The following is a 57,395-nucleotide window of genomic DNA, read 5'->3' as shown; positions in this document are numbered from 1 at the left end:
TGGTGAACCTCAGATCGGGGCCCTGGGAGCCGCGCCCGGCACTCACGTCGACCGTGGTCGTGCTGTTCGCGGCGGCCTGGTTGTGGCTGCCCAGCCCGGTCGGCAGAAAACGGGTCATGAAGACGGGCGCGACCATCGGCCTGGCCGGGTCGGCCTTGAAGTGCCAGTCGAGGGTGACGCGCGACGACAGCATGCCGGCGGGGAAGGTGATGCCCGGGCGGTAGCGGTGGGCGTCGACGGTCAGGTCGTACCAGCCGGCCGAGCGGATGCCGGCGGAGAACTCGGCGTCACTGGTACCCCAGTTGGTCAGGGTCTGCTTCTTCACCGTCGTGCCGCCCTTGGCGAGGGCCACCGTCTCCTTCGTCACGTCGGCGTTGTTCACGCCGACGTCGGGATCGCCGATCAGGGCGTACGGGACGAAGGCGACGGACTTGTCCCCGACCATCGGCAGATAGTGCATCGGACTCCACACGGCCCGGCCGAAGAACTGCGTGAAGCTCTGCCCCGCCTTGAGGGTCCTGACCTTCGGGAAACCTCCGGAGACGCCCTCGCCGTCACTCCCGCTGATGTCGTCGCGCGGCTGCCAGGTCCCGGGAGTCATGTGAACGGTGTCGCTGTAGGGGGCGTTGTCGTCGCGCACATCGGCCATCAGGTCGCTCGTGCAGTCGTCGGTCTTCGGCTCCGCCTGGAGCGCGGTGTGGACCTGAGCGCCCATCTCCGTGCCACTGCGCACCGAGAAGTGGGCCGTCGCCAGCCCCGACCGCTTGAACGACCCGCCGGGCGCGGCCGGGATGCCCGTGGTGTTCTTCACGGCGACGTAGCTGTCGTTGCCCGACCACTGCGCCAGGTACCCGAACTGCAGCAACCTGGAGGAGTTCGGGATGGCGTAGAGGGAGCCCTGGTAGTTCCAGCCGCCCGTGCTGAAGGCGGAGGGCATGTTGCTGACGGTGGCCGCGCACACCTGTGCGCTGATCCGCGGCGCGTCGGTCACGTCGGCCGGCGTGTCGAGCGACACCGTGACGGCCTTGCCCTTGCGCGCGTCGAGCGTCACCGAGGTACTCCCCGACACCTGCACGACCTGCGCGCCGATGGTGTCGGTGCCCAGCCCCTCCGCGCCGTGCTCCCAGATGTCGGTCATCGCGAGGTAGCGCCCCGAGGGCAGGCTGATCCGCTTGCCCGAGGCGACGCTGTACGTCTGCCCGGACGGCACCGCGACGACGGTGACCGTCGTCGCGACCTTGGCGCCGTGCCGACCCAGCGTGGTGACGGCCAGTGAGCCCGACGCCGCCTGCGCCGGGACGGCGGAAGCGAGCAGCGACACCAGCGCGGCCACCCCGACGAAAGCGAGCGATCTGCGTCGCACGGTCATGAAGTCCCCCTCCGAACCCCGAAGTCGGCCAAGCCTAGGCACGCCACGGGCCTGGGAGATCAAAGCGAGGAGATACCTCTGACCAAGCTGCGGCCAAGAAACGTCCCGCAAAACGCCGGGGCCGCGCGGCGTGCGCCGCGCGGCCCCGAACGTCACGAGAAAGGTCAGGCAGGGGTGATGTTCTCCGCCTGCGGGCCCTTCTGACCCTGGACGACGTCGAACGTCACGGTCTGGCCCTCCTGGAGCTCGCGGAAGCCCGAGGAGTTGATCGCGGAGTAGTGGGCGAAGACGTCCGGACCGCCACCGTCCTGCGCGATGAAGCCGAAGCCCTTCTCCGCGTTGAACCACTTCACAGTTCCCGAAGCCATAGTCATGCCTTCCAGTCGATGAACGCCCTCCCCCGGTGGGGAGGACGGAGGTTGATCGCCCTGGTCCCTGCGGCACAGCACAGCAAAGCGCCCACACCCGAGGCGTGGGCAATGGGGAACTCCGAACCACGACAGCCGGCACAGACGCTACCCGTCCGCACCCGCTGCCACCACAGAAAACGTCGGTCAGACGGGAATGGGGCTGCCGAGCAGTGCGGAAGCCCGCTCCAACGGGCTTTCGCTGCGCACCGGCGCGGGCGCGGGAAGGGCGCGGCAGGTGAAGCCGAGCTGGGACATGGCCCGAAGGACCTCGCCGGCACTGAAGTCGCGGCGGTCCTGACGGGTGATGACCTGGCCGACCTGCTTGAGGGGATAGTGGCGCCGTCCGATGATCACGGACTCGCCGGTGACCGGTTCGGGTTTGACACCCTTCATCGATTCCAGCACGCCGCCCTTGGTCAGGTCGAACGGGAAGCGGGCGATGACACAGCGCATGATGCCTCACAGGGAGAAGGGGAGAAGCGGTTCAGCGGAAGAGCACGAGGAGCACGCTTCCGTCGGTGACGTCACGCACGGGGCGGGGTCGTGCCAGGTGCTAGGCCGCCGCTACGACGGCGGACTGCCGTACGGACACCCGGCGGGCCGCCGAGGCGGGGCGGCGTCGGCCGCGTGAGGTGGCGCCGCGCTTCTTGGGGCGTTCGACCACCGGTGCGGTGATGACGACCGGGATGCCGGACGGGGCCTGGGCGCCGGTGATGCGGTGCAGGGCCTCGTCACCGACGCGGACCTGGGTGGTCACCGGGACGATGCCGGCCGCCGCCATGAGGCGGGTCATGTCGCGGCGCTGGTTCGGGGTGACCAGGGTGACGACACTGCCGGACTCGCCGGCGCGGGCCGTACGACCGCCGCGGTGCAGGTAGTCCTTGTGGTCGCTCGGCGGATCCACGTTGACGACCAGGTCGAGGTTGTCGACGTGGATGCCACGCGCCGCGACGTTGGTCGCCACCAGCACATTGACGTGGCCGGACTTGAACTGCGTCAGCGTGCGGGTGCGCTGCGGCTGGGACTTGCCGCCGTGCAGGGCCGCGGCGCGCACGCCGCTCTTCAGGAGGTGCTCGGTGAGACGGTCGACGGCGTGCTTGGTGTCGAGGAACATGAGCACGCGGCCGTCGCGGGCGGCGATCTCGGTGGTGGCCGTGTGCTTGTCGCCGCCGTGGACGTGCAGCACGTGGTGCTCCATCGTGGTGACCGCGCCCGCCGAGGGGTCGACGGAGTGCACGACGGGGTCGCTGAGGTAACGGCGCACGAGCAGGTCGACGTTGCGGTCCAGGGTGGCGGAGAACAGCATCCGCTGCCCGCCCGGACGCACCTGGTCGAGCAGGGCGGTGACCTGGGGCATGAAGCCCATGTCGGCCATCTGGTCGGCCTCGTCCAGGACGGTGACGGAGACCTGGTCCAGCCGGCAGTCGCCGCGGTCGATGAGGTCCTTGAGCCGCCCGGGCGTCGCGACGACGATCTCGGCGCCCCCGCGCAGCGCGCTCGCCTGCCGGCCGATCGACATCCCGCCCACGACCGTGGCGAGCCGCAGCTTCATGGAGCGGGCGTACGGGGTGAGGGCGTCGGTGACCTGCTGCGCCAGCTCGCGCGTCGGTACGAGGACCAGCCCCAGCGGCTGCCTGGCCTCGGCCCGTCGACCGGCCGTACGGGCCAGCAGCGCCAGCCCGAAGGCGAGGGTCTTGCCGGAGCCGGTGCGGCCACGGCCGAGGACATCGCGGCCGGCGAGGGAGTTCGGCAGGGTCGCGGCCTGGATCGGGAACGGTACGGTCACGCCCTCCGAGCCGAGCGCGGTCAGCAGTTCCCCGGGCATGTCGAGCTCGGCGAAGCCCTCCACGGCGGGAAGCGCGGGGGTGACGGACTCGGGGAGAGCGAACTCCCCCTGGATCGCGGCGGGTCGGCGACCCTGGTAACCGGAACGGCTCGGCCCGCCGGACCGGCGCGGGGCCGGTGAACCGAACCGGCTGCCGCCCCTTCCGGAGTCGGCACTGCCGTTACGGGTGCGGGTGAAGCGGTCGTTCGTGCGTGTGCGGTTCATGCGGGACCTTCCTCGATGCGGCACATATCAAGGAATTCCCGCAGCGATGAGCAGCACGGTGAATTGCAAGAAGGGCCGGTGGAACGGGCAGCGAATCTGGCCGACGAAAATTCGTACAGGCACAGGAGCTGAAATGAGTCGTGCGATGCGGCGCGGCGGCGATATTCATCGCTGCGGGAAACGCCGGAAATGCGTGCAGCTGGGGCCCGCACCCCGAAGGATGCGGGCCCCAGCTGCAAGTGCGCGTGAGCGTCAGGCGGGAACGATGTTCTCGGCCGTCGGGCCCTTCTGGCCCTGTGCGATGTCGAAGGTCACCTTCTGGCCCTCGAGCAGCTCGCGGAAGCCCTGGGCGGCGATGTTCGAGTAGTGGGCGAACACGTCAGCGCCGCCACCGTCCTGCTCGATGAAGCCAAAGCCCTTTTCCGCGTTGAACCATTTAACGGTACCGGCAGCCATGCATATCTCCTTCAACCACACCTTCAACTGAGATCGACAGTAGCACGCCGCAGCGGCCCGTGTGCGCTTAGAAGTCCCGCTTTGCATTTTGGTTCGCTTTTTACGCCAGAGAACCTGTCCGCGTGTCCAGCTGAAATCTCACCTCACGGGCACAGCTATGAAAAATAATCAGGAGCGCAGAAGCTCAGCTGCATCGGCTCAGCCTTGTCCCGTGACGAGCAGATGCCGGGCGGCGCAGCGGCAGCGCGCGAGCAACCAGTGCCGCGCGGATGCCAGGACAGCCAGATCCGAGCGCCGGCGAACGAACGCCCGTGGCGGTCCTGGCGCCGAACCGCCCACCCTGCCGCCAAACGGACCGCCTCCGCGTGGAGCAGCTCCAGTCCCGGCATCTGCCCGCACCGCTCGCGCCGCGGCCAACTGCCTGGGCGAGACGTCGACACCGAGGGCTGCTACGGCTGCCAGGCGTCGTACATTCCGCGCGGCTCCGACGAGGACCCGCTCGTCGTGAAGCGCTGGGACTACGAGTGGCCCCGGTCGACTGATCCCCTCGAGGCGCGAGCGCCCAAAAGTGCAGCGAGCCCCAGTCCAGAAGTGATCTGAACTGGGGCTCGGGGTAGGCCCTGTGGGACTCGAACCCACAACCAATGGATTAAAAGTCCACTGCTCTGCCAATTGAGCTAAGGGCCCAGGCGATGTTGCCTCCCCGAGCATAGCCGGACGTGGCCGTGTCTCCGATCGGGTATCCGGGACACGGCCGTGTCGGGCGGACGGAACGGGCGGGAAGATCAGGGATCGACCGGTTCGGGCGCGTTCGCGCGGGCCGCCTCGCGGGCCTTGGTGCGCTCGTGCTCGGGGTTGAGGAACCAGTGCCGGGCCGAGGCCGCCCACCAGGTCCAGGCGAAGCCGAGGACGACCAGGACGGCGATCGGGGCGTAGTTGAAGGTCTCCCAGGTGACCGGGGAGACCTGCGGGAGCATGAACAGCACGGTGATGACGGCGACCCACGCCACCGAGACCACGCCGATCGCACGGGACCAGCGGCCCAGGTGCCACGGCCCGCGTTGGAACCCCTCACCCTTGCGCAGCCGCAGCAGCGTCGGGATGACGTACGCGATGTACAGCCCGATCACCGCGACGGACGTCACCGCCGCGTAGGCCGTGTAGTTGATCAGGTACGGCAGCCCGAGCAGCAGTGCCCCCGCCGCGGCCAGCCACACCGCCGCCACCGGGGTCCGGGTGCGGGGGCTCACCGTGTGCCAGATGTGCGAGAACGGCAGCGCGCCGTCGCGTGAGAAGGCGTAGATCATGCGGCTGTTGGCGGTCACCGAGGCCATTCCGCAGAACAGCTGGGCGCCGATGACGACCAGCAGCAGGAGCTTGCCGGCCGTGGCGCCGAGCGCGTCGAGGAGGATCTGGGCCGGCGGCGCGCCCGTCGGGGAGTTCAGGGCGCCGTCGTAGGACTGGATGGCGAAGGTGAAGCCGAGGAGCAGGACGAAGCCGGCTATCCACGACGTCCAGATCGACTGGACGATGCCCTTCGGGCCCGCCGTGGACGCGTCGTGGGTCTCCTCGGTCATGTGGGCCGAGGCGTCGTAGCCGGTGAAGGTGTACTGGGCCATCAGGAGCCCGAGCAGGACCACGTAGAAGCCGCTGCCCCAGCCCGTGTTGTTCACGAACTCGCCGAAGACGAAGGACGTCGACTGGTGGTGGTCCGGGGCGAAGGTGAGAGCTCCGACGATCACCGCCACGCCGACCACGTGCCACCACACGCTCACGCTGTTCAGCAGCGCCACGATCCGCACACCGAAGGTGTTCAGCAGGCCGTGCAGGACCAGGATCGCGGCGAACAGCAGCACGGTCCGGCCGGGCGTCACCTTGAAGTCGAACTGCAGGTTCAGATAGGCGCCGAGGAAGGACGCGGCACCGAAGTCGATGCCCGCCGTCACCGCCACCTGGCCCAGCACGTTGAACCAGCCCGTGAACCACGCCCAGGCGGCCGCGGTCCGGGGCGGCGCCAGGCGGTGGGCCCAGAAGTACAGGCCCGCGGAGGTCGGGTACGCCGAACAGATCTCGGCCATCGCCAGGCCGACGAACAGCGTCATCAGGCCTACGGCGACCCAGCCCCAGGTGATCACGGCCGGGCCGCCCGTGTTCATGCCGAAGAGGTAGAGGGTCAGACAGCCCGACAGGACCGAGATGATCGTGAAGGAGACCGCGTAGTTGGAGAACGCCGACATGCGGCGGGCGAGGACCTGCGTGTAGCCGAGCTGGGCAAGCCGTTCTTCGTCGGAGAGCCCACTCACTCTGTCGTCATCTGTCATGCCCCCAGCGATTCCCTCACCGGGGGCGTGACATGCATCACAACTTGGCTAGAAAATGCCCTTGTAGCCCTGCCAGCCGGTGGCGATCTTCACCCGCGCCCCGAACGACCCCTTGCCGTTGCCGTCGTTGCGGTACAGATTGCCCCCGGTGTCCCGGGAGACCAGGTCGTTCTTCCCGTCCCCGGTGATGTCCCCGACGCCGACCACGGTGTTGTACGAGGTTCCCCAGTTGGAGAAGACCTTCACCCGCTCCTTCACCTGGCCGGTGCCGGTGCCGTCGTAACGCCACAGCGTCCCGGCCCCGTCCTGCACCAGGACGTCACCGAAACCGTCGCCGTTGAGGTCACCGGCTCCGACGATCTTCTTGTACGTCCCCCAGTTGCGGATCTTCACCCCCGGCTTGAGCTTGCTCGCCCCGTCGTTGGCGAAGAGATAGACGTCCCCCGTCGAGGCCTTGCGGGCCAGCAGATCCGTACGTCCGTCACCGGTCAGGTCGCCGGGGGCGGTGAGGACGTTGTACGCGTTCCAGCCGGTGCCGAGGGAGGTGTGGCTGCTCGCCGGGGCGTACGACGACTCCCCGCACTTGCCCGCGTAGCGGCGCAGCTCGCCGTTCGGCATCCGGACCAGCATCTCGGCGCAGCGGTCCTTGCCCATGTCGCCGAAGGGCACGGCGACGGTCCCGGCGGGCCAGCCGGACGCGTTCTGCTTCCTGTCGAACGTGCCGCCGCCGTTGGTGAATTGGAGGCTCAGGGTGCCCGAGGAGTTGAGGGTGACGAGCTCGCCGTAGGCGTACCCGCCCTGGTCGTGGTGGCCCTGGCGGCCGCCGGTGAGCGTGAACGTGCCGCTCGTCGTGTAGGTACCCGCGCCGTCGGCGGCCTTCGCGGTCAGCGTCCAGCTCTTCTGGTCGTTGTACGCGTAGGCGCCCGAGTCCGTCGTCCCGTCCCACTCCAGGTCGATCTCCGTACCGCTGCCCTCGAGGGTGCGGTCGGTGCGGCCCTGGGCGTCCTTCACCGTGAAGGTCCAGGTCGCGGGCTTGTTCAGCTGCCAGGTGCTCATCCAGGCCATGTTGCCGCCGTAGCGGCCCGCGGCGTCGAAGTAGGCGTTGTCCAGATCCGACTCGATCTTCCCGAGGGGCTGGGCGGGCACTCCGCTCGGCACGATCCGGATCGCGTGGTCCGTACCGACGTAGGCGACGCCCCCGCCGAACTTGTCCACGGTCCAGCTCAGCCGCCGCTGGTCGGCCGTGTTCCCGGCCGGCAGGTCGGCGATCGCGCACGCGGCGGCTGCCGTACCGGAGTGGTAGTCGGTGAGCATGAGCTTCCCGGCGCTCCGGTCGTGCTGAACGAGGTAGCCGTCACCGACGAGCGCGGGGCCGGAGGGCACCGTGATGTTCTTCTTCGCCGTGCGGTCGTACACGCCCGCGGCGCCCGTGGGACCGCAGTTCCAGTAGATCCAGCGGCCGACGACCTGGAGTTCCTTGACCGTGCAGGGGGCTCCGGTGGAGACGGTCGTGACGGTCTTCTTCGACTCCAGGTCGTACTGGGTGACGACGCCGTTGCCCGAGCCCGGCGTCCACAGCGCCGAGCCCCAGACGGAGGCGGCGGTGACGGAGCGGGTCAGACGGACGTCCTGGTCGCGGTACCGGTTGACGGCGTCGACGTACTGCTTGCCGGTGGAGGCCGCGTTGTAGACGAAGTAGCGGCCGGTGGCGTCCACGAACCGGCCGCCGGTGACGGCCGGTTCCGTCCCGTGGTAGCTGTTCGGCGTCAGCCAGATCTGGGCGCGCTCCTTCCCGTACTCGTCCACCTGGAAGTAGCCGACGCTGCGCGTACCGGTGGAGCGCAGCGGCACGCAGTCGCCCGCCTCGCACGGCACCCGCTGCAGGTGGGTGCCGTCGGCGAAGACGCCGGCGTATCCGCGGGTGTCCTGTTCCAGCACGGTGGAGCCGTCAGGTGAGAGCTGCCGTCCGACGACGTACTGTTCGCCGTTCGGCCGGTACTCGACGCTGGTCAGATAACCGGCGGCGTAGTCGATGCCCCACACGCCGTCCGTGGCGATCGGTGTCGGGGTGGTGTCCGCGGCGGCCGGGCCCGCGGTCGTCAGGGTGCCGGCGCTCAGCGCGGCCAGCGAGACAAGAGTGAGTGCGATCCGGGCACGCCGGGTCAAGGGTCCCTCCCCAGGGAAGTCAGAAAAGGCGCGGCGGCAGGCCTTGTCTTCCCCCTCGGCCACACTCCGTCACGCGATCAACGGATGTTAACAACTGCCTCACAGGGTTCGATAGTCGAATACGGATACGGAAAGGGCCCGCACGACCGAAGTCGTACGGGCCCCAGCTCAGCTCACGCTGTGTCAGCCGTTGCGCTTCCAGCGCGGCTTGTCGTCGCGGCGGCCGAAGGAACCGGTGCCGGTGCCGGTGCCGGTGGTGCGGTGGTCGTCACGACGACCGGTGGGGCGGTCGTGGCCGCCGGAGCGGAAGCCACCGGTGGGGCGGTCGCCCTGACGGTCACGGTTGAAGGGACGGTCGCTGCCCCGGTGGGTGGACGGACGCTCGTCACGACGGTCACGGTTGAAGCCGCCGGTGGGGCGGTCGTCGCGGCGGAAGCCGCCCGAGGGACGCTCGTCACGACGGTCACGGTTGAAACCGCCGCTGGGGCGGTCGTCGCGACGGTCGCGGTTGAAGCCACCCGAGGGCCGGTCGTCACGGCGGTCACGGTTGAAGCCGCCGGTGGGGCGGTCGTCACGGCGGAAGCCGCCCGAGGGACGCTCGTCACGACGGTCACGGTTGAAACCGCCGCTGGGGCGGTCGTCACGACGCTCGAAGGAACGGCCACCACGGTCGTCCCGACGGTCGTCACGGCGGAACCCGCCACGCTCGCCGTCACGACGGTCACGGTTGAAGCCACCCGAGGAGCGGTCGTCACGACGCTCGAAGGAACGGCCACCACGGTCGTCCCGACGGTCGTCACGGCGCTCGTAGTTGCCCCGCTCGTCACGGCGCTGACGCGGCTGCTCGTACGCGGGACGCTCGGCGGCCTGCTCGGCGACCACGGCCTCGGCCGGAGCCTGCGCCTCCTGGGCCACGGCCGCCTCGGCGACCGCGGCGACCGCGGCCTCCGGGTCCTCGCCGCGCTCACGGGCGGCGCGGGCGACCAGACGGTCGGCCTCCTCGCGCAGCTCGGTCGCGCGGCGCTGCGCCCGCTCCAGCTCCTTGGTGAGCTGGGCGACCTCGCGCTCGGCCTGCTGAGCCACGTTGACCGCGGACTCGGACTGGACCTCGGTCATCGAACGGGCGCCGGTGATCTCGGCGACCTCGGGCTCGAACGCCGTACCGGAGTTGATGATGTGACGCCCGGCGTCGACGCCCGCGTCCTCCATCAGCCGGAAGATCTGCCGGCGCTGGTGCGGCAGGGACAGCGATACGACCGTGCCGGTGCGGCCCGCGCGAGCGGTACGCCCTGCGCGGTGCAGGTAGTCCTTGTGGTCACCGGCGGGGTCGACGTTCAGGACGAGGTCGATGCCGTCGACGTGGATGCCACGGGCGGCCACGTCGGTCGCGACGAGCGCGTTGACGTAGCCCTTCTTGAAGTCCTCCAGCACCCGGGTGCGCGCGCCCTGGGTCATACCGCCGTGCAGCGCGTCGGCCTTCACACCGGAGTCGCACAGCTGCTCGGCGATACGGTCGGCGCCCAGCTGGGTGCGGACGAAGATGATGGTGCGGCCCTTGCGGGAGGCGATGGCCGCGGTGACCGGCGCCTTGTCCTTGGGCTTCACGATCAGGATGTGGTGCGACATGGTCGTGACATTGCCCTGGGCGCTGTCGACCTCGTGCGTGACCGGGTTGCTCAGGTAGCGCTTGACCAGCGTGGAGATCTCGTTCTCCATCGTGGCCGAGAAGAGCATCCGCTGGCCGCCGGCCGGGACCTGGTCGAGCAGCTCGGTGACCTCGGGCAGGAAGCCCAGGTCGGACATCTGGTCGGCCTCGTCGATGACGGCGACCTCGATGTCCTGCAGGGAGCAGGCGCCGCGGTTGATGAGGTCACGCAGCCGGCCCGGAGTGGCGACGAGCACGTCGACACCGCGCTCCAGGGCGTAGATCTGGTTGCTCATGGACGTACCGCCGCAGACGACCTTCATCTTCAGGCCGAGGACGTCGCCGTAGGGCTGAAGCGCGTCCGCGACCTGCATCGCGAGCTCACGGGTCGGGGTGAGGATGACGGCGCGCGGCTTGTGCTTCTCGGTGCGGCCGCCGGAGAGGCGGGCCAGGGTCGGCAGACCGAAGGAGAGGGTCTTGCCGGAGCCGGTGCGGCCACGGCCGAGGATGTCCTTGCCGGCCAGGGCGTCCGGGATGGTCGCGGCCTGGATCGGGAAGGGGGTGGTCACGCCGTTCTGGGCGAGCTTGCGCACAACGCCCTCGGGGAGACCGAGGCTCGCGAAGGTGACTTCGGGAGTGGTGGCCTCGGTGACGTCCTCGGTGCCCTCGTTCTCGGGCACGACGACGTGATCAGTACTGGAAATGGACATGCGTATGCGAAACCTTCCGGAGTCTCGTCGGCACGCGCCCGTCAACTCCGTGATTCGCAATACGACCGCCTCAATGCGGTCAGCCACGGTAAGGGAGAGAACGCGCCACACGGCGCTCTTCTGCTTTGGCGCCGGGCAAATGATCAAACGATCTATAACCATACGCACCCATCACCCCCGAAGGCAAACGGATCCCGTCGTATGTATCCGAGGTCACTCGGGGCCCTTCGCAGGGCCCTGCCACGGGGTCCGTCACACCGGCGATCCGGCGGTGGGCGCCGGCTCCCGCTGGCTGAGCTGCGTCCCTGTCTCCGGCTGCGCGGAGGAGGACGGCTCGGCGGGCGGCGGCGACGGCGTGGGCGAGGCGGGCGGCTCGCTCGGCGCCGGCGGCTCCGGGTCGGGCGTACGGGTGGGTGCCGGGTCGGTCCTCGTCGCCGAGGGCACCGGCTTCACCGAACTCCCCGGCTCCGCCCCCGCCGGGGCCGACGCGCCGGCTCCCGACGAGGCGGACGCCGACGGCGAGGCCGGCTCCTTGCCGTCCTTGCCCTTGCCGTGCTCGCCGTGTTTGCCGTCCGAGCCCGTCCCGCCGAGCCGCACGGAACCGCCCGAGGCCGCGGAACCGCCGTCCGGCGCCTCGCCGCCCCGCTCACCGGCGGAGTGCGACGGCTTGGCGCTGCCGTCACCTTCGTCCCCGCCCACGCTCATGCAGCCCGCTGCGGCGGCGACGGCCATGACCGTGGCGGCCAGACGGACGGGTACGTACAAGGGGCGCACGAGCAGCCACCTCCGAGGGCGGTCGTCAAAGAGTCAACCTGCCCAACTCCCGCCGCCCACAAGAGGACACGCGCGCCGTTCGAAACGGACTCAGCCGTATCCGAGCGCATGGAGCCGCGCGTCGTCGATCCCGAAGTGATGGGCGATCTCGTGCACGACCGTCACCTCGGTCTCCGCGACGACCTCCTCGCGGGAAGCGCACATCCGCAGCGTCGGCCCCCGGTAGATCGTGATCCGGTCCGGCAGCACCCCGGCGTACCACTCGCCCCGGTCGGTCAGCGGGGTGCCTTCGTACAGCCCGAGCAGCTCGGGATCGTCCGCCGGCGGTTCGTCCTCGACGAACACCGCGACGTTGTCCATCAGCCGCGTCAACTCCGGCGGAATCCGGTCCAGCGCCTCGGCGACCAGTTCCTCGAACTCCTCGCGCGTCATCTCCAGCACAAGCCCATTCTCCGGTACGGGCCATCCGTAGGAGAGCCATGAGGACGCCGCATATCCGCGGGCGGACTTGGGCATACGGGATCAATGGCCCGCGTCCCCGCCGCAGTCCTGAACGTCCGGAGCATCCTGAACACCCTACGAAGGCCCCCGCGAGCCCTCGCCCGCCAGTACGGCAGGCGCCGACCCCACCCGTCCGTCGAGCTCGTCCACCAGCCGCACCCCTGGGCCCGCGCCCTCGGCCTGGTCGCCGTCGTCCTGCTGGGCGCCTGGCTCGGTCTGCTGATCGTCGGCAACGTCCGGGTCCCGGTCGGCCCCATGAACACCACGATGACGCTGCGCCCGTCCCTGACCGGCGGCACGAAGATCAACATCTCTCCGCTCGGCGCGCTCCAGCTGGACAGCCACCAGGCCCCGGTCCGCCTCGACGTCAACGTCGACCAGCTCGACCCGGAACGCTCCCAGGCCCTCGTCGACCACCCCGAGCGCCTCTCCGGCCTCCAGGACGAGGTCGCCACGGATGTCGAGCACGGCACCCTCGACCTCGCCCTGCGCTCCTGCGTCGCCGTGGTGGCGGGCGCCACGGCCCTCGGCCTCGCGGTCTACCGCCGCCCCCGCCGGGCCCTCGCGGCCGGCGGACTCGCCCTCACCCTCCTGGCGGCCTGCGGCGGCACGGCGTACGCCACCTGGAACCCGGAATCCGTCCTGGAGCCGAAGTTCTCGGGACTGCTCTCCTCCGCCCCCTCCCTGGTCGGCAACGCGCGCAGCATCGTCACCGAGTTCGACGTCTACCAGAAGGAGTTGGCCCGCCTGGTGACGAACGTGACGAAGCTCTACGACGTCACGTCCACCCTCCCCGCCTACCAGCCGGACCCCACCACCATCCGGGTCCTGCACGTCTCCGACATCCATCTCAACCCAGCGAGCTGGAAGATCATCGCCTCGCTGGTGGAGCAGTACAAGGTCGATGTGATCGTCGACTCCGGCGACACCATGGACCACGGCACAGCGGCGGAGAACGGCTTCCTCGACCCGATCCCCGACCTGGGGGCGCCGTACGTCTGGGTCCGGGGCAACCACGACTCCCTGACCACCCAGCGGTACATGGAGGGCCTCAAGGGCGTCCACGTCCTCGACAACGGCAAGGCGGAGACGATCGCCGGGCTGAGGTTCGCGGGCATCGGCGACCCCCAGTTCACCCCCGACCGCTCCACGAACCCGGGGGCCGACGAGTCCCAGGCGGCGGCGGGCGACCGTCTGGCCGCCGCCCTGCGCGCGCAGCGGGCCGCGGGCACCCCGGTCGACCTCGCGATCGCCCACGAGCCCTCGGCGGCCCGCGAGGTCGACGGCGAGGTCCCGATGACCCTGTCCGGCCATCTCCACCACCAGGAGATGGAGGTCATGAAGAAGGGCACACGCCTGCGGGTGGAGGGCTCGACGGGCGGCAGCGGGCTGCGGGCCGTCGAGGGCAAGTACCCCGACCCCATCGAGGCCTCGATCCTCTACATGGACCGTGACACCCGCCGCCTGCAGGCCTGGGACGAGATCAGACTCGGCGGCCTCGGTCTCACCACGGCGGAGGTCAGCCGCCACCTCCCGGAGGACAAGCAGCCCTGATCGGCCGCGCCCAATCAATTTGGCCCTGCTCCGAGCGGCGTAGTACAGTCTCGTCGTGCCCAAGCGCACCGGTCAGGGCTTGACCGTCCGGCTCTCCGCAAGGAGAACAGGAGAAGCGGAACCCTCCGGGGGAAAGCGGAGTCACATGCTTCTCACGTCCCCCTGGAGACGCATAGACGAAGCAGAGCAGTAAGAGTTTGCCCTCATCGTCTAGTGGCCCAGGACGCCGCCCTTTCAAGGCGGTAGCACGGGTTCGAATCCCGTTGGGGGCACGCATCACCGTGTGCGACACTGTTCGTGCACAACGCTTGGTCCTGTGGAGCAGTTTGGAGTGCTCGCCACCCTGTCAAGGTGGAGGCCGCGGGTTCAAATCCCGTCAGGACCGCTGAGGTTTCCCCGGAAGCCTCTCGGCTGGGTAGCTCAGTTGGTACGAGCGACCGCCTGAAAAGCGGTAGGTCGCCGGTTCGACCCCGGCCCCAGCCACAGCACAGACCCCGATCCCCGGATCGGGGTCTTGTTGTATGTGCCGTGACACCGACCCCCCGGGACAAAACCGTTCGCCAGTAATTTCCCGAGGATGAGATCCTGGATCGCGTATGTCTACGCACCCTGCCCCCGCCCCCGGCTCCCCCGCCTTCGGGGAACTCGCCGCCCGCCTGACCGAGCTGTCCCTGCGTGACGCGCACCGGCTCGGGCGCAGGCTCGAAGGCGCGCGCAAGATCCGCAAGCCGGAGGCGCGCGCCGCCGTGCTGGCCGAGATCGAGGCGGAGGTCGGCAAGGGCGAGGAGCGCGTGGGTGCGCGCCGTGCGCGGGTGCCCGCCGTGTCGTATCCCGAGCAGCTGCCGGTCAGCCAGAAGAAGGACGACATCGCGGCCGCCATCCGTGATCACCAGGTCGTGATCGTGGCCGGTGAGACCGGGTCCGGCAAGACCACCCAGATCCCGAAGATCTGCCTGGAGCTCGGCCGGGGCGTCAAGGGCATGATCGGGCACACCCAGCCCCGCCGGATCGCCGCCCGTACCGTCGCCGAGCGGGTCGCCGAGGAGCTGGACACGCCGCTGGGCGAGGCCGTCGGCTGGAAGGTGCGGTTCACCGATCAGGTGAATCCGGACGCGACCTTCGTGAAGCTGATGACGGACGGCATCCTGCTCGCCGAGATCCAGACCGACCGCGAGCTGCGCGCCTACGACACGATCATCATCGACGAGGCCCACGAGCGGTCCCTCAACATCGACTTCCTGCTGGGGTACCTGGCGCAGCTGCTGCCGAAGCGCCCCGACCTCAAGGTCGTCATCACCTCGGCGACCATCGACCCCGAGCGGTTCTCCCGGCACTTCGGGGACGCCCCGATCGTCGAGGTCAGCGGGCGGACGTACCCGGTGGAGGTGCGGTACCGGCCGCTGCTGGAAGACGACTCGGAGGACTCAGACCGCGACCAGATCACCGCGATCTGCGACGCCGTGGAGGAGCTCCAGGGCGAGGGCAAGGGCGACATCCTCGTCTTCCTCTCCGGTGAACGGGAGATCCGGGACACCGCCGACGCGCTGGAAAAGAGGAAGTACCGCTTCACCGAGGTGCTGCCCCTCTACGCCCGACTCTCGCATGCCGAGCAGCACCGCGTGTTCCAGCCGCACACCGGGCGCAGGATCGTTCTGGCGACCAACGTCGCCGAGACCTCCCTCACCGTCCCGGGCATCAAGTACGTCATCGACCCCGGCTTCGCCCGCATCTCCCGCTACAGCCACCGCACCAAGGTCCAGCGGCTGCCCATCGAACCGGTCTCGCAGGCCAGCGCCAACCAGCGCAAGGGCCGCTGTGGCCGTACCTCCGACGGCATCTGCATCCGCCTGTACAGCGAAGAGGACTTCAACGCCCGCCCGGAGTTCACGGACGCCGAGATCCTGCGGACGAACCTGGCCTCCGTCATCCTGCAGATGACCGCGGCCGGCCTCGGGGACATCGAGAAGTTCCCCTTCATCGACCCGCCGGACCACCGCAACATCCGTGACGGCGTGCAGCTGCTGCAGGAGCTCAACGCCCTTGATCCGGCGCAGAAGGACGCGCGCAAGCGGCTCACCGACACCGGCCGCAAGCTCGCCCAGCTGCCCGTCGACCCGCGCCTGGCGCGCATGGTCCTGGAGGCCGAGAAGAACGGCTGTGTCCGCGAGGTGATGGTCATAGCCGCCGCGCTCTCCATCCAGGACCCGCGCGAGCGTCCGGCCGACAAGCAGACCCAGGCCGACCAGCAGCACGCCCGCTTCAAGGACGAGACCAGCGACTTCCTCGCCTACCTCAACCTGTGGCGCTATGTCCGCGAGCAGCAGAAGGAGCGCGGCTCGTCGTCCTTCCGCCGGATGTGCAAGCAGGAGTACCTGAACTTCCTGCGCATCCGCGAATGGCAGGACATCTACACGCAGTTGCGGACCGTCGCCAAGCAGATGGGCATCCATCCGAACGAGGAGGACGCGGCCGACCAGAGCGTCCACGTCTCCCTCCTCGCCGGTCTGCTCTCGCACGTCGGCATGAAGGACGTGAAGGACGGCAACAAGAACGAGTATCTCGGCGCCCGGAGCGCCAAGTTCGCGATCTTCCCGGGCTCGGCGCTCTTCAAGAAGCAGCCGCGTTTCGTGATGTCGGCGGAGCTGGTGGAGACCTCGCGCCTGTGGGCCCGCGTCAACGCCAAGATCGAGCCGGAGTGGGTCGAGCCGCTCGCGGAGCACCTGCTGAAGCGGACGTACTCCGAACCGCACTGGGAGAAGGACCAGGCCGCGGTGATGGCATACGAGAAGGTCACGCTGTACGGCGTACCGATCGTCGCCCAGCGCAAGGTCAACTACGGCCGTATCGACCCGGAGACGTCCCGCGAGCTGTTCATCCGCAACGCGCTCGTCGAGGGCGACTGGCGCACCCACCACAAGTTCTTCGCCGACAACCGCAGACTCCTCAGCGAGGTCGAGGAGTTGGAGCACCGGGCGCGGCGCCGGGACATCGTGGTCGACGACGACACCCTGTTCGACTTCTACGACCGGCGGGTTCCCGAACACGTCGTGTCCGGGGCGCACTTCGACTCGTGGTGGAAGCGGAAGCGGCACGAGGAGCCGGAGTTCCTGGACTTCGAGCGGGAGATGCTCATCCGGGAGTCGGCGGAGGCGGTCACGAAGGCCGACTATCCCGACTCCTGGCGGCAGGGGCCGTTGAAGTTCCGGGTGACCTACCAGTTCGAGCCCGGGGCGGACGCGGACGGTGTGACGGTCCACATCCCGCTCCAGGTCCTGAACCAGGTGAAGGACGAGGGCTTCGACTGGCAGATCCCGGGCCTGCGGGAGGAGTTGGTGACGGAGCTGATCCGTTCCCTGCCCAAGCCGATCCGCCGCAACTACGTGCCGGCACCGAACTTCGCGAAGCGGTTCCTCGATACGGCGGTCCCGTTGCAGGAGCCGTTGACGACCACCATGGCGCGCGAGCTGAAGCGCATGGTCGGTGTCCCCTTCGACGCGGAGGACTTCGACTGGGCACGGGTGCCGGACCACCTCCGCATCACCTTCCGGATCGTCGACGAGCGGCGCCGCAATCTGGCCGAGGACAAGGACCTGGAGTCCCTGCGCCTGAAGCTGAGGCCGAAGGCACGCCAGGCCCTCTCGCAGGCGGCGGCAGCGACCGCGTCCCGCGAGGGCGGCGAGTCCCTGGAGCGCAAGGGCCTGACGGACTGGACGATCGGCACGCTCACGCGCGTCTTCGAGACCCGCCGGGCCGGCCAGCCGGTGAAGGCGTACCCGGCGCTGGTGGACGACGGCGACACGGTCTCCGTCCGCCTCTTCGACACGGAGGAGGAGCAGACCGAGGCGATGTGGAAGGGCACGCGGCGGCTGATCGTGCGCAACATCCCGGTGAGCCCGGCGAAGTTCGCATCCGAGAAGCTGACGAACCCCCAGAAGCTGGCCCTGTCGGCGAACCCGCACGGCTCCATCCAGGCCCTGTTCGAGGACTGCGCGACAGCGGCCGCGGACAAGCTGATCGGGGACTTCGGGGGACCGGCGTGGGACGAGGAGTCGTACCGGAAGCTGTACGACAAGGTGCGCGCCGAGATCGTCGACACGACGGTCCGTACGGTCGGACAGGTGCAGCAGGTACTCGCCGCCTGGCAGGCCTGTGAGCGGCGCCTGAAGTCCGTACGGAGCCCGGCGCTGCTGGCGAACCTGGCGGACGTACGGGCCCAGCTGGACGCGCTGGTGAAGCCGGGGTTCGTGACGGCGACGGGGCTGCGGCGGCTGCCCGACCTGATGCGGTACCTGGTCGCGGCGGACCGCCGACTCCAGCAGATGCCGACGAACGTCCAGCGGGACACGACCCGTATGGAGAAGGTCCACGAGATGCAGGACGAGTACGCCTGGCTCCTGGAACAGCTCCCGCAGGGCCGGCCCGTGCCCCAGCAGGTCCTGGACATCCGCTGGATGATCGAGGAGCTGCGGGTCAGCTATTTCGCCCACGCGCTCGGCACGGCGTATGCCATCTCCGACAAGCGGATCGTGAAGGCGATCGACACCCTGGCCCCGTGACGGACCCTGCACGGAGGGTGAGTTCGACCAGGACCCGCCAGCTCCTGTACAGTCCTTCTCGCAGCGCAACGCACCAGTAAGCGCCGCGAAACCTGGTCCTGTGGAGCAGTTTGGAGTGCTCGCCACCCTGTCAAGGTGGAGGCCGCGGGTTCAAATCCCGTCAGGACCGCAGTAAAAGAAAGGCCCGCATCCCGGCAACGGGACGCGGGCCTTCTTCGTGCGCGCCACCCCCGCCTCAGGGGAAGGCCGCGCCCGCGGCGGAGCCTCACATTCCGTCAGGGCTGCGGCGAGAAACACGGCCCGCATCCCGTACACCGGGGCGTGGGCCTTCTTCGCGCACCGCCCCCGTGCCCAAGGAGAGGCCGCGCCCGCGGCGGAGCCGCAATCAGACACAGCAAACCCCACCAGGACGGCACTGAGAGAAGCAAGGCCCGCATCCCGGCAACGGGGCGCGCGCCTTCTCGTCCACCACGCCCCCGCCCAGGAGGAGGCCACTCCCTCGGCGAGCCCCACACTCCGCCAGGACCGCCGCGAAAACACGGCCCGCATCCCGGCAACGGGGCGCGCGCCTCTTCGTCCACCACGCCCCCGCCCAGGTAGAGGCCACTCCCTCGGCGAAGCCCCACACTCCGCCAGGACCGCCGCGAAAACACGGCCCGCATCCCGCACATCGGGACACGAGCCTTCTTCGTCCACCACGCCCCCGCCCAGGGGAAGCCGCGCCCGCCGCGGAGCCGCACCCTCAGTCGGAACCGCCGCGAAAACACGGCCCGCATCCCGCACATCGGGGCGTGGGCCTTCTTCGTGCGTCGCCCCCGCCGCCCCCGCAGCCCGGCCGCTCGTATACGCAACGTCAGGCCGGGCGATCGCCCCGACAGCGGGGCAGGGCGGTCTCCGTGGAGGCTCGCGCCATCTTGACGGCGCCTCCGAGCCCGGGTACCCAGAAACCAGGCCCCCGTTCCCGTGGAGCCCGGAGGTGGCGTATGGCGGCATCGGTCAGGCACGAGACGCGGGCGTTGCTGCGCGCGCACCTGGCGGCCGCGTCGTCGTATCGGCATCTGACCCGCCACTGCGCGATCTGCCACCGCCTGTTGCGGCTGGCGATGGACTCCGGGCCGGCAGCCGGCTCACCATCGGAGGAGCCCGTGGAGGACGGAACCCCCTCCCCGGCGTAACGCCTTTAGCGCACCGGGCCCGACGGCAACAAGGACTCTGGCATGTGACGGGAGTCACCGCATGAGTTTTTGAAACCGTGGAACTTACCGCTCACTTACAACAGGTCAATTTAATATGTGCAATTGCACTCCTGATCGCACACCGGTCAGGGACCGCCCCACAGGAGATCCGACACCCCTCCCCAGACTCCGACAAGCCCGCCCACAAGCCCGCTCACAGGCCCGCCGAACGCCCACACTCCGCGCACAAAAAAGATCGCGCTGGACTCGGCGGAGTCCAGCGCGATCGACGACGAGGTTGAGAATGGGCCCTGTTGGGGCAGGACCCGCGTCGCTTGGAGCCAGTGTCCGGACGTGGCGACCGGCTGGGGGGCCGACCGGTTTGTCCGGTTATTCAGTTGTTCAGGCCTCGCTGCGCTGCTGCGGGATACCCGCGAGCAGAGCGCGGACCTCAGCCTCGCGGTAACGGCGGTGCCCGCCGAGCGTACGGATCGACGTGAGCTTGCCGGCCTTCGCCCACCGCGTGACCGTCTTCGGGTCCACGCGGAACATCGTGGCGACCTCAGCCGGGGTCAGCAGCGGCTCGGCATCAGGGGTGCGAGCGGTCATGAGCGGCCTCCTCGGGAGAACCGAACCTTCTCGGTTCTTTCCTCTAAATTCTGCACCTTGACCCGCGTTGCCCGAAATGGCGGATGCGGGTCGAGTCGGTTATAGGACGAACGGCTTGTCCTCGGCACTACAACTACACCATCTGTCCAGCCGCGTCGGCCAAACCGATGGAATTGCCCCCCAGGTGTTCATCGGCGACGGAAGCCGATGGACCATGCCATAGCGGACAGTCACGCCCCTGTGACGATCAGTCACAGAGGCGATCAGGAGTCATCAGACCCCCCAAAGCGGAACCTCCCCCGGGCCCCTTGTCCTATTTTGGCATGAGGAGGGGCAAGAGACGCAAGAGCCGGGTACGTGCGGTCCATCACGCTTGACACTCCGTGAGGCGTACGCCCGGATCGGGACCTACGTCCCTTGTCGGTGAGACTTCAGGGGAAGTTGAACACCTTGAGCCAGGACGAAACCCCAAAACGGGCGTCAGGTCAAACGCCTGTTCGTGACCTGGCGCACATCAGTTCGCCGAGCGACGGTCCCTGACGGCCCGCCAGCGCTCCACGAGCCGCCCGTAGGCCTCGCCCGCCGCGACCCCGTCACCGTGCCTGAGCGCCTCGATGCCCTCGGCCACGTCCGCCGCCGAGTGGTCGTCCTCCAGCTCGCCCGGCGGAAGCACATGCACCAGACCGCCGTAGTCCAGCTCGACCAGCGAGCGCGGGTGGAACTCCTCCAGCCAGCGCCCGACGTCGATCAGGCCGTCGATGAGCGGCCCTTCGTCGACGGCGTCCTTCAGGGCCCGCAGAGCCCGGGCCACGCGCCGCCGCGCCTGCACCATGGGGGTGCGGTAGCGCAGCATCGGCGGGATCTCGCCGGACCCCTTGTCGAAGCGCCGCTCCTCGTCGGAGACGAGCACGAACCAGTTCACCGGCACCTGCCAGGTCGCGGTGCGGATCCAGGGCCGGGCGTCCGGATTGCGGGCGAGCCAGCGCTCGTAGTCCTGGGCGGTCTGGCGGCGTACGACCTCGGGCAGCACCGCTTCCAGGACCGGCCCCGGCAGCTCCTCCCCGAGCTCCTCCAGGGCCAGCCAGCCGCGCAGCCGGGTGCGCCACGGACACACGCACACCACGCCGTCCACATCGAGCACGAAGGCGTCGCTGCTCTCGTGCACCGGCACCGGGATCGGCGGGATGGGCAGCAGGTCGGCCAGGGAGCGGCGCAGCTCGTCCTGGTACGAGGGGCGGTCCGGGCGGCGGGCGTAGCGCGCCCAGTGGCTGCGCTCGGGCTCGGGGAAGGCGGCCAGCGGTTCGTACACGCGCAGATAGGTCGCGTACGGAACGATCACCGAGGACACCTTGGGCACGCCTGCTCTCTCCCCCGCCGCCTGCCGGGAAAACCTGCGAAACCCGCACACAAACGCGCGGGAAAACTATGCAAATCGTCGCACGCCCGCACCCCGCGGGAAGGTGATCCTGAGCACTGCACGGTCATGGGCCGCCACAGGCCCTAATCTCGTGCTCACAGGCCCCGCCACCCTTACGGGCGCCTGTGTCCCATCGCCGCAATGTACCCAGGAGTCACCACAGTGACCGACGTAACCGGCGCCGCCGCCGATGTGCTGCACACCCTGTTCCACTCGGACCAGGGTGGTCATGAGCAGGTCGTGCTCTGCCAGGACCGCAAGAGCGGCCTCAAGGCCGTCATCGCCCTCCACTCCACCGCGCTCGGCCCCGCCCTCGGCGGGACGCGCTTCTACCCGTACGCGAGCGAGCAGGAGGCCGTCGCCGACGCGCTGAACCTCGCGCGCGGGATGTCGTACAAGAACGCCATGGCCGGGCTCGACCACGGCGGTGGCAAGGCCGTCATCATCGGCGACCCGGAGCGCGACAAGAGCGAGGAACTGCTTCTCGCGTACGGCCGTTTCGTGGCCTCGCTCGGCGGGCGTTACGTCACCGCGTGCGATGTCGGCACCTACGTCGCCGACATGGACGTCGTCGCCCGTGAATGCCGCTGGACGACCGGCCGCTCCCCCGAGAACGGCGGCGCCGGCGACTCCTCCGTCCTCACCGCCTTCGGCGTCTACCAGGGCATGCGGGCCAGCGCCGCGCACCTGTGGGGCGACCCGTCGCTGCGCGGCCGTACCGTCGGCGTCGCGGGTGTCGGCAAGGTCGGCCACCATCTGGTCGAGCACCTCCAGGAGGAGGGCGCCCAGGTCGTGATCACCGACGTACGGCAGGACGCCGTGGGGCGGATCGCCGAGCGGCACCCCTCCGTCGCCGTCGTCGCCGACACCGACGCGCTGATCCGGGTCGAGGGCCTCGACATCTACGCCCCCTGCGCGCTCGGCGGCGCCCTGAACGACGACACCGTGCCCGTGCTGACCGCGCGCGTCGTCTGCGGCGCCGCCAACAACCAGCTCGCCCACCCGGGCGTCGAGAAGGACCTCGCCGACCGCGGGATCCTCTACGCGCCGGACTACGTGGTGAACGCCGGCGGGGTCATCCAGGTCGCCGACGAACTGCACGGTTTCGACTTCGAGCGGTGCAGGACGAAGGCCGCGAAGATCTACGACACCACGCTCGCAATATTCGCACGTGCGAAGGAGGACGGGATTCCGCCGGCCGCCGCGGCCGACCGGATCGCCGAGCAGCGGATGCACGAGGCGGCCGTGAAACCGGTGCGCTGACGTCTGAGCGGTACCCGTCGGCGCACTCTTGGAGAGAACTCTCACGTTCGTCGGCGGGTCGGCCGCGAAGAAGTGGTTAAAATCGCGGTTGACCAGCGAGGACGGGGCTCCTCGCGGGACCTGGGTGCGGGCACGTGGTGCGGGCGACGTACCGTATGGCCGTGGGCTCAGGTACCGTGGAAGCCCTACGGACCGGTCTCTCTGCGGAGAGCCCGTTCCAGATCATGAACGCGTGTCAAGACTCTGGGGCCACCGAGCCCCGTATCCGAGGGGGTCGAGCCATGGGGCGCGGCCGGGCAAAGGCCAAGCAGACGAAGGTCGCCCGCCAGCTGAAGTACAGCAGCGGCGGGACAGATCTGTCGCGTCTGGCCAATGAGCTGGGCGCTTCGACTTCGAGCCAGCCGCCGAATGGCGAGCCGTTCGAGGACGACGAGGAAGACGACCCGTACGCCCAGTACGCGGATCTCTACAACGACGACGGGGACGAGGACGACGAGTCCGGTCCTGCGTCTCAACGCCGCGGAGCGTAATGCCTGCAGCGGCCTAGCCGTTGGCTCACCCGGTCCGGAGCTCTCAGCGCCGGACCGGGTTTTGTGCTGACGTCGCGGGGCACCGCCCCGGATCCAGCTCCTCGTACGCCGAGGGGCTGGATCTCTGCGTACCGGATCTACGCGTAGTCGCCGACCAGCTCCGCACCCGTGGTGTGGTCGCCACGGTCCGTGATCTCGCCCGCGACCCAGGCCTCGACCCCGCGGTCGGCCAGGGTCTCCAGGGCGACGTCCGCCGACTCCTCGGGGACGATCGCGATCATGCCGACGCCCATGTTCAGGGTCTTCTCCAGCTCCAGGCGCTCGACCTGACCCGTCCTGCCGACGAGGTCGAAGATCGGGTCCGGGGTCCAGGTGGTGCGGTCCACGACGGCGTGCAGGCCGTCGGGGATCACCCGGGCCAGATTGGCCGCCAGACCGCCGCCGGTGACGTGGGAGAAGGCGTGCACCTCGGCCGTGCGGATCAGCGCCAGGCAGTCCAGCGAGTAGATCTTGGTGGGCTCCAGGAGCTCCTCGCCGAGGGTGCGGCCGAGCTCGTCGATCCGGGCGTCCAGGGCGAGGCCCGCCTCGTTCAGAAGCACATGCCGGACCAGCGAGTACCCGTTCGAGTGAAGACCGGAGGCCGCCATGGCGATGACGGCGTCACCCTTACGGATGCGATCCGCGCCGAGCAGCCGGTCGGCTTCCACGACGCCCGTACCGGCGCCGGCCACATCGAAGTCGTCCGGGCCCAGCAGACCGGGGTGCTCGGCCGTCTCTCCGCCCACCAGGGCGCAGCCGGCGAGCACACAGCCCTCGGCGATGCCCTTGACGATCGCGGCGACCCGCTCGGGGTGGACCTTGCCGACACAGATGTAGTCGGTCATGAACAGCGGCTCGGCACCGCAGACCACGATGTCGTCCATGACCATCGCGACCAGGTCGTGGCCGATGGTGTCGTAGACGCCCAGCTGACGCGCGATGTCCACCTTGGTGCCGACACCGTCGGTGGCGGAGGCGAGCAGCGGACGCTCGAAGCGCTTGAGGGCGGAGGCGTCGAAGAGGCCGGCGAAACCGCCGAGGCCGCCGAGGACCTCGGGGCGCTGCGTCTTCTTCACCCACTCCTTCATCAGCTCTACGGCGCGGTCGCCCGCCTCGATGTCGACGCCCGCGGCTGCGTAGCTGGCACCAGTTGTCTCAGACATGGCAGTAGAGAACCTTCGTGTCGTACGGCAGGTATGGCGGGCTGTCTACGGGCGACGGATCGCGTCGGCCGCGGCCGTGGAGGCGGGCCCTGCGGCCAGCTCGGTCTCCAGCAGCTGCTTGCCGAGCAGCTCCGGGTCGGGCAGATCCATCGGGTACTCGCCGTCGAAGCAGGCACGGCACAGGTTCGGCTTGGCGATGGTGGTCGCCTCGATCATGCCGTCGAGGGAGATGTACGAGAGGGAGTCGGCGCCCATCGAGGTGCCGATCTCCTCGACGGTCATGCCGTTGGCGATGAGTTCGGCGCGGGTGGCGAAGTCGATGCCGAAGAAGCAGGGCCACTTCACGGGGGGCGAGGAGATCCGGATGTGGACCTCGGCGGCGCCCGCCTCGCGGAGCATGCGGACCAGGGCGCGCTGGGTGTTGCCGCGCACGATGGAGTCGTCGACGACGACCAGCCGCTTGCCCTTGATGACTTCCTTGAGCGGGTTCAGCTTCAGGCGGATGCCGAGCTGGCGAATGGTCTGCGAGGGCTGGATGAACGTACGGCCGACGTAGGCGTTCTTCACGAGACCCGCGCCGAAGGGGATCCCGGACGCTTCCGCGTAGCCGATGGCCGCCGGGGTGCCGGACTCCGGGGTCGCTATGACGAGGTCGGCCTCGACGGGCGCTTCCTTCGCGAGCCTGCGGCCCATCTCCACCCGGGAGAGGTACACGTTCCGGCCGGCGATGTCGGTGTCGGGGCGCGCCAGATAGACGTACTCGAAGACACAGCCCTTGGGCTTCGCTTCCGCGAATCGGGAGGTGCGCAGTCCGTTCTCGTCGATGGCGACGAACTCGCCCGGCTCGATCTCGCGGACGTAGGCGGCGCCGCAGATGTCGAGGGCGGCGGACTCGGACGCGACGACCCAGCCGCGCTCCAGGCGGCCGAGGACCAGCGGGCGGATGCCCTGCGGGTCGCGGGCGGCGTAGAGGGTGTGCTCGTTCATGAAGACGAGCGAGAAGGCGCCCTGGACCTGGGGGAGGACCACGGGGGCGGCCTCCTCGATGGTCAGGGGCTTGCCGTCCTCGTCGACCTGGGCCGCGAGGAGCGCGGTGAGCAGGTCGGTGTCGTTGGTGGCGGCCACCCGGGGGCTGCGGCCCTCCTGCTTGGGCAGGTCGGCGACCATCTCGGCGAGCTGTGCCGTGTTGACCAGGTTGCCGTTGTGGCCGAGCGCGATGGAACCGTGCGCGGTGGCACGGAAAGTCGGCTGGGCGTTCTCCCACACGGAGGCGCCGGTGGTCGAGTAGCGGGCGTGACCGACCGCGATGTGACCTTGGAGTGAACCGAGAGAGGTCTCGTCGAAGACCTGGGACACGAGGCCCATGTCCTTGAAGACGAGGATCTGTGAGCCGTTGCTGACCGCGATTCCCGCGGATTCCTGGCCTCGATGCTGGAGGGCGTAGAGCCCGAAGTAGGAGAGCTTGGCGACCTCTTCGCCCGGAGCCCAGACACCGAAGACGCCACAAGCGTCCTGGGGGCCCTTCTCACCGGGGAGCAGGTCGTGGTTGAGTCGTCCGTCACCACGTGGCACGGTTCCGAGTGTAGGCGAGATCGACCACTGGTCCGAATTCGCGGAGAGTGGGCTTTCTTACTCCGCGCGGGCCGTGACGCTCTCGCCGGGCCCCTTGGTGATCTCCAGGGAATCGCGTTCCTGCTGGTAGGAGACCTTGCCGGAGAGGATTTCGGCGAGTTGGCGCTCGGTCTTCATCACCGGGCCGGAACACATCATGCGCGTGGTCGCCAGGGGCCCGAACACGATGGTGCGGTCCTTGACGTTCGCCCTGCCGTGGAAGGTGTTGCATCCGAGGTTGCCGGTGACGGTGTTCTTCCGGGTGAGGGTGAGATAGGCGTTCTCGCCGAGGGACCAGCGAGTGCCCTTCAGGGCGGGCGGTTTCCCCTCGCGCAGGGTGATGGTGTCGTCCTGCGGGCTGGTCAGGGTGAGCGTCCGGGAACCCGAGGGCCCGTCCAGGCGGGCCTTGAGGTCGTTGTCGAAGACACCGACGAACTTCTCCTCGAACTGCCCCACGGCACCTGGGCAGCCCATCAGTGTCATGACGAGGTCGGAGACCCTCACGGTGTCGCCCTCGATGGCCACGTCGACGCCAATGCTGTTGCAGCCCACGGAACCGCCGGACTCACCACCGTCGCCATCCGGTTCGGCGGTCGTCGGCTTGAAGGTGATCTGGGCCTTGTGCCGGGCACCCTTTACGGGCAGGACGTAGTCCTTGCCGTCGACGGTGACCTTCTTGGGCACCCACGAGACGTCCTCGATGGCGGAGAGGTCCTGGGTCGAGGTCCCCGCGGGCTCCGTGCCGCAGGCGGCCAGGACGGTGGTCCCGGCCAGGGCCGCGGCAGCGTACTTGGCGCATGTCGTCCGCTTTGTCGTCCGCTGTGTCGTCCGCTTCATGGCTCTTTGACGCACGAGCCCCGTGAAGGGTTCAGCTCATCAGTGGGAGCAGTCCGCCCAGGTCCGCCCGCTCCCCGCTCGCGCTGACCTTGGCCGCCTCCAGCGCGTCCTGCCAGGCCAGCCGGCCGGTGGCGAGCCGGATCCAGGTCAGCGGGTCGGTCTCGACGACGTTCGGCGGGGTGCCCCGGGTGTGCTTCGGCCCCTCGACGCACTGCACGACGGCGTACGGCGGGATCCGCACCTCGGTCGAGCCGCCGGGCGCCTTCACGGCCAGGGCGTCGGCGAGGAGACGGGTGCAGGCGGCGAGCGCCTGGCGGTCGTAGGGGATGTCGAGGCCGGGCACGGCCGCGTTCAGGTCGTCGGTGTGGACGACGAGTTCGACAGTGCGGGTGACCAGGTAGTCGGCCAGGGTCATCGCACCGGTACGGGCGGCGAGGACGCGGGAGCCGGGGGCACTCAGGGCGGCCAGGAACCGCTCCTCGGTACGGGCGTACAGCGCGGCGAGGTCCGGGTTGGCGGAGGCCAGCTCCCGGGTGCCGTCGGCGATGTCACCGGCCCGGTCGGCCGTGGCGAAGGGCCATTCGAGGAGGGTGAGCCGCGGAGCCGGGGGTTCCTCCCGGTCGAGGTTCCGGCTGACCGTCTCGACCGCCATGGTGATGTGCGCGGCCAGGTCCCGCACGGTCCAGCCGGTCAGGCGCGTTGCGAGAGCGAGTTGCTCGGGGGTGAGGGCGCCCACGGCCTCCCGTACATGTCCGAACTGGTTCTTCAGAGCCTCGCGGATCTTGGCGGGGTCGTAGGTGCGGGCGCGCTTCCTGGTCGTGGGCATGGCGGTGAGCCTAATCGGCGGCGCTTCGGAGGCGGCCCGCGAACCGGTGCCGGAGTCACGAAGGCCCCGCCCGTCACGGCGACGGGCGGGGCCTTCGGAGTCGTACGACCGGCTACTTCAGCAGTGCCGGGATCGTCTCCTCGTGGGCCGTCCGCAGTTCCTCCAGGGACAGTTCGAACTCGCCCTGGAGCTCGACCGAGTCGCCGTCGACGACACCGATGCGGGTGACGGGCAGGCCCCGCGCGCCGCACATGTCGTTGAAGCGGAGCTCCTCGGAGCGGGGGACCGCGACCACCGCGCGGCCGGCCGACTCCGAGAACAGCAGCGTGAACGCGTCCAGACCGTCCGGGACGATCAGGCGGGCGCCCTTGCCGCCGAGCAGCGCCGACTCCACGACCGCCTGGATCAGGCCGCCGTCGGAGAGGTCGTGCGCGGAGTCGATCATGCCGTCGCGGCTGGCGGAGATCAGGATCTCGGCGAGCAGCCGCTCGCGCTCCAGGTCGACCTTGGGCGGCAGACCGCCGAGGTGGTCGTGGACGACCTGGGACCAGGCCGAGCCGCCGAACTCCTCACGGGTGTCGCCGAGGAGGTACAGCAGCTGGCCCTCCTCGCGGAAGGCGATCGGGGTGCGGCGGGCGACGTCGTCGATGACGCCCAGGACCGCGACGACCGGGGTGGGGTGGATGGCCACATCACCGGTCTGGTTGTAGAGGGAGACGTTGCCGCCGGTCACCGGGGTGCCCAACTGCTGGCAGGCGTCGGCCAGTCCGCGGATGGCCTCCGCGAACTGCCACATGACGGCCGGGTCCTCGGGCGAGCCGAAGTTCAGGCAGTCGGAGACCGCGAGGGGCTTGGCGCCGGTCGTCGCCACGTTCCGGTAGGCCTCCGAGAGCGCCAGTTGCGCGCCCGCGTACGGGTCGAGCTTCGCGTAACGGCCGTTGCCGTCCGTCGCGATCGCCACACCCAGGCCGGTCGACTCGTCGATGCGGATCATGCCGGAGTCCTCCGGCTGGGCCAGCACCGTGTTGCCCTGCACGAAGTGGTCGTACTGCGAGGTGATCCACTTCTTGGAGGCCTGGTTCGGGGAGGAGACCAGCGCGAGGACCTGCTCCTTGAGCTCCTCGCCCGTCTGCGGCCGGGGCAGCTTGTTCGCGTCGTCCGCCTGGAGCGCGTCCTGCCAGTCCGGACGGGCATACGGGCGCTCGTAGACCGGGCCGTCGTGGGCCACGGTCCGCGGGTCGACGTCGACGATCTTGCCGCCGTGCCAGTAGATCTCCAGCCGGTCGCCGTCGGTGACCTCACCGATGACGGTGGCGATGACGTCCCACTTGTCGCAGATCTCCAGGAACCGGTCGACCTTCCCCGGCTCCACGACCGCGCACATGCGCTCCTGGGACTCGCTCATGAGGATTTCCTCGGGCGAGAGCGTCGAGTCGCGCAGCGGTACGTCGTCCAGGGTGACGCGCATGCCGCCGGAGCCGTTGGAGGCGAGCTCGGAGGTGGCACAGGACAGACCGGCCGCGCCGAGGTCCTGGATCCCGACGACCAGCTTCTCCTTGAAGGCCTCCAGGGTGCACTCGATGAGGAGCTTCTCCTGGAACGGGTCCCCGACCTGCACGGCCGGACGCTTCGACGGCTTGGCGTCGTCGAAGGTCTCGGAGGCGAGGATCGACGCGCCGCCGATGCCGTCACCGCCCGTGCGGGCCCCGTACAGGATGACCTTGTTGCCGGCGCCGGACGCCTTCGCGAGGTGGATGTCCTCGTGCCGCATCACGCCGATGGCACCGGCGTTGACCAGCGGGTTGCCCTGGTAGCAGGCGTCGAAGACGACCTCGCCGCCGATGTTGGGCAGGCCCAGGCAGTTGCCGTAACCGCCGATGCCGGCGACGACACCGGGGAGCACGCGCTTGGTGTCCGGATGGTCCGCGGCACCGAAGCGCAGGGGGTCGACCACGGCCACCGGCCGCGCGCCCATCGCGATGATGTCGCGGACGATGCCGCCGACACCGGTCGCGGCGCCCTGGTAGGGCTCGACGTAGGAGGGGTGGTTGTGCGATTCGACCTTGAAGGTGACCGCGTAGCCCTGGCCGACGTCCACGACGCCCGCGTTCTCGCCGATGCCGACGAGGAGGGCGTCCGACTGGGGCGCCTTCTCGCCGAACTGGCGCAGATGCACCTTCGACGACTTGTAGGAGCAGTGCTCGGACCACATGACCGAGTACATGGCGAGCTCGGCACCGGTGGGCCGACGCCCGAGGATCTCGACGACCCTCTCGTACTCGTCCTTCTTCAGGCCCAGTTCGGCCCAGGGCAGCTCGACGTCGGGGGTCGCGGTCGCGTGCTCGACCGTGTCCAGAGGCGTCCGGCTCATACGTTGACCAGCTTCTTGAGGATCGAGGTGAAGAAGGGGAGGCCGTCGGTGCGGCCGGTGCCGATGAGCGGCTCCACGGCGTGCTCCGGGTGCGGCATCAGGCCTACGACGTTGCCCGCCTCGTTGGTGATGCCGGCGATGTCACGGAGGCTGCCGTTGGGGTTGAAGTCCAGGTACCGGAAGGCGACCCGGCCCTCGGCCTCCAGCTTGTCGAGGGTGTACTCGTCGGCGACGTACCGGCCGTCCATGTTCTTCAGCGGAATGTTGATCTCCTGGCCGGCCGAGTAGTCGGTCGTCCAGGCGGTGTCCGCGTTCTCCACCCGCAGCTTCTGGTCGCGGCAGATGAAGTGGAGGTGGTCGTTGCCGAGCATCCCGCCCGGGAGGAGGTGGGCCTCGGTGAGGATCTGGAAGCCGTTGCAGATGCCGAGGACCGGGAGGCCGGCCTTCGCCTGCTCGATGAGGGGCTCCATGACCGGCGAGAAGCGCGCGATGGCACCCGCGCGCAGATAGTCGCCGTAGGAGAAACCGCCGCACAGCACCACGGCGTCGACCTGGTGGAGGTCCTTGTCCTTGTGCCAGAGGGCGACCGGTTCGGCGCCCGCGAGGCGGATCGCGCGCTGGGTGTCCCGGTCGTCGAGGCTGCCCGGGAAAGTGACGACGCCAATACGAGCGGTCACTTCGCGGCCCCCGCGACTTCCGCAGAGTCCTCGACCTTCACGGTGAAGTCCTCGATCACGGTGTTGGCGAGGAAGGATTCCGCAAGATCATGGATGCGGGCGAGCGCGGCCTCGTCGACCGGCCCGTCAACTTCCAGTTCGAATCGCTTTCCCTGACGTACGTCGGAGATGCCGTCGAAACCAAGCCGCGGCAGTGCGCGCTGCACCGCCTGGCCCTGGGGGTCGAGGATCTCCGGCTTGAGCATGACGTCGACTACGACGCGTGCCACTGGCACTCCCGGTGGTGTGGTGCTGAGCAGGTTCCTTCAGACTACCCGTACAAAAATTCTACGCGCGTTGAGTTGTAGGAATCTACGTGACGGCGATCACGACACATCACGGAGGCGGCCGGTCGCGAAAATTTCCCGGAAAGATCTCAGATCGACACCCGATACCTATTGCGCTGGGACACGCGGAAGGATTTAGTCGAGCTCACAATGCATTGTTGGGCACTGTACAAATGAATTGGCAACGTGCCGTACGAAGGGACCGATATTCGTGGCGCAGAAGGTCGTGGTCACTCTCTTTGACGACATCGACGGCTCGGAAGCGGCGGAAACGATCGCCTTCGGACTCGACGGCAAGTCGTACGAGATCGACCTGAATCAAACCAATGCCAAGAAACTGCGTAAGGCGCTCGAGCCGTACGTGGAGGCCGGCCGCAAGCGGTCCAGGTCGGGCAAGGCGTACCAGCAGACCGAGGTCGCTCCCGACCCGGCGGCGGTCCGGGCCTGGGCCCAGGCCAACAAGATGGATGTCCCCGCCCGTGGACGCATCCCCAAGAGGGTCTACGAGGCGTTCGCCGAGGCCCGGTAAGGGCCGGTCGACGCCGGGTCACCCGCCCCTCGGGACAACCGACTTGCGTTGCACCCCACCTGGTCAGCTAGAGTCTGGAGCACGCCGAGGGGCGAGGCCGAAAGGCCCAGCTCACGGAGTACATGCGGGTGTAGTTCAGTAGTAGAACATCCCCCTTCCAGGGGGAAGGCGCAGTGTGCAATTCCTGTCACCCGCTCTGCACCACCGGCCTGGCCACAGTTGTGGATCAGGTATGCTGGTGCCCGCGCCGATCGGTGAGAGCCGGTCGGATGCAATGCGGACGTAGCTCAGTTGGTAGAGCGCAACCTTGCCAAGGTTGAGGTCGCGAGTTCGAGCCTCGTCGTCCGCTCTGAATCAAGCCCTCCGGTTTCGACCGGGGGGCTTTTTCATGCCCGGTGCCTGACCGGTCGGGTCGTCTGACATTTGTCATACGGAGTGGTGACAGCGCGCACTGCTGTCGCATCCGCTCCGCCGGGACGCTGGCTTCATGAACACCGACGAACACGAACACGTGATTGAGGTCACCGGCCTACGGCGTGTGTACGGGGGCGGGTTCGAGGCCGTGCGCGGGATCAGCTTCTCCGTGGCCCGCGGAGAGGTCTTCGCCCTGCTCGGCACCAACGGCGCCGGCAAGACCTCCACCGTCGAACTCCTCGAAGGACTCGCCCGGCCGACCGAGGGCCGCATCCGCGTCCTCGGGCACGATCCGTACACCGAGCGCGCCGCCGTACGCCCGCGGACCGGGGTGATGCTCCAGGAGGGCGGCTTCCCCTCCGAGCTGACCGTCGACGAGACCGCGCGGATGTGGGCTGGCTGCGTCAGCGGGGCCCGGCCGCCGCTGGAGGTGCTGGAACTCGTCGGGCTCGCCCGGCGGACCGGCGTACGGGTCAAGCAGTTGTCCGGAGGCGAGCGGCGGCGCCTCGACCTGGCGCTCGCACTGCTCGGCGACCCCGAGGTGCTGTTCCTGGACGAGCCGACGACCGGACTCGACGCCGAAGGGCGCCGGGACACCTGGGAGTTGGTGCGGGCCCTGCGCGACCGGGGGACGACCGTGCTGCTCACCACCCACTACATGGAGGAGGCCGAGGACCTCGCGGGCCGGCTGGCGATCCTCCACGAGGGGCGGATCGCGGCCACCGGGACACCGGCCGAGGTGACCGCCGCCCAGCCGGCACGGATCTCGTTCGAACTGCCCGACGGGTACTTCGTGGGAGACCTGCCCCCGCTCGCGGAGCTCGGGGTGTGCGGACACGAGGTCGACGGGAACGTCGTACGGCTGCGGACGCGGGAGTTGCAGCGGGCCGCCACCGGGCTGCTGGTGTGGGCCGAGCGGGCCGGCATCGAGCTGCGGCGGCTCGATGTGCGGTCCGCCTCGCTGGAGGAGGCGTTCCTGGGGATCGCGGCGCGTGAGGAGGTCTCGGCATGAGCATGGTCACCACTCCCGCGAGCCGGCTGGGCGCCCTCGCCCGCGCCGAGTTCACGCTGCTCGGACGCAGCAGGGCCACGCTCGTGGCGGCCGTACTGGTGCCGCTCGCGCTGCCGTTCAGCCTGCGGCCCGTGGTGGACGACATGGACGTCGGGAAGTCCGGGCTGAGTGTCGGGCTGGTGCTGCTGCCGGCCGCGGTCGGCTTCACCCTGCTCTTCGGTGTCTACGGCGCTCTGGTCGGGATCTACACCGCCCGGCGCGAGGAACTCGTGCTGAAGCGGCTGCGCACCGGCGAGCTGCGGGACGTCGAGATCCTCTGCGGGACCGCGCTGCCGATCGGCGCGACCGGGCTCACCCAGTCCGTGGTGCTGGTGGCCGCGAGCACGGTCCTGCTCGACGTGCCCGCGCCGCACGCCCCCCATCTCGTCGTACTGGGGCTGCTGTTGGGGCTGGTGATGTGCGCGGCGCTCGCTGCCGTGACGGCGGCCGTGACCCGGACCGTGGAGAGCGCGCAGGTCACCACGCTGCCACTCGTGGTGATCTCGATGGCCCTCTCGGGCGTCACCGTGCCGCTGGAGCTGCTGCCCGACACGTTCGCGTCGGTGTGCGAGCTCCTGCCCCTGTCGCCCGTGATCACCCTGGTCCGCGGCGGCTGGACCGGCACGCTCTCGACCTACGAGGCCCTGGGCGCCCTCGGTACGGCGGTGGCCTGGACCGTGCTGGCAGTGTTTGCTGTACAGCGGTGGTTCCGGTGGGAACCGAGGCGCTGACGTACGGGGAGAGCATGCGCGAGGCAGGGGGCTGGTGGCGTCGGAAGAGCACGCCGGCGAAGGTGGAGACGTACACGCGCTGGTCGTTCCACTTCTTCGCGGTGATCTACGTCGCCTCGGTCGGACTGCCGGTCTTCGGGCAGGTGACGGGGCAGCTCGCGGTCTGGCTGGTGCTGCTGGTGTGCGCGCATGCCCTGGCGTGCGCGGTGACCGCGTCGCGGGCGCTCGACTGGACGCGGGGGCGGCGCGAGCAGCCGGTGCGGACGCTGTGGGTGCTCGGGGCGGTCACCGCCGCCATCTCCGTCGCGGTGATCGGCATCGCCGAGCGGGGGCCGCACAGTGACGGGCTCGACATGGCCACGGGGGCGGTCTTCGTGGGCGTGCTGACCTTCGCGGCCGGTATCGGCGCGCTCGGCGTCCGCAGGCGACGGCGCGTGCTCGCGCTCGTGGGCGGCTTCGCCGCGGGCGCGGTGCTCGGCGGCTTCCCCCTGGGGTACGCCCTCCCGGAGTCCCTGGTCACCGGGGTCGTGGTGCTGATCGCCGCCGGGTTCCTCGCCTTCACCTCCGTCTTCTCCGTCTGGCTCCTGAACGCCGTCTACGAACTCGACACGGCCCGCGAGACCCGCGCCCGGCTCGCCGTCGCCGAGGAACGGCTGCGGTTCGGGCGGGACCTGCACGACGTGATGGGGCGCAACCTGGCCGTGATCGCGCTGAAGAGCGAACTGGCCGTGCAGCTGGCGCGTCGGGGACGCGACGAGGCCGTGGACCAGATGACCGAGGTGCAGCGGATCGCGCAGGAGACACAGCGCGAGGTGCGGGACGTCGTACGGGGATACCGGGAGGCCGATCTGGGCATCGAACTGGCCGGAGCGCGAGGGGTGTTGACCGCCGCCGGCATCGACTGCGAGGTCACCGGTGAACCGGGCGGGCTGCCCGCCGAGGTGCAGTCGGCGCTCGGCTGGGTGGTCCGGGAGGCCACCACGAACGTACTGCGGCACGGGGACGCCAAGCGGTGCGTGGTGGCCCTGCGGAGAGAGGGGGAGCAGGTGGTGCTCACCGTGGAGAACGACGGGGCGTCGCGGCCACCGGGCACCGGCGGCTCCGGGCTCGCGGGACTACGGGAACGTCTCGCGGTCGTGGCCGGGACGCTGGAGGCGGGACCGGTCCGAGAGGGTGTGTTCCGGCTGGTGGCGGAGGTGCCGGTGGTGGCGGCGGAGGGGGTTTCATGAATGGGGGCGGGGTCGTGACCGTATGTGTCGGGTCGCCGGAGGCGGGCTCATGACCGTGCGGGTGCTGCTCGCCGATGACGAGCATCTGATCCGGGGCGCGCTCGCCGCGCTGCTCTCGCTGGAGGACGACCTGGCGGTCGTCGCGGAGGCGGCGACCGGCCCCGAGGCGCTGGCGATGGCCCGGGCACACGAGCCCGACGTCGCCGTACTGGATCTCCAGATGCCCGGCGCGGACGGTGTGAAGGTCGCCACATCCCTGCGGACCGAACTGCCCTCGTGCAGGGTGCTGATCGTCACCGGTCACGGGCGGCCGGGGCATCTCAAACGGGCCCTGGAGGCCGGTGTGCGGGGGTTCGTCCCCAAGACCTTGAGCGCGCAGCGGCTCGCGGAGATCATCCGCACGGTGCACGCGGGAAACCGTTACGTCGACCCGGAGTTGGCCGCCGACGCGATCTCCGCCGGGGACTCGCCGTTGACCGCGCGGGAGGCCGAGGTGCTGGAACTGGCCGCCGACGGGGCGCCCGTCGCGGAGATCGCCGAACGGGCCGCGCTGTCGCAGGGGACCGTACGCAATTATCTGTCCTCGGCCGTCTCCAAACTCGGGGCCGAGAACCGTCACGCGGCCGTGCGGCTCGCGCGGGAGCGAGGTTGGGTATAGTGGTTCTCGCGCCACGGCGCATGCGAACGTAGCTCAGTTGGTAGAGCGCAACCTTGCCAAGGTTGAGGTCGCGAGTTCGAACCTCGTCGTTCGCTCCATCGAGAAGCCCCCCGGTTTTCACCGGGGGGCTTCTCCGTTACGACCAGCGCTACGACCAGCTCGTGCCCGTCAGACGCTCGTAGGCCTCGATGTACTTGGCGCGGGTGCGGTCCACGACCTCCTGCGGCAGCGGCGGCGGGGGCTGCTCGCTCTTGCGGTCCCAGCCGGACTCCGCCGAGGTCAGCCAGTCGCGCACGAACTGCTTGTCGTACGACGGCTGCGCGTGCCCCGGCTCCCACTGGTCGGCCGGCCAGAAGCGGGAGGAGTCCGGGGTGAGGACCTCGTCCGCGATGACGAGGGTGTCCCCGTCGAAGCCGAACTCGAACTTGGTGTCCGCGAGGATGATCCCGCGGTCCCGGGCGATGTCCCGGCCCCGCGAGTACACGGCGAGGGTCGCCTGACGCAGCTGGGCGGCGGTGTCCGCGCCGACCTGGCGGGCGATCTCCTCGTAGGAGACGTTCTCGTCGTGCTCACCGACGGCGGCCTTGGTGGCCGGGGTGAAGATCGGGGCGGGGAGTTCACTGCCGTCCGTGAGCCCCTCCGGGAGGGCGAGGCCGCAGACCGTGCGGGACTCGTTGTACTCCAGCAGTCCGGAGCCGGTGAGGTAGCCGCGGGCGACGGCCTCCACCGGGACCATCTGCAGCGACTTGCAGACCAGGGTGCGGCCGGCCCAGTCGGCGGGGGCGCCGTCCGGCACGTCCGTGCTCAGGACGTGGTTCGGCAGCAGGTCGGCGATCTGGTCGAACCACCACAGTGACAGCTGGGTGAGGACGCGGCCCTTGTCGGGGATCTCGGTCGGCAGCACCCAGTCGAAGGCGGAGATACGGTCGCTGGCGACCATCACGAGGTCGCCCGCCTCGTTCTGGTACAGCTCGCGCACCTTGCCGGTGTGCAGGTGCACCAGCCCCGGAACCTGGAGCGGCTCGGGCTTTTCTACGAATCCGGACACGGTTCCTCCCCGTGGGTATGTCCTACGGGTCGATTGTCCCGTACACCGGGCTGACCTTGGACTTGGGGTGCGTTTTGCGTGGGCTCAGTCACGCTTGCAGATGCGGTCCAGGAGGTTGGCGGTGGCGCGCTGGACACGGGTGTCGACGTGGCCCGGGCGGTCCAGTGCCGGGGACCAGGCGAAGGTGCCGGCGGCGAAGACCAGGGCGCCGGAGGGTGCGCGGTAGAGGGACGTCTCCTGGTGGCGGAGGGCGCCCTCGCTGTCGGCGTACGGCGAGTGGGCGAGCAGGATGCGGTCGTCGTGCTCGGGGAGCGGGGCGCGCGGGAAGTAGCGGTCGGCCTCGCCCGCGACCAGGCCGGCGAGTTCGTCGCCCTCCTGGGCGCCGGTCGCGTCCCACAGCCAGTGCTCGGCGTTGCGGACGATCAGGGGATACGGCTCCGGCACCCGGCCCGCGTACTGGATGCCGACCAACTGCTGCTCAGGGCGGTCGACTTCGCGCCAGAGCGCCGGTTTTCCCGGCCCCCTGCGCTTGCGGCAGGTGAGCAGGCGGTCGGGGACGCCGGACGGCGACGGGCCCAACTCGACCTGCCAGTACATGGTGTTGGCGGAGAGGAAGACGAGGGAGGTGCCGCTGTCGCGGGCTCGCTCGACCGTGCGGCGCATGGCCGCCGACCAGTACTCGTCGTGGCCCGGGAAGACCAGGCCCCGGTAACGGGTGGGGTCGAGGTGGCCGGCGTGCAGGTCGCGGGCGTCGGCGCAGGCGAGGTCGTAGCCGTAGCGCTCGGCGAAGCGGATGAAGTCGTACGCGTGGCCCACGTGCATCGGCAGGCCCGCGCCCGCGTACGGCCGGTCGAAGGAGACCGTGGTCGCCGCGTCGGCCTCGCCGAGGAGCCGGCCCTGTTCGTCCCAGGCGTGGTAGAGGCTGGCGCCGGTGCGGCCGTCCTCCGGGTAGAGGTTGTACGCCTGCCACGTCACGTCCGGCAGCAGGAGCAGTAAGTCCGCGGGGTGGTTGTCGCGGACCGTGAAGGGGATGTGGGAGCGGTAGCCGTCGGCGGTGGTGAGGACGGCGACATACGCCCCGATGCTCCAGTACGACGGGATCTGCAGCCGCCAGGACAGCCACCAGTGGTGACAGGAGACGGTGCGGTCGGCGGTCAGCGGCGGGGGCTGGACGATGCCGGAGAGACGGGGGCTGGTGGTGATCTTCGCCGCGCCGTCGCCGCCGTAGTGGCCGATGCGGTAGATGTCGACGGCGAATTCCTGTGGCGGGTCGACGGTGATGTGGAAGTCGACGGCCTCGCCGGGGGCGACCGCGCCGGTCGAGGTGAAGCCCTTGATCTGGCGGCGGACGTCGTCGGCGGAGCGGGGGCCGCCGCCGGGGTCCGAGCGGGGGGAGGGCACGCGCGGGGCGCCCTGTTTCGGGGTGTGGGCGGGGTCCGTCTCGACGTACCAGGGGACCACCTGGCCGGTGTCGTCGAAGTACGTCTCGCTGCCGCGCAGCCAGGGGACGGGGCCCTGGCCGAAGGGGTCCGTCACGGCGTGCGCGAGTGCTCCCGACTCCCAGCGGCGGATGTGCTCCTGTCCCGGCCCCATGGTCGCTCCCCTCCCTCGTGCCCCCGTCGTCGGTCCTGCGCGGTGCCCTGTTACGCGTGTCGTGCACCTGTCCTATGGCGCGCGCCCTTGCCATGTGCGCGATCGGTCCCAGCACATCACATTCCGCACTTGAACTGTCACTGTTCGTTGCGAATTGGCCGAAAGTGGAAGCGGGTATTCCGCCTATTCCGTCTATTCCGTCCATTCCGTCCATTCCGTCCATTCCGTCCATTCCGGCTATTCCGTCTTCGTCAGACAAGGCGGACGGGCTTCTCGGGGCGTATCCCCGACTTGACCAGCCAGGCACGCAGAGGGCCCGGGTCGCCGTCCTCCACCAGGCTCAGGACGCGGGGAGCGAGGTCAGCGGCACGTTCGCCGTTGATGAGGAGCGACGGACCGTCGAGCCAGTCCAGGCCCGGGGTGGCACCGGCGGTGTCGATCGCGGCACAGCAGATCATCGCGGTGACGTGATCGGTGAGCAGCTCTCGGGCGCTGCGCGGGGGTTGGAGTGGGAAGAGGGGCAGCGCGGTGTCGTCCCAGGCGGTGGCGTCGGGAGCGGTACGGGCCGTGGGGGCGGCGGCTTCCTCCCGCACGAGTTCGGCGGTGAGGGCTGCGGCGAGGATCTCGGCGAGGGGTTCGTCGTGGGGTGGCGGTGAAGCGTGGGGGGTGAGCTCGCCGGCGGCAGTTGTGGGGGCGTCCAAGGGGTCCGGGGCGTCCGCGGAGGGGTGCGGCGAGGCCGGCGTGCAATCGGTGGTCGCGGACGCGTGCGGCGGAGTGGGCTCGTGCGGTGCCGCGTCGCGGTCGGCCGCGGAGGTCCGTGCACCGTCCGTCGCCATGTCGTCGGACGGCGGAGCCGGTACGGGGTCTGCGGTGGCGGAGGCCTCGGCGGGTGGGTCGGTGGGTGTCGGGTGGGCGGTCGTGGGGCGTGCCGCCGGGTCGGCCGGCCTGTCGGCTTCCGCGGAGGGTGACGCCGTACCGGCGGGCCCATCAGTCGCCGCGGACCGTGGCATCGAGTCGGCCGACCCGGACAGCGAACCCGGCCGCACTGTGGGGCCGGTAGGCGGAGAGGAGGACAGGTGGGAGAGGACTCGGGAGAGGGTGGGGGCGTCGGATTCCGGGGGGGTTCCCGGGGGGCGGCGCACGCCCTGGGCGTCGAGGACCCGGTGGAGGCGGGCCGCGTCCAGGCGCCACTTTCGGTCCACCACCTCTTCCGGGTACTCCTGCCAGTCCACCGGCGACCAGTCCGGGCCGGTCTCCGCGGGGCCGCCGTGGAAGAGGCGGGCGGCGAGCAGGGAGGCGGCCTCGTCGATCGAGCCGGGCTCTTCGAGCAGGTCGCAGGCGGGACGCTCGCCGAGGCGGGAGGCGAAACCCTCGGCCAGGCGGTCGCGGCGCGACAGTTCGGTGAGGGCGGCCACCACGCCGGCGTCCAGGCGGGAGGGCCAGCGCCCCATCCGCCAGGCGGGGAGCGCGACCCGGGTCAGCAGCCGGTCCCAGCCCGCGTAGGCCAGGCCGACCTGCTCCTGGGCCACGATCCTGAGGCCGTAGTCCACAGCCTGTGCACGCTCTGCGGCCGCCGCGGCGACCCCGCGCTCCATCTGGGTCGCGTGCTCCCGGCAACTGCGCAGGAGCAGGCGGGCCACCCAGGCGACGCCGGCGCACACCACCCGGGTCAGCGGACAGCGGCCGGGTACGGAGCCGACGGCCACCGCCGCGTCCAGACCCCGTACGAAACGGCGGGCCGCCGCTATGTCGGGGTGGGCCGAGGGGCCCGTACCGGCGACGACCGGGGCGAGGACCGCGCGCAGTTCGCCGACGCGCATCCACCACAGGAACGGCGAGCCGATCACCAGCACCGGTGCGGCCGGGACCCGACGGTGGGAGCCGCGGACGCCCGTGATCTCGTCCTCCCGGCCCTCCTGCGGGGGCGGGCCGTGCGCAGGGTGGGTGCGGTCCTCGAGCCAGCTGTCGCAGTCCGGGGTGAGCGCTATGGCGGAGGGGGCGGGGACGTCCAGGCGGTCGGCGAGGTCGCGCACCATGCGGTACAGATCGGGCGCGGACTCCTCGGCGATCGCGACGGTCGGACTGACGGCGGGACGGGCGCGGGCGACGACCAGGGCGACGGCCCCGGCGGCGAGCAGCACCACGGCCCCGAGAACGCTCATGACCAGCCGGGCGGTGTCCCAGAACCCGCCCAAGAGATGACTGGTGGAACCTCCGGCGAGCAGCACCACGGCCACCGCCGCGGGCAGCAGTGCCACGGCCAGCGCACGGCTGCGGATCCGCAGCACGCCAAGCGCCCGGGAGCGCGCGGCCTGCGCGCCCGCCTCCACACCGATACCGGTCATGACCGGACCTCACCCCCTCCCTGCCGTCCTGAATGCCCAGCTTTCCTGGTGTTGCTCACTCCCCCACTGTGGCACCCGCCACTGACATCGCAATGCCGGTGGGCCAAGTGCCGGACCGCTTGCGCCGCACCCTAGTTGGGCCCCGGGCCCCCGTCAGCCGTATAGCGCCCCGGTCACTCGATGGAATGGCTTTGGGGAAAGGTGGATGACGTACAGCAAAGATCTGGCCCCGAATCCTTAGACGGATCCGGGGCCGGTCGGGTTGTTCGGGGGGCGGCTTCGGGACAGGGCTTTCGGGGGGGTTTCGCCCCGGTTTCCGGGCTTCTCAGGCTTCGGACGCCGCCTTCGCGGCGATGTCCGTCCGGTGCTGGGAACCGTCGAGGCGGATACGGCCCACGGCCCGGTAGGCGCGCTCGCGGGCCTCGGTGAGGTCCTTGCCGGACGCCGTCACCGACAGCACGCGGCCGCCGGCACTGACGACCTCGTCGCCGTCCCGCCTGGTGCCGGCGTGCAGGACGTACGCGTGCGGGGCGTCCTGCTCGGCCACCTCGTCGAGGCCGGTGATCGGGTCGCCGGTGCGCGGGGTGGCCGGGTAGTTGTGGGAGGCGACGACCACGGTGACCGCGGCGTCCTCGCTCCAGCGCAGGGGCGGCAGGTCCTCGAGGTTGCCGCTCGCGGCGGCGAGCAGGACACCGGCCAGCGGGGTCTTGAGGCGGTTCAGCACGACCTGGGTCTCGGGGTCGCCGAAGCGGGCGTTGAACTCGATGACCCGCACGCCCCGGGAAGTGATCGCGAGACCGGCGTACAGCAGGCCGGAGAAGGGGGTGCCGCGACGGCGCATCTCGTCGACGGTCGGCTGCAGAACCGTCTGCATGACCTCGTCCACCAGCTTCGGGTCGGCCCAGGGCAGCGGGGAGTACGCGCCCATGCCGCCGGTGTTCGGGCCCTCGTCGCCGTCGAGGGCGCGCTTGAAGTCCTGCGCGGGCTGCAGCGGGAGGACGGTGTCGCCGTCGGTGATGGCGAAGAGGGAGACCTCGGGGCCGTCGAGGAACTCCTCGATGACGACGCGGTCGCAGGCGTTCGCATGGGCCGTCGCGGCCTCGATGTCGCCGGTCACAACGACGCCCTTGCCCGCGGCGAGACCGTCGTCCTTGACGACGTACGGGGCACCGAAGGCATCGAGGGCCTCGGCGACCTCCTCGGGGGTCGTGCAGACGTAGGAGCGGGCGGTCGGTACTCCGGCCGCGGCCATGACGTCCTTGGCGAAGGCCTTGGAGCCCTCGAGCTGCGCGGCCTCCCCGGACGGGCCGAAGACCGGAATGCCCACCTCGCGGACGGCGTCGGCGACCCCCGCGACGAGCGGGGCCTCCGGGCCTACGACGACCAGGTCGGCGCCGAGTCGCTGCGCCAGCGCGGCCACCGCCTCGCCGTCGAGGGCGTCGACCGGGTGCAGCTCGGCGACCTCGGCGATACCGGCGTTGCCGGGCGCGCAGTGCAGTGCGCTGACGTCGGGGTCGAGGGACAGGGAGCGGCACAGGGCGTGTTCGCGGGCGCCGTTACCGATGACGAGGACCTTCACGAGGGTCAGCCTAACGGGGTTTTTGTGCGGGCTTCCCAAGGGGCGGAGGGAGAGGAGTCGTAGGTTCCTCCAAGATGCGGGCCCTCTTGCCCGCTCCTCCGCCACCCCCTACTCGTTCGTGATCTCCTCCACCACGGTCGCCCCGAGCTCCCGCACGATCAGTTCGCGGCCCGAGAGGGCCGACTCGTTGAGGTCGGGGTCGTCGTCCTCGGGGATGTCGTCCTCGATGGAGACCGGCGGGGGTTCCGGCGCGAACCGTTGTGGGGAGGGGGCCTGGGTGGGGGCGGGCGTCCGTCTGGGCTGGGCCGCCTGGGCGGGCGTCGGCTGGGAGGACGACGGCTGGGCCTGGGGGGCCGGGGCGCCGTAGCCTCCCGCGTTTCCGCTGCCGTAGCCGCCGGTGTTGCCGCCTCCGCCGTAGCCGCCGCCACCGTTGCCGTTGAAGCCGCCGGATGCCGGGGGTGCCGCGCCGCCGCCCGAGGGGTCGACGACGGCCTCGATCTTCCACTGGACGCTGAACTGCTCGGAGAGTGCCTGGCGCAGCACCTCCTCGCTGCCGCTGCTCGCGAAGTTGTCGCGGGCGCCGGCATTGACGAAGCCGAGCTGGAGGGTGGTGCCGTCGAAGCCGGCCACCTGGGCGTTCTGGCTGAGCAGGATCCAGGTGAAGCGGCGGCGGTTCTTGACCGCTTCCAGGATGTTGGGCCAGAGCTGGCGGGGGTCGAGGCCACCGGCCGGCGGGGCGTAGGAGGCCGGACCGGGTGCGGAGGCCGCGGGGGCGGACTGGGCCGGCGCCGGGACCGCCGCGGGTCGGTGCGCCGCGGGCGCCTGGGGCTGGCCGCCGCCCGTCGCAGCCGGGGTGGGCCAGCCACCGGGACGCCGGCCGCCGCCGAGGGGGGCGGCGGTGGGCCAGGCGCCGGGGGCGGGGGCCGTGGCGGACGGTTGCTGGTGGGTCGGGTGTGGCTGGTCCGAGTGTGGCTGGTCCGGGTGGGCGGCGGCAGGGGATGGGCCGGGTGGTGGACCGGCCGGAGCACCAGGGGCCTGGCCCGCGGGTGAGCCGTGCGCCTGGCCGGCGGACGGGCCCGAGGGCGGGCCGGCGGGGGCGGCCGCCGCGGCGAAGGGCGCCGGGTCGGCCGTAGCGCCGGGGAAGCCGCCCGGGCCACCGGCTGCGCCGGGAGTGCCGCCGCCCTGGGTGCCACTGCTGTCGTTGCCTCTGCCGGGCCCTGGGCCGCCGGGCGCGCCCGCGCCGGAAGCCCGGACCGCCGCCCTGGCCGCGGCCGGACCGCTACCCGGCGGAACCGGAACCGCAGACGGAACCGATGGCGGGACGGCGGCCGCCGAGTGGCCCGGGGCGGCTCCCCCGTGCACCTCCGGCCCCGGCCCCGGTACGTATCCCATCGCGGGGGCGCCGCCGCCGGCCGAGAAGTTCACGCCCCGCTCGATGCGGTCGAGGCGGGCCATGACCGAGCGCTCGTCCCCGTAGGACGCGGGGAGCAGCACGCGCGCGCAGATGAGTTCCAGCTGGAGGCGGGGCGAGTTGGCGCCGCGCATCTCCGTCAGGCCTTCGTTGACGAGGTCGGCGGCGCGGCTGAGCTCCGCCGCGCCGAAGGTGCCGGCCTGGGCCTGCATGCGCTCGATGACGTCGGCGGGGGCATCGATGAGCCCCTTCTCGGCGGCATCCGGGACCGCGGCGAGGATGACCAGGTCCCGCAGCCGCTCCAGCAGGTCGGCGACGAAACGGCGCGGGTCGTTGCCACCCTCGATGACACGGTCGACGACCTCGAAGGCGGCGGCGCCGTCACCGGTGGCGAATGCCTCGACGACGGAGTCGAGCAGGGAGCCGTCGGTGTACCCGAGGAGGGAGGTGGCCATGGCATACGTCACACCCTCCTCCCGCGCACCGGCGAGCAGCTGGTCCATGACGGACATGGAGTCACGCACGGAGCCCTGGCCGGCCCGGACGACGAGGGGCAGGACGCCTTCCTCGACCGGGATGTTCTCCTTGCCGCACACCTGGCCGAGGTATTCCCGCAGGGTGCCGGGCGGTACGAGCCGGAAGGGGTAGTGGTGGGTCCGCGACCGGATCGTCCCGATGACCTTCTCGGGCTCGGTGGTGGCGAAGATGAACTTGAGGTGCTCCGGGGGCTCCTCGACGACCTTCAGCAGCGCGTTGAACCCGGCCGACGTGACCATGTGGGCCTCGTCGATGATGTAGATCTTGTACCGGCTGCTCGCGGGCCCGAAGAAGGCCTTCTCGCGCAGCTCACGGGCGTCGTCCACGCCACCGTGGGAGGCGGCGTCGATCTCGATGACGTCGATGGAACCCGGGCCGTTCCTGGCGAGGTCCTGGCAGGACTGGCACGTGCCGCAGGGCGTGGGTGTGGGCCCCTGCTCGCAGTTCAGGCACCTGGCGAGGATGCGCGCGCTGGTCGTCTTGCCACAGCCGCGGGGACCGCTGAACAGGTACGCGTGATTGACCCGGTTGTTCCGCAGCGCCTGCTGCAGCGGGTCGGTGACATGCTCCTGCCCGATGACCTCGGCGAAGGACTCCGGGCGATAGCGGCGGTACAACGCGAGAGACGACACGCTTACGAGGTTATAGGCGACCACTGACAACCCGACCCCGCGCGGGCACTCCGTCCGGGAACGCGAACGCCCCCCACGCACCCGCCAGAGCCAACCTACCCTTGCTGCCTTCCGGCCCTGGGGGAGTTCAGTCAGATAGCGCCGCGTGAGGGGCTGCCCAAACAGTACCCGATGGCAGGGGGTGGGAACGAGTTCGCGAGCACTCCTCAACGTCTTGTATTGTTTGCCGCGGAGGATTCGCCTAGAGGCCTAGGGCGCACGCTTGGAAAGCGTGTTGGGGGCAACCCCTCACGAGTTCGAATCTCGTATCCTCCGCCAGTGCCTCACCGGGCACGATGTCGAAGGGCCCCACCGCAAGGTGGGGCCCTTCGTCGTTGTCCTCAGACCTCTCCACACCGAGTGTTCCCGGGGCCCAGATGGCACCGGCGATCATCTGGGCTACGTGATCTGTGACAGTCACACCTGCGCCAGTGCCTCACCGGGCACGATTCCGGGGGCCCACCGCCAGGTGGAACCCTTCGATGTGCGGTTAACGGGGCGGCCGAACAGACACGGAACGGTTGCCGTCATTCCAGATGTAGACACCGCTGGTACCTGCGCCGTACCAACTCTCCGGCCCGACCTCGGCCGTGAGAGACGGGTACTCGCTGATGCAATCCCAAACCTCGGCCCGGTCCACCTGCCTGTACGGCTGGTTGAACACCAGAGCGGGCCTGCCGGTGGTCCGGGAAAGCCACGTGGTCGTGTGGTCGTGCCAGTGGAGTCCGGACGAACATCCCGTGTTGCCACTCTTGAGGTCGTGCCGGTCCGCCCAGTCCAACAGGTCCGCGCGCATCTGGACGTACACGTTCGGGCCGTAAGGCCAGTGCACGCCGTCGGCGTCACGGTTGAGCACGCCCCGAGCGTGGTCATCCAGAGAGCTGACCAGTTCCTCCTGATCGGTGCTCTGGCAGCGCCAGCACCACCACTTCGCTTTTCCGATCCCGGAGCCGAAGAACAACCCCTGCCAGGATCGTCCGCATCCCTCGCAGTCGTACATGATCTTGCCGCTTCGCTGCTCGTTGTCCTGGCCTTTGTCCAGCGCATCACCGGCCGCCACCGTTCACCGCCGTACGCGCCCCCTCCGACCTGCTCCCTGAGTCTCCACGAACGCCCCGGACGGCCCTCACCACCGCGAAGGACAACCATCCTCATCCGACGCAGCATGCGCTGATGAGAGTGATCGGCGGGTGGCCGAGTGAAGCGGTACGAGTCGGCGATCACGCATGGGCAGGGCTCACGGATTGGCCATTGGCCGCCTTGCCCTACGGTCACTGAAATCTGGTAGGGGCATTCACACCAAGAGTATGGTGACTTGTATGGCGACCAAGAAAGTAACGGTGACGATCCCCGAAGATCTCCTGGACGAGATCCGCGCCGAGACGGCTGAGCGGGGACTTTCGGCGTACGTCGCCGAAGCATTGCGATGCAAGCGCGATCGGGACCGACTGCTGGAACTGGTCGACTGGCTGCAGGCGGAACACGGCGCGGTCACCGAGGACGAGCGCGCGGCGGCACGCTCGGAGCTGGAAGATCTCGACGCCGAGCACGAGCGCCGCCTCACCGCCGGAGGGCACAACGCCGGAGAGGCCGCGTGACCAAGCGAGCCGGTGAGCATGGGCAGCGGCCACTGCGCGCCTTCGTACTCGACTGCGAGGCCCTGTCCCTGGCTGTGCGTGGCGACCGGAAGATGATCTCCTGGCTCGATCTCGCAGCACGGGGCGAAGCCGAAGTGGTCACGTCACCCATGACACTGGTGGAGGCGTACGACGGCAGAATCACCGAGCAGCGCTGGGACTGGGTGCTCTCCCGGCTCAAGGTCGCCGACATCGGTAAGGACGAGGCCCGCCAGGCCCGGCGCCTCCTGGCCGACGCCAAGCTGCCCGGCCACAAGTACGCGATCGACGCCCTGCTCGCTGTCATCGCACGCCGGCAGAAGGGCCAGGTCACCGTCTTCACGTCGGACGTGGACGACCTGGAGAAGCTCCTCCCGGACACCATCGTCGTCAAGCAGGTATGACCCGGCGCCCTGGTCATTCACCTCCGTGTGTGTTGGCGGCAACGCCTCACGAGTTCGAATCTTCCGTCTCAGTCAGCTGCCTGCTTGAGATCGGGGACAACCGAGTTCGATGCGGAAGGATGAGCAGGTTTCTTGATCGGCTACGTCGCCCACGCTCAGCGGCACGGCGCCCCCGGTCACGACGGCTGCCGTGACTGGCTGGTGGCCGGGCGCGGTGGAGCTTCAGTCGGCCCGCGATCACCGACGAGCCCGTGCCGCTCGTGGCAGCTCAGTGCACCGACAACCCCCCGTCCACAAAGATCGACTGACCCGTGACATAGGCCGAGGCCCGGCTCGCCAGGAACACCGCCGCGCCCGCGAAGTCCTCCGGGACGCCGTTGCGGCCGGTCATCGTGCGGGCGGCCAGGGACGCGACCTGTTCCGGGTCGTCGGCGAGGCGGGAGTTGAGGGGGGTCAGGACGAAGCCGGGGACGAGGGTGTTGCAGGTGACGCCGTGCGGGGACCAGGCCTCGGCCTGGGAGCGGGCCAGGGACTCCAGGCCGCCCTTGGAGACGCCGTAGGCGCCGCTGCTGACGAAGGCGCGGTGGGCCTGCTGGGACGTGATGTGGATGATCCGGCCGAAGCCGCGCTCGGCCATGCCGGGACCGAAGCGCTGGCCCAGGAGGTAGGGGGCCTCCAGGTTGACCGCCATGGTGGTGTCCCACACGTCGTCGGTGAGCTCGGTCATCGGTGGACGCAGGTTGATCCCCGCGGAGTTGACCAGGATGTCCGGTTCACCGAACAGCGCGGCCGCCGCCTCCGCCGCCGTACGGACACCCTCCCTCGTGCTCAAGTCGCCGCTCACCCAGGCCGCCCGGCAGCCGCCGGACCTCAACTCCTCGACCGCCGAAGTCAGTTCGGGCTCCCTGCGAGCCACGATCACCACGCTCGCCCCCGCCCGTGCCAACGCCCCCGCGATCGCCCTGCCGATGCCCGAGCTCCCGCCCGTCACCAGCGCCACCCGGCCTTCCAGCGAGAAGAGTTGGGAGAGATACGCCTGGGAAGTCATGCCCGCACCCTAAGGCGGTACCCGGTCCCCCATGACCCGCATTCTCGTCGGCACGTGCTCCTGGACCGATCCCGCGCTCGTCCGCAGCGGCTGGTATCCGCCCGGGCGGCGGGACGCCGAGGGGCGGTTGCGGTACTACGCCGAGCGGTTACCGGTGGTGGAGGTGGACGGCACGTTCTACGCCCTGCCCAGCGAGCGCAACAGCCGTCTGTGGGCGGAGCGTACGCCCGCCGGGTTCGTGTTCGACGTGAAGGCGTACGCCTCGCTCACCGGGCATCCGGCGAAGCAGACCGCCCTCGCGGGCGTCCCCCTCGACGAGGTGTGGGCGCGGTTCGCCGCCGGGATCGAGCCGTTGCGGGAGGCCGGACGGCTCGGCGGGGTGCTGTTCCAGTTCCCGCCGTGGCTGCGGCCGGGGGCGCGGGCGGAGCGGTTCCTGGAGGAGACCGCGGAACGGACCGCCGGATGGCCCGTCCATGTGGAGTTCCGGCATCCGTCCTGGTGGGAGGAGGGGCAGCAGGACCTCACCTGCGCGCTGCTCGGGAAGTACGGCTTCGCCGCCGTGGCCGTGGACATGCTCCAGGGGCTGCCCGCCTCCCTGCCGCCGGTCACTCCCGTCACCGTGCCCCGGCTGTCCGTCGTGCGCTTCCACGGGCGCAGCGCCTCCTGGGGCCGCGGCAGCAAGGAGGACCGTTTCCGGTACGACTACACGCGCGCCGAACTCGCCGAGTGGGTACCGCGGTTGCACGCACTGGCCGAGCGGTCCGACGAACTCCACGTCCTGTTCAACAACTGCTGCGGAGCGGCCGCCGTGCACGCCGCCGAGACCATGGCGGACCTGCTCAGCGCACGATCCTCACCGTCTTCGTCACGCTGATCTGGTCGACGTCGGAGACCCTGATCGTCGCCTTCATCCGCCAGTCGCCCGCGAGGGGGAGGGTGAGGTCGTTCGTGCCCCAGTAGCCGCCCATGTTCTTCAGGCCGGCGTCGATCGGGCCGATCTCCTTGGCCGGGAGGGTGAACGACAGCCGCAGTTCGGGGACCGTGGCGAGGCCGCCGTCGGCCGCGTAGACGATGGCCTGGACCGAGTTGTCGCCGGTGCGGCCCGGGTCGAGGGTGATCTGCACCTTGCCCGTGGCGCCGCCCACCGCGAAGGGCACGTTGGTCAGGGACGCGGCGGGCAGGCCGCCCTCGGCCGGTCCCGCCTCGGCCGCCTCGGCCTGCGCCCGCCCGGGCAGCGTGCCGCTCAGCACGGTGCTCAGCACCAGGACCACGACCCCGACGGCCACTTCGGCGAGCACGGAACGACGCAGGCCGTGCCGGTAGGCCGGTGCGGCCGACGCCACGGGTGTGGCCGATGCCGCCGGTGTGGCCGGGCCGGGGCTGACGGGCACCGGTTCCGAGACCGACGGCGGCCCGTCCACTCGCGCCGACTCCACGCCGGCCGGGGCCCCGTCCACCACCGGCTCCGCGGTGCTCGACGAACCCCCCACCCGCTCCGGCACCCTCTCCCGTACGACCGCCTCCGCCTCCGGCTCCCGCTCCGGCTGCCGCTCGGTCGTGATCGTCATCAGCCGTCCCGTCCACCGCCGCGACAGCCGTGCCGCCGCCAGCAGCAGGGTCACCGCTAGGAGCTTGAGGACGAGCAGGTGGCCGTACGTCGTGCCGGTGATCGCGCTCCAGGAACCGAGGCCGCGCCAGGACTGGTAGACGCCGGTGCCGACGAGGACGGTCACGGAGGCGAAGGCCAGCCGCGAGAAACGGGCGACGACGACGGCCGGGACGTGCGACGAGGCCCGGTACAGCGTGGTGAGCAGGGCCGCGAGACCGCCCAGCCAGACGGCCATCGCCAGCACGTGCAGCACCGCGGACGTCATCGCCACCGGGACCTGGATCCCGGCGGACGCGTGTTCGGCGGCGGCCCAGGTCAGCGCGAGGCCCACGGCGAGCGCGCCGCCCACCGCCTGCCACGCGCGCGGCAGCTTCGACTCGCCGAGCCGCAGCAGTCGTAGGACGAAGAAGTACCCGATGAGCAGCAGCGCCAGGCGGACCAGGAGGGCCTCGCCGGGGCGGGTGGTCAGAGTGCGTTCGAAGGCCTTCAGCGAGAACGCGGACGTCGGGCCCGCCCCCGACTCGTACGGCGCCCGCAGCACCAGCAGGAACACGGTCGAACCGAGCAGGGTGCCCCAGCCCGCCCACAGGAGCCGGCGCAGCGGGGACGGCTCCGGGGGGCGGCAGGCGGCGAGGAAGACGGCGGTGCCGATGAGCAGCGCCACGGCGAGGTAGGCCAGGTAGCGGCCCATGTTGAAGAGGCTCTCGGTGGCCGGGTTCTCGGTCGGGCCGGTGTCCACGAACACGGTGGCCGGGGAGGGTTTGCCGACCGAGAAGGTGAAGGCGCCGGAGACCGGGTGGCTGTCGGCCGAGACCACCCGCCACGCCACCGTGTAGGTGCCCTGGGTGAGTTTCGCGGGCAGGGAGACACGGGCCGTGTCCGAGCCGCCCGCGCCGTGTCCGGCGTCACCGGTCTTCAGGCGCTTGCCGTCCGGGTCCAGCACCCGGAAGGAGTCGTCGAGCAGACCGACCGACTCGGTGAAGGTCAGGGTGATGTCACGGGGGGCGGACTTGAGGACGCTTCCGTCCTCGGGGTCCGTGGCCTTGAGGGCCGCGTGGGCCGACGCGGCCCCGGCACCGCCGAAGAGGAGCAGGACCAGCACGGCGCCCAGCAGCACCAGCCCTTGAAGTCCTCGCCTTCGCCGGCCTGCGCTGCTGCCTGCACGCTCACACCTCACGTCACTACTCCGTACCTGGGCTCGCGGTCTTCCCGACATGTACGGACGCGGACCGCCGAGCGCTCACCACGTCGGCCGGGCGGACACCCCGCCGTCCACCACCAGGTCGTGCCCGGTGACCCAGGACGCGAGCGGGGAGGCGAGGAACACGCACGCGTCGGCCACGTCCTCGGGGCGCCCGAGCCTGCCCAGGGGCGCCTTCCGCACCCACCGCTCCACCCCCTCCGGCCAGGCCTCCGCCAGCCCGTCCCGGTCGATCAGCCCGGGCGAGACCGTGTTCACGCGGATGCCGTGCGGGCCGTACTCCCCGGCCGCCGACCGCGCGTGCATCACGATGGCGGCCTTGGAGGCGGAGTAGTGGGCGTGCCCGGGAGCGGGATGGCTCGCCTCGATGGACGCGATGTGGGTCACGGATCCGCCCGGTCCCATGACCTCGGCCGCCGCCTGCGTACACGCGAAGACGCCGGTGAGGTTGGTGTCCACGACGGTCCGCCACTGCACGGCCGTCATCCCGGGCAGCGGCCGCGTGGGCTGCACACCCGCGTTGTTGACCAGGGCGGTCAGTCCCCCGCCCCAGTCCGCCGCCTCCCGGACCAGCCGGTGGCACGCGTCCTCGTCCCGCAGATCCGCTTCCAGTACGACGGCCCGGGCGCCGAAGTCCTCGATCCGGGCCGCCACTTCACGGGCCGCCGACGCCGCCGTACGGCAATGGACCGCGACCGCGGCCGCGCCCTGCTCGGCGAACCGCAGCGCGATGCCCCGCCCGATGCCGCCGCCGGCGCCCGTGACCAGGGCGACCTGGCCCTCCAGGAGTCTCATGGGCGGCACAGTCCCGCGATGCGTGCGGCCTCGGACGGATAACGCGCCGTCAGTTCGGCCGGGTCGCCGTGCTCGTAGTCCTCGTAGGTGAAGCCGGGGGCCATGGTGCAGCCGAAGAAGGTCCACGCGCCGCGGGTGCGGGCCCCCATCCAGGTGCCTGCGGGCACGGTCAGCTGGGGGTGCTGGCCGCCGCGTATGTCCGGGCCCAGGACGGCGGTGGTCGCCGTGCCGTCCGGAGCCAGGAGCAGGAGGTCCAGGGGGTCGCCGAGGTAGTGGTGCCAGATCTCGTCACTGGGCAGGCGGTGCAGGGCGGAGTAGTCGTCCGAGGTCAGCAGGGCGACGATCGCCGTGCCGTGGGGCCTTCCGTCGGCGCGCTCCTGCCCCGCCCAGGTCTGCCGGAACAGTCCGCCCTCACGGGGGATCGGTTCCAGGCCGTAGTGGGCGACGAGGTCGTCAGGCGTCACCCGGAAAGGCTACCTCCCTTGTCAGGAAGGCGAGTTGGGCGTGCTTCTCCGGCAGGTGCACATCAGGGATGTCGATCTCCGGCAGCACGACCGCGTCTCCGGCCACGAACCCCTGCTTCAGGAAACGGGTGATCGCCTTCTCGTTGCGCACGTCCGGATCGACCACCACCCGCCGCCGGTCCAGGCCCAGCAGCACGTACGAGGCGACGGCACCCAGCAGCGCCGACGACCAGCCGGTCCGGGTGGCCCCCGAGGTGACGGGCGCAAGCAGCAGGTGGACGCCGATGTCGCCGGGGCGGACCTCGTAGCACTCGCTGACGCGGTCGGCCTCCGGCTCGTAGGTCTGCAGGAGCCCGACCGGTTCGCCGTCCCTCTCCAGGAGATACGCGTGGTGGGTGTCGAGGGTGTCCAAATGGGCGTACACCTCGGCCACTTGCTCTTGCGAGAGGCCGTTCATGCCCCAGAACGCGGCGCGTTCCTCGCGCACCCAGGCGTGGACGGTCGCCGCGTCGGCGTGCGGGTCGAGCCGCAGGAAGCGGACGGTGCCGAAGCCGTCCACGCGCTGGGTGTGGACCGCTTCACGGGTGGGGATGTCGGACATCGCTCTCCTCAGTCTTCCTTCGTCAGGTGCTGCCAGTCGGTGACGACCGGGACGAGATCCCCCTTGAGCCACAAGGGGAGTTGGTCACGGTGATGCGGTGAACCGGGGAGACCGGACGCGCCGAGCGGGACCACCCAGAGGCTGTCCTCGCGGCGGGCCAGGTCCCAGACGTAACGCGCGGCCGGGCCGCGCGCGGCGAGGTCGGTGATTCCGGGGACCGCGGAGGTGCACAGCACACAGTCGTGGTCGCCGGAGAGGGCGGGGGCGGCCCCTTCACTGCGGGGGAGCGCCTGCCAGGCGGCGAGGCGGTGGGTGTCGCCCCAGGTGCCCGGCGGCGGCTCGGCAGCGACTCCCTCCACGGCGGCCCGCACGATTCCGGCCCGGTCGACGCCGTACAACTCCTCGGCGCTCAGGAGGTGTTCGAGCGCGAAGGCGACGCGCGGGACGAGACCGAGCCAGGGGAGGAGGACGTCGGGGTAGGCGGGCGGGTCCGCCAGGGCCGCGAACGCGGGGTGCGCGGCGAGCCGTCGTACGACCTCGCCGCGTACGGCGGCGTACAGGGCGGCCTCCCTGCTGTTCGCGGTCATGCGGCGATCCCAGCGGAGAATCGTTTCCCTCGCGGTCATGGCCCCGGGGCTCAGGTAGTCGAGGGCCTCGATGTGGTCCAGCAGGGGCTGTGCCGAGCCGAGATGGGTGTCCATGTGGATCAGGGGCATGTCGGCGGCCGACCACCGCTCCTTCTCCTCCAGCAGGGCGGTGATGCGGTTCGCCCGGTGGGGCGGGGCGAACTCGACGCCGAGCGGGGTGGCGGGGCCGCGCTGGTTGGCCATCACGGCGATGCCGTCGGTGAGACCGGCGCGGGGGGCGTCGTGCCAACCCCGCCAGTCGTGGCCGGGCTCCCAGGCGGGGACGGGGTGCAGCCGGTTGGCCTCCGCACGCACAGGGACCCTTCCCGCGACCCGGTGCAGCAGTCCGCCCTCGGTGTCGGCGGCCTGGACGACGTTGACGGGCTCCGCCCACAGGTCGAACGCCCGGTCCACGTCGGCGGTACGACGGGCCCGGAGCAGGGGGAGCAGGGCGCTGAAGCCGAGATCCTCGGTGACCCGGGGCGGGTAGCGGAGGGAGAGGGCCACGGGCGTGCCGGGGAAGCCCGGCCGCTCCCCCTCCGGCACTCCCCCGTCCAGCCCTTCCGGGCCCCCCGCGATCACCGGTCCCCGCCCGGTCTCGATCACCTCGATCTCGACCGACGACTCGCCCGCCACCTCGACCGTCTCGGTGTGCCGGGTGGCACGGTGCCAGACGCCGTCCGGGCCGAGGGCCTCCACCCCGGCCCCCGTGCGGCGCAGTCGCTCCCGGTACAGGTCCTGGTAGTCGGCCATGGCGTTGGTGATGGACCAGGCGACCGTGCCGGTGTGGCCGAAGTGGGCGATGCCGGGAACGCCGGGGACGGCGAGGCCGATGACGTCGAACTCGGGGCAGACCGTGTGGATCTGCTGGTAGACACCGGGGTCCTCGATGAAGCGGTGGGGGTCGCCCGCGAGGACGGCGTGGCCGGTGGTGGTGCGGGCGCCGGCGACCAGCCAGCCGTTGCTGCCGGAGGTGCCCGGGCCGTCGGCGGCGAAGAGACCGACCGCGTCCGGGCCCAGGTGCCGTATCGCCTCGTCCCGCCAGAGCTTGGCCGGGAAGCCGGCGAAGAGGACGTGCGTGGCGAGCCAGACGCCGAGCGGGGTCCACGGCTCCCACCGCCCGGGGGCGAGGCCGACGCGGGCGAACTCGGGGGCGGAGGTGCCCGGCAGCTCCTCGTTCACGCCGTCGACGTACGCCCGCACCCAGTCGGCCGTCTCCGGGTCCCGTCTCTCCAGGGCCCCGAAGCAGCGTCTCGCGGTGTCGTCCAGGCGGGCCCGTCTCGCGAGGGTGTCCCAGGACAGGGCCCCGGCGCCGAGGAAGGCGGCCGAGGTGCCCTGCGCGCGATGCCGTTCGACCTCCAGCTGCCAGGCACGGTCGCGGGCGGTGACCTGTCCCTGGGCGCGGGCGAGTTCGCGCGCGCTGCCCGCGCGGAGATGGGGGATCCCCCAGGCGTCGCGGTAGATCTCGATACTCACCCTCAACCTGCTTCTCTTTAAGTTAGGCTAACCTAAGTTGGCTTGGTGGGGGAATCGTACGCGAAGGGTGCAAAGACCATGGGGCAGGGGCACGGCTGGGAGGGAGCGGTCCTGCGACTGCTGCGTGCGAAGGACTTCGTGTTCACCGTGACCGGCGCCGAGGACGTCACCGACGCGTACCGGCGGGTGCATCTCACCGACGGCGGAATGCCGGCGGCCACCGGCGTCCACCCGACGATGTGGGTCCGCCTGTGGTTCGCCGCGGCGGGCAAGCCGCACCAGCGCGCCTACACCCTGGTCGACCCGGACCCCGCGGCGGGCACCTTCACCCTGGAGTTCGCTCTGCACGACGGCATCGCCAGCGACTGGGCCCGCGCCGCGAAGCCCGGCGACACCGTCGAGGCCACCGTCCACGGCACCGGCTTCGACCGCCCCGACCCGAGCCCACGCACGTCTTCGCCTTCGGCGACCCGGTCTCCCTGCCCGCACTCAACTCCCTCCTCGGCGCCCTGGACTCCTGCCCCGCGACCGTCTGGTTCGAGGGCGGCGACGAGGGCCTCCCCTTCCGCACCGATGCGTCCCGCCACGAGGTCCGCCGGGTGCTCCGCCTCGACTCCGGGGCCCACCTGGTCGCCCAGGTGAAGGCGGACCTGCCCGGCCTACTGGAGAACCACCCGGACGCGTACGTCTGGATCGCCTGCGACACGGCGACGACCCGGACCCTGTCGTCGTACGTCCGCAAGGAGCTGGGCGTGCCGAAGCAGCGGGTGCACGCGCTGGGGTACTGGCGGGAGCCGGCCGCCGGCTCCCGGTAGAGGCACGCTGCGGGCGGGGGCATGATCGGGGACATGGACGTCACCCTTCACCTCGCCCAGGACCCCGAGGCCGACGAACTCCTCGGCCGCTCACCGCTCGCCGCGCTCGTCGGGATGCTGCTGGACCAGCAGGTTCCGATGGAGTGGGCGTTCAAGGGCCCCCGCACCATCGCGGACCGGCTCGGCGCGAGCGACCTCGACGCGCACGACATCGCCGCGCAGGACCCGGAGGCGTTCGTCGCGCTGCTCTCCGAGAAGCCGGCCGTGCACCGCTACCCGGGCTCGATGGCCAAGCGGATCCAGCAGCTGTGCCAGTACCTCGTCGAGCACTACGACGGCCGGGCCGAGCTGGTCTGGAAGGGTGTGGACGACGGCCGCGAGCTGCTGCGCCGGCTGGAGGAGCTGCCGGGGTTCGGGAAGCAGAAGGCGCAGATCTTCCTGGCACTGCTGGGCAAGCAGCTGGGCGTCCGGCCGACGGGCTGGCGGGAGGCCGCGGGCGCGTACGGGGAGCCGAAGTCCTTCCGGTCCGTCGCCGACATCACCGGTCCCGAGTCGCTGACGAAGGTCCGCGCGCACAAGCAGGAGATGAAGGCGGCGGCGAAGGCGGCGAAGGCGGCCGAGAAGTCCTAGTCAGCCGGGTGGCCCGCCCCGGGTGGCCGCGCGGTGCACGGCGGTCCCAGCATGGACCATGACCGAGTTCGACGACCGCTTCGACGACCGCTCCGACGACCGCAAGGTCCACGCGGGCCACCCGCCGGGCACCTCGCCGGGCACTTCGCCGCACGCGCCCGAACCGCCCTTCGAGGGCCCGCTGCACGCCCTCTCCCGGGCGGCCTGGCAGGTCGTCCTGCTGACCGGCGTCGCCTCCCTGGTCCTGGGCGTCCTGGTCCTGGTCTGGCCCGACGCCTCGCTGCTCGCCGTCGGTGTCCTCTTCGGCGTGTACCTCCTGATCAGCGGCGTCTTCCAGCTCGTCGCGGCCTTCGGCACCCACAAGACGACAGCCCTGCGCGTCCTGGCGTTCATCAGCGGCACCCTCTCCATCCTGCTGGGCCTGTTCTGTCTGCGCGGCCCGATGCGGTCGATCCTGCTGCTCGCCCTGTGGATCGGCATCGGCTGGCTGATCCGCGGCATCACCCAGACCCTGGCCGCCGCGTCCGACCGTTCCATGCCGGCCCGCGGCTGGCACATCCTCCTGGGGGTGCTCACCTTCGTCGCCGGGATCGTGCTGATCGACTCCCCCTTCGAGTCGGTGGCCGTCCTCACCCTGGTCGGCGGCATCTGGCTGGCCGTCGTCGGAGTCGTGGAGATCATCACCGCGCTCAGCATCCGCACCCGGGCCCGCGAGGTACCGATCACACTGTGACCGGCCGGGCCGCCCCCTGCCGCGGACGAGCGTGACCCGGGCCCCCGACACGCACGCCGCGAGGACCGGCGGGGACGACCCTTGCCGTACTCCACAGACGGGCGCGCCGGCACGACCGGGCCGATCCCCTGGCCGAGGTGATGCCCGACGCACACCAACCGGCGACCGTCAGGCGCCACGCAGACGCCCCACCCGCAGGCGCACCACCACGACTGGGCGGAACCG

The 57,395-nt window shown here is 70.5% G+C and carries 46 protein-coding genes, 9 tRNA genes, 1 other RNA gene and 1 pseudogene (1 of these 57 running past the window's edge); 24 read left to right on the top strand and 33 right to left on the bottom strand.

Features of this window, described 5'->3' with window-relative positions; genetic code table 11:
• From ACIRP7_RS12555 to ACIRP7_RS12505, 11 genes are all read right to left on the bottom strand, one after another.
• Window positions 1-1,369, bottom strand: partial view of a hypothetical protein gene (locus ACIRP7_RS12555; RefSeq protein WP_403657039.1) — the 5' portion only. Its footprint begins 206 nt before the window's first position; only the first 1,369 of its 1,575 coding nucleotides appear in the window; it begins with the start codon at window positions 1,367-1,369; the stop codon falls past the left edge of the window.
• A 164-nt stretch (window positions 1,370-1,533) separates the two neighbouring features.
• The gene (locus ACIRP7_RS12550; protein WP_057609368.1) at window positions 1,534-1,737 is read right to left on the bottom strand and encodes a cold-shock protein; all 204 of its coding nucleotides are present in this window, start codon (window positions 1,735-1,737) and stop codon (window positions 1,534-1,536) included.
• Window positions 1,738-1,923: 186 nt separating this feature from the next.
• A complete protein-coding gene (locus ACIRP7_RS12545; protein WP_403657036.1) occupies window positions 1,924-2,232 on the bottom strand; it encodes an SCO5918 family protein in 309 nt (102 codons plus the stop codon).
• A 100-nt stretch (window positions 2,233-2,332) separates the two neighbouring features.
• Window positions 2,333-3,829, bottom strand: coding sequence for a DEAD/DEAH box helicase (locus tag ACIRP7_RS12540; RefSeq protein WP_403657033.1), 1,497 nt, complete (start codon window positions 3,827-3,829; stop codon window positions 2,333-2,335).
• Window positions 3,830-4,081: 252 nt separating this feature from the next.
• Complete coding sequence (locus ACIRP7_RS12535) at window positions 4,082-4,285, bottom strand: cold-shock protein (RefSeq protein ID WP_023586116.1); 204 nt, start codon at window positions 4,283-4,285, stop codon at window positions 4,082-4,084.
• 614 nt (window positions 4,286-4,899) lie between these two features.
• Window positions 4,900-4,972: transfer RNA gene (locus ACIRP7_RS12530), tRNA-Lys, on the bottom strand.
• 98 nt (window positions 4,973-5,070) lie between these two features.
• On the bottom strand, window positions 5,071-6,606 hold the full coding sequence (locus ACIRP7_RS12525; protein ID WP_403657030.1) for an amino acid permease: 1,536 nt from the start codon (window positions 6,604-6,606) through the stop codon (window positions 5,071-5,073).
• A 48-nt stretch (window positions 6,607-6,654) separates the two neighbouring features.
• The gene (locus ACIRP7_RS12520; RefSeq protein ID WP_403657027.1) at window positions 6,655-8,772 is read right to left on the bottom strand and encodes an FG-GAP repeat domain-containing protein; all 2,118 of its coding nucleotides are present in this window, start codon (window positions 8,770-8,772) and stop codon (window positions 6,655-6,657) included.
• 183 nt (window positions 8,773-8,955) lie between these two features.
• Complete coding sequence (locus ACIRP7_RS12515) at window positions 8,956-11,127, bottom strand: DEAD/DEAH box helicase (protein WP_403657024.1); 2,172 nt, start codon at window positions 11,125-11,127, stop codon at window positions 8,956-8,958.
• Between the two features lie 252 nt (window positions 11,128-11,379).
• Window positions 11,380-11,901: a hypothetical protein gene (locus ACIRP7_RS12510; RefSeq protein ID WP_403657021.1), complete on the bottom strand. Its 522-nt coding sequence runs from the start codon at window positions 11,899-11,901 to the stop codon at window positions 11,380-11,382.
• 90 nt (window positions 11,902-11,991) lie between these two features.
• A complete protein-coding gene (locus tag ACIRP7_RS12505) occupies window positions 11,992-12,342 on the bottom strand; it encodes a metallopeptidase family protein (RefSeq protein ID WP_109004752.1) in 351 nt (116 codons plus the stop codon).
• 84 nt (window positions 12,343-12,426) lie between these two features.
• On the opposite strand from ACIRP7_RS12505, the gene ACIRP7_RS12500 reads away from it, so the two are divergent.
• The 7 genes from ACIRP7_RS12500 to ACIRP7_RS12470 all read left to right on the top strand — a co-directional run bounded on the left by ACIRP7_RS12500 (window position 12,427) and on the right by ACIRP7_RS12470 (window position 19,687).
• A complete protein-coding gene (locus ACIRP7_RS12500; RefSeq protein WP_403657018.1) occupies window positions 12,427-13,956 on the top strand; it encodes a metallophosphoesterase in 1,530 nt (509 codons plus the stop codon).
• Between the two features lie 199 nt (window positions 13,957-14,155).
• A tRNA-Glu gene (locus ACIRP7_RS12495) sits at window positions 14,156-14,228 on the top strand.
• A gap of 38 nt (window positions 14,229-14,266) precedes the next feature.
• Window positions 14,267-14,341: transfer RNA gene (locus ACIRP7_RS12490), tRNA-Asp, on the top strand.
• A gap of 24 nt (window positions 14,342-14,365) precedes the next feature.
• Window positions 14,366-14,439, top strand: a tRNA-Phe gene (locus ACIRP7_RS12485).
• Between the two features lie 113 nt (window positions 14,440-14,552).
• A complete protein-coding gene (hrpA, locus tag ACIRP7_RS12480; RefSeq protein WP_403657015.1) occupies window positions 14,553-18,512 on the top strand; it encodes an ATP-dependent RNA helicase HrpA in 3,960 nt (1,319 codons plus the stop codon).
• Window positions 18,513-18,606: 94 nt separating this feature from the next.
• Window positions 18,607-18,681, top strand: a tRNA-Asp gene (locus ACIRP7_RS12475).
• Window positions 18,682-19,495: 814 nt separating this feature from the next.
• Window positions 19,496-19,687 carry a DUF6274 family protein gene (locus ACIRP7_RS12470; RefSeq protein WP_403657012.1) on the top strand — a complete coding sequence of 64 codons (192 nt, stop codon included), beginning with the start codon at window positions 19,496-19,498 and terminating at the stop codon, window positions 19,685-19,687.
• 402 nt (window positions 19,688-20,089) lie between these two features.
• On the opposite strand, the gene bldC is transcribed toward ACIRP7_RS12470, so the two are convergent.
• Both bldC and ACIRP7_RS12460 read right to left on the bottom strand, forming a co-directional pair.
• The gene (gene bldC / locus ACIRP7_RS12465) at window positions 20,090-20,296 is read right to left on the bottom strand and encodes a developmental transcriptional regulator BldC (protein ID WP_003949541.1); all 207 of its coding nucleotides are present in this window, start codon (window positions 20,294-20,296) and stop codon (window positions 20,090-20,092) included.
• A gap of 514 nt (window positions 20,297-20,810) precedes the next feature.
• On the bottom strand, window positions 20,811-21,653 hold the full coding sequence (locus ACIRP7_RS12460) for a hypothetical protein (RefSeq protein ID WP_403657009.1): 843 nt from the start codon (window positions 21,651-21,653) through the stop codon (window positions 20,811-20,813).
• 222 nt (window positions 21,654-21,875) lie between these two features.
• Here ACIRP7_RS12460 and ACIRP7_RS12455 point away from each other — a divergent pair, with 222 nt between their 5' ends.
• Window positions 21,876-22,976 (top strand): Leu/Phe/Val dehydrogenase, encoded by a 1,101-nt coding sequence (locus tag ACIRP7_RS12455; RefSeq protein ID WP_403657006.1) that lies wholly within the window; start codon window positions 21,876-21,878, stop codon window positions 22,974-22,976.
• Window positions 22,977-23,257: 281 nt separating this feature from the next.
• Window positions 23,258-23,506, top strand: coding sequence for a DUF3073 domain-containing protein (locus ACIRP7_RS12450; RefSeq protein ID WP_352391842.1), 249 nt, complete (start codon window positions 23,258-23,260; stop codon window positions 23,504-23,506).
• A 137-nt stretch (window positions 23,507-23,643) separates the two neighbouring features.
• Here the strand turns inward: ACIRP7_RS12450 and purM are convergent, their stop codons facing one another.
• From purM to purS, 7 genes are all read right to left on the bottom strand, one after another.
• On the bottom strand, window positions 23,644-24,708 hold the full coding sequence (purM, locus tag ACIRP7_RS12445) for a phosphoribosylformylglycinamidine cyclo-ligase (RefSeq protein WP_403657003.1): 1,065 nt from the start codon (window positions 24,706-24,708) through the stop codon (window positions 23,644-23,646).
• 45 nt (window positions 24,709-24,753) lie between these two features.
• On the bottom strand, window positions 24,754-26,280 hold the full coding sequence (gene purF, locus ACIRP7_RS12440; protein WP_403657000.1) for an amidophosphoribosyltransferase: 1,527 nt from the start codon (window positions 26,278-26,280) through the stop codon (window positions 24,754-24,756).
• A gap of 57 nt (window positions 26,281-26,337) precedes the next feature.
• Complete coding sequence (locus tag ACIRP7_RS12435) at window positions 26,338-27,156, bottom strand: META domain-containing protein (protein ID WP_403656998.1); 819 nt, start codon at window positions 27,154-27,156, stop codon at window positions 26,338-26,340.
• Window positions 27,157-27,187: 31 nt separating this feature from the next.
• The gene (locus ACIRP7_RS12430; RefSeq protein WP_403656995.1) at window positions 27,188-27,982 is read right to left on the bottom strand and encodes a sterol carrier family protein; all 795 of its coding nucleotides are present in this window, start codon (window positions 27,980-27,982) and stop codon (window positions 27,188-27,190) included.
• Between the two features lie 112 nt (window positions 27,983-28,094).
• Window positions 28,095-30,353, bottom strand: a complete 2,259-nt coding sequence (gene purL / locus ACIRP7_RS12425; RefSeq protein ID WP_403656992.1) for a phosphoribosylformylglycinamidine synthase subunit PurL — start codon at window positions 30,351-30,353, stop codon at window positions 28,095-28,097.
• Window positions 30,350-31,030 carry a phosphoribosylformylglycinamidine synthase subunit PurQ gene (gene purQ / locus ACIRP7_RS12420; RefSeq protein ID WP_030683039.1) on the bottom strand — a complete coding sequence of 227 codons (681 nt, stop codon included), beginning with the start codon at window positions 31,028-31,030 and terminating at the stop codon, window positions 30,350-30,352. The genes purL and purQ overlap by 4 nt, the downstream gene beginning before the upstream one ends.
• Entirely contained in the window at window positions 31,027-31,299 is a 273-nt protein-coding gene (gene purS / locus ACIRP7_RS12415; RefSeq protein ID WP_352391849.1) for a phosphoribosylformylglycinamidine synthase subunit PurS, read from the bottom strand. The genes purQ and purS overlap by 4 nt, the downstream gene beginning before the upstream one ends.
• Window positions 31,300-31,567: 268 nt before the next feature.
• Here purS and ACIRP7_RS12410 point away from each other — a divergent pair, with 268 nt between their 5' ends.
• The 8 genes from ACIRP7_RS12410 to ACIRP7_RS12375 all read left to right on the top strand — a co-directional run bounded on the left by ACIRP7_RS12410 (window position 31,568) and on the right by ACIRP7_RS12375 (window position 36,066).
• Window positions 31,568-31,885, top strand: coding sequence for an Lsr2 family protein (locus ACIRP7_RS12410; protein WP_403656988.1), 318 nt, complete (start codon window positions 31,568-31,570; stop codon window positions 31,883-31,885).
• Between the two features lie 124 nt (window positions 31,886-32,009).
• Window positions 32,010-32,081: transfer RNA gene (locus ACIRP7_RS12405), tRNA-Gly, on the top strand.
• Window positions 32,082-32,161: 80 nt separating this feature from the next.
• Window positions 32,162-32,234 (top strand) — tRNA-Gly (locus tag ACIRP7_RS12400).
• A 138-nt stretch (window positions 32,235-32,372) separates the two neighbouring features.
• Entirely contained in the window at window positions 32,373-33,311 is a 939-nt protein-coding gene (locus tag ACIRP7_RS12395) for an ABC transporter ATP-binding protein (protein WP_403656985.1), read from the top strand.
• Window positions 33,308-34,081 (top strand): ABC transporter permease, encoded by a 774-nt coding sequence (locus ACIRP7_RS12390; protein WP_403656981.1) that lies wholly within the window; start codon window positions 33,308-33,310, stop codon window positions 34,079-34,081. The genes ACIRP7_RS12395 and ACIRP7_RS12390 overlap by 4 nt, the downstream gene beginning before the upstream one ends.
• A gap of 14 nt (window positions 34,082-34,095) precedes the next feature.
• Complete coding sequence (locus ACIRP7_RS12385; protein WP_403656978.1) at window positions 34,096-35,310, top strand: sensor histidine kinase; 1,215 nt, start codon at window positions 34,096-34,098, stop codon at window positions 35,308-35,310.
• Between the two features lie 49 nt (window positions 35,311-35,359).
• Window positions 35,360-35,968: a response regulator gene (locus ACIRP7_RS12380; RefSeq protein ID WP_403656975.1), complete on the top strand. Its 609-nt coding sequence runs from the start codon at window positions 35,360-35,362 to the stop codon at window positions 35,966-35,968.
• A 22-nt stretch (window positions 35,969-35,990) separates the two neighbouring features.
• A tRNA-Gly gene (locus ACIRP7_RS12375) sits at window positions 35,991-36,066 on the top strand.
• Window positions 36,067-36,116: 50 nt separating this feature from the next.
• Here the strand turns inward: ACIRP7_RS12375 and ACIRP7_RS12370 are convergent.
• The 6 genes from ACIRP7_RS12370 to ffs form a co-directional block, all read right to left on the bottom strand.
• Entirely contained in the window at window positions 36,117-37,016 is a 900-nt protein-coding gene (locus ACIRP7_RS12370) for a phosphoribosylaminoimidazolesuccinocarboxamide synthase (RefSeq protein WP_403656972.1), read from the bottom strand.
• A gap of 84 nt (window positions 37,017-37,100) precedes the next feature.
• Window positions 37,101-38,609, bottom strand: a complete 1,509-nt coding sequence (locus ACIRP7_RS12365) for a N,N-dimethylformamidase beta subunit family domain-containing protein (protein ID WP_403656969.1) — start codon at window positions 38,607-38,609, stop codon at window positions 37,101-37,103.
• Between the two features lie 251 nt (window positions 38,610-38,860).
• Entirely contained in the window at window positions 38,861-40,954 is a 2,094-nt protein-coding gene (locus ACIRP7_RS12360; protein ID WP_403656966.1) for a hypothetical protein, read from the bottom strand.
• Window positions 40,955-41,279: 325 nt separating this feature from the next.
• The gene (gene purD / locus ACIRP7_RS12355) at window positions 41,280-42,533 is read right to left on the bottom strand and encodes a phosphoribosylamine--glycine ligase (RefSeq protein WP_403656963.1); all 1,254 of its coding nucleotides are present in this window, start codon (window positions 42,531-42,533) and stop codon (window positions 41,280-41,282) included.
• Window positions 42,534-42,641: 108 nt separating this feature from the next.
• Entirely contained in the window at window positions 42,642-45,113 is a 2,472-nt protein-coding gene (locus tag ACIRP7_RS12350; RefSeq protein ID WP_403656960.1) for a DNA polymerase III subunit gamma and tau, read from the bottom strand.
• Between the two features lie 59 nt (window positions 45,114-45,172).
• An RNA gene (gene ffs / locus ACIRP7_RS12345) (signal recognition particle sRNA small type) lies at window positions 45,173-45,271 on the bottom strand.
• Window positions 45,272-45,343: 72 nt separating this feature from the next.
• Here ffs and ACIRP7_RS12340 point away from each other — a divergent pair.
• Window positions 45,344-45,431: transfer RNA gene (locus ACIRP7_RS12340), tRNA-Ser, on the top strand.
• 211 nt (window positions 45,432-45,642) lie between these two features.
• Here the strand turns inward: ACIRP7_RS12340 and ACIRP7_RS12335 are convergent.
• Window positions 45,643-46,212, bottom strand: a complete 570-nt coding sequence (locus ACIRP7_RS12335) for a hypothetical protein (protein WP_403656957.1) — start codon at window positions 46,210-46,212, stop codon at window positions 45,643-45,645.
• A gap of 259 nt (window positions 46,213-46,471) precedes the next feature.
• On the opposite strand from ACIRP7_RS12335, the gene ACIRP7_RS12330 reads away from it, so the two are divergent.
• Window positions 46,472-46,750 (top strand): CopG family transcriptional regulator, encoded by a 279-nt coding sequence (locus ACIRP7_RS12330; RefSeq protein WP_403656954.1) that lies wholly within the window; start codon window positions 46,472-46,474, stop codon window positions 46,748-46,750.
• Window positions 46,747-47,172 (top strand): PIN domain-containing protein, encoded by a 426-nt coding sequence (locus ACIRP7_RS12325; RefSeq protein WP_403656951.1) that lies wholly within the window; start codon window positions 46,747-46,749, stop codon window positions 47,170-47,172. The genes ACIRP7_RS12330 and ACIRP7_RS12325 overlap by 4 nt, the downstream gene beginning before the upstream one ends.
• Before the next feature lie 268 nt (window positions 47,173-47,440).
• On the opposite strand, the gene ACIRP7_RS12320 is transcribed toward ACIRP7_RS12325, so the two are convergent.
• Window positions 47,441-48,220 (bottom strand): SDR family NAD(P)-dependent oxidoreductase, encoded by a 780-nt coding sequence (locus ACIRP7_RS12320; protein ID WP_403656948.1) that lies wholly within the window; start codon window positions 48,218-48,220, stop codon window positions 47,441-47,443.
• A gap of 31 nt (window positions 48,221-48,251) precedes the next feature.
• Here ACIRP7_RS12320 and ACIRP7_RS12315 point away from each other — a divergent pair, with 31 nt between their 5' ends.
• Window positions 48,252-49,094 (top strand): DUF72 domain-containing protein, encoded by an 843-nt coding sequence (locus ACIRP7_RS12315; protein WP_403656944.1) that lies wholly within the window; start codon window positions 48,252-48,254, stop codon window positions 49,092-49,094.
• Here the strand turns inward: ACIRP7_RS12315 and ACIRP7_RS12310 are convergent.
• The 5 genes from ACIRP7_RS12310 to ACIRP7_RS12290 form a co-directional block, all read right to left on the bottom strand.
• The gene (locus ACIRP7_RS12310; protein ID WP_403656941.1) at window positions 49,060-50,946 is read right to left on the bottom strand and encodes a copper resistance CopC/CopD family protein; all 1,887 of its coding nucleotides are present in this window, start codon (window positions 50,944-50,946) and stop codon (window positions 49,060-49,062) included. The two genes, ACIRP7_RS12315 and ACIRP7_RS12310, sit on opposite strands and share 35 nt — an antisense overlap.
• Window positions 50,947-51,069: 123 nt before the next feature.
• Window positions 51,070-51,825: an SDR family NAD(P)-dependent oxidoreductase gene (locus ACIRP7_RS12305; RefSeq protein ID WP_403656938.1), complete on the bottom strand. Its 756-nt coding sequence runs from the start codon at window positions 51,823-51,825 to the stop codon at window positions 51,070-51,072.
• The gene (locus ACIRP7_RS12300) at window positions 51,822-52,289 is read right to left on the bottom strand and encodes a cupin domain-containing protein (protein ID WP_403656935.1); all 468 of its coding nucleotides are present in this window, start codon (window positions 52,287-52,289) and stop codon (window positions 51,822-51,824) included. Before ACIRP7_RS12300 ends, ACIRP7_RS12305 begins: the two co-directional genes overlap by 4 nt.
• Window positions 52,279-52,890: a GNAT family N-acetyltransferase gene (locus ACIRP7_RS12295; RefSeq protein ID WP_403656932.1), complete on the bottom strand. Its 612-nt coding sequence runs from the start codon at window positions 52,888-52,890 to the stop codon at window positions 52,279-52,281. Before ACIRP7_RS12295 ends, ACIRP7_RS12300 begins: the two co-directional genes overlap by 11 nt.
• Before the next feature lie 8 nt (window positions 52,891-52,898).
• Window positions 52,899-54,992, bottom strand: a complete 2,094-nt coding sequence (locus tag ACIRP7_RS12290; protein ID WP_403656929.1) for a penicillin acylase family protein — start codon at window positions 54,990-54,992, stop codon at window positions 52,899-52,901.
• A 78-nt stretch (window positions 54,993-55,070) separates the two neighbouring features.
• Here ACIRP7_RS12290 and ACIRP7_RS12285 point away from each other — a divergent pair.
• From ACIRP7_RS12285 to ACIRP7_RS12275, 3 genes and pseudogenes are all read left to right on the top strand, one after another.
• Window positions 55,071-55,807 (top strand): annotated as a pseudogene (locus ACIRP7_RS12285) (siderophore-interacting protein).
• A gap of 33 nt (window positions 55,808-55,840) precedes the next feature.
• Complete coding sequence (locus ACIRP7_RS12280; RefSeq protein WP_403656926.1) at window positions 55,841-56,437, top strand: HhH-GPD-type base excision DNA repair protein; 597 nt, start codon at window positions 55,841-55,843, stop codon at window positions 56,435-56,437.
• Window positions 56,438-56,495: 58 nt separating this feature from the next.
• Window positions 56,496-57,170 (top strand): HdeD family acid-resistance protein, encoded by a 675-nt coding sequence (locus ACIRP7_RS12275; protein ID WP_403656923.1) that lies wholly within the window; start codon window positions 56,496-56,498, stop codon window positions 57,168-57,170.
• Window positions 57,171-57,395 lie beyond the last annotated feature (225 nt).

This window comes from Streptomyces sp. NPDC102270 (assembly GCF_044766405.1).
In the GTDB taxonomy this organism is placed as follows: domain Bacteria; phylum Actinomycetota; class Actinomycetes; order Streptomycetales; family Streptomycetaceae; genus Streptomyces.
Note: the sequence above shows the minus strand (reverse complement) of the source record. Positions and strands in the feature narration are given on the sequence as shown.

Coding starts and splice junctions, on each gene's coding strand:
- ACIRP7_RS12550 (WP_057609368.1), bottom strand. CDS start 1,737: ATGGCTTCGGGAACTGTGAAGTGGTTCAACGCGGAGAAGGGCTTCGGC.
- ACIRP7_RS12545 (WP_403657036.1), bottom strand. CDS start 2,232: ATGCGCTGTGTCATCGCCCGCTTCCCGTTCGACCTGACCAAGGGCGGC.
- ACIRP7_RS12540 (WP_403657033.1), bottom strand. CDS start 3,829: ATGAACCGCACACGCACGAACGACCGCTTCACCCGCACCCGTAACGGC.
- ACIRP7_RS12535 (WP_023586116.1), bottom strand. CDS start 4,285: ATGGCTGCCGGTACCGTTAAATGGTTCAACGCGGAAAAGGGCTTTGGC.
- ACIRP7_RS12525 (WP_403657030.1), bottom strand. CDS start 6,606: ATGACAGATGACGACAGAGTGAGTGGGCTCTCCGACGAAGAACGGCTT.
- ACIRP7_RS12515 (WP_403657024.1), bottom strand. CDS start 11,127: ATGTCCATTTCCAGTACTGATCACGTCGTCGTGCCCGAGAACGAGGGC.
- ACIRP7_RS12500 (WP_403657018.1), top strand. CDS start 12,427: ATGGCCCGCGTCCCCGCCGCAGTCCTGAACGTCCGGAGCATCCTGAAC.
- hrpA (WP_403657015.1), top strand. CDS start 14,553: ATGTCTACGCACCCTGCCCCCGCCCCCGGCTCCCCCGCCTTCGGGGAA.
- ACIRP7_RS12470 (WP_403657012.1), top strand. CDS start 19,496: ATGGCGGCATCGGTCAGGCACGAGACGCGGGCGTTGCTGCGCGCGCAC.
- bldC (WP_003949541.1), bottom strand. CDS start 20,296: ATGACCGCTCGCACCCCTGATGCCGAGCCGCTGCTGACCCCGGCTGAG.
- ACIRP7_RS12450 (WP_352391842.1), top strand. CDS start 23,258: ATGGGGCGCGGCCGGGCAAAGGCCAAGCAGACGAAGGTCGCCCGCCAG.
- purM (WP_403657003.1), bottom strand. CDS start 24,708: ATGTCTGAGACAACTGGTGCCAGCTACGCAGCCGCGGGCGTCGACATC.
- ACIRP7_RS12435 (WP_403656998.1), bottom strand. CDS start 27,156: ATGAAGCGGACGACACAGCGGACGACAAAGCGGACGACATGCGCCAAG.
- ACIRP7_RS12430 (WP_403656995.1), bottom strand. CDS start 27,982: ATGCCCACGACCAGGAAGCGCGCCCGCACCTACGACCCCGCCAAGATC.
- purL (WP_403656992.1), bottom strand. CDS start 30,353: ATGAGCCGGACGCCTCTGGACACGGTCGAGCACGCGACCGCGACCCCC.
- ACIRP7_RS12395 (WP_403656985.1), top strand. CDS start 32,373: ATGAACACCGACGAACACGAACACGTGATTGAGGTCACCGGCCTACGG.
- ACIRP7_RS12390 (WP_403656981.1), top strand. CDS start 33,308: ATGAGCATGGTCACCACTCCCGCGAGCCGGCTGGGCGCCCTCGCCCGC.
- ACIRP7_RS12385 (WP_403656978.1), top strand. CDS start 34,096: ATGCGCGAGGCAGGGGGCTGGTGGCGTCGGAAGAGCACGCCGGCGAAG.
- ACIRP7_RS12380 (WP_403656975.1), top strand. CDS start 35,360: ATGACCGTGCGGGTGCTGCTCGCCGATGACGAGCATCTGATCCGGGGC.
- ACIRP7_RS12365 (WP_403656969.1), bottom strand. CDS start 38,609: ATGGGGCCGGGACAGGAGCACATCCGCCGCTGGGAGTCGGGAGCACTC.
- ACIRP7_RS12360 (WP_403656966.1), bottom strand. CDS start 40,954: ATGACCGGTATCGGTGTGGAGGCGGGCGCGCAGGCCGCGCGCTCCCGG.
- ACIRP7_RS12330 (WP_403656954.1), top strand. CDS start 46,472: ATGGCGACCAAGAAAGTAACGGTGACGATCCCCGAAGATCTCCTGGAC.
- ACIRP7_RS12320 (WP_403656948.1), bottom strand. CDS start 48,220: ATGACTTCCCAGGCGTATCTCTCCCAACTCTTCTCGCTGGAAGGCCGG.
- ACIRP7_RS12315 (WP_403656944.1), top strand. CDS start 48,252: ATGACCCGCATTCTCGTCGGCACGTGCTCCTGGACCGATCCCGCGCTC.
- ACIRP7_RS12305 (WP_403656938.1), bottom strand. CDS start 51,825: ATGAGACTCCTGGAGGGCCAGGTCGCCCTGGTCACGGGCGCCGGCGGC.
- ACIRP7_RS12295 (WP_403656932.1), bottom strand. CDS start 52,890: ATGTCCGACATCCCCACCCGTGAAGCGGTCCACACCCAGCGCGTGGAC.
- ACIRP7_RS12280 (WP_403656926.1), top strand. CDS start 55,841: ATGGACGTCACCCTTCACCTCGCCCAGGACCCCGAGGCCGACGAACTC.
- ACIRP7_RS12275 (WP_403656923.1), top strand. CDS start 56,496: ATGACCGAGTTCGACGACCGCTTCGACGACCGCTCCGACGACCGCAAG.